This is a genomic window from Vreelandella indica (assembly GCF_037070225.1).
GTDB classification, from domain to species: domain Bacteria; phylum Pseudomonadota; class Gammaproteobacteria; order Pseudomonadales; family Halomonadaceae; genus Vreelandella; species Vreelandella arctica.
The window spans coordinates 113541-170191 of record NZ_JBANSO010000002.1 but is presented as its reverse complement, the minus strand read 5'-3'; the positions used below and the strand labels follow the sequence as shown (position 1 = coordinate 170191).

General features: G+C 53.1%; 50 protein-coding genes, 4 tRNA genes and 2 pseudogenes (2 of these 56 cut by a window edge). 26 read left to right on the top strand and 30 right to left on the bottom strand.

Annotated features, from left to right (window positions below):
• The 8 genes and pseudogenes from V8L71_RS02460 to V8L71_RS02425 all read right to left on the bottom strand — a co-directional run.
• Nucleotides 1–1190, bottom strand: partial view of a TRAP transporter large permease gene (locus tag V8L71_RS02460; protein WP_179915165.1) — the 5' portion only. It extends 118 nt beyond the left edge of the window; 1190 of the gene's 1308 nt are visible here — the first part of the coding sequence; its start codon is at nt 1188–1190; the stop codon falls past the left edge of the window.
• Complete coding sequence (locus V8L71_RS02455; protein ID WP_179915164.1) at nt 1187–1810, bottom strand: TRAP transporter small permease; 624 nt, start codon at nt 1808–1810, stop codon at nt 1187–1189. Before V8L71_RS02455 ends, V8L71_RS02460 begins: the two co-directional genes overlap by 4 nt.
• Before the next feature lie 50 nt (nt 1811–1860).
• Nucleotides 1861–2868, bottom strand: coding sequence for a TRAP transporter substrate-binding protein (locus V8L71_RS02450; RefSeq protein WP_335598301.1), 1008 nt, complete (start codon nt 2866–2868; stop codon nt 1861–1863).
• A 61-nt stretch (nt 2869–2929) separates the two neighbouring features.
• The gene (locus V8L71_RS02445) at nt 2930–4021 is read right to left on the bottom strand and encodes a LacI family DNA-binding transcriptional regulator (RefSeq protein WP_335598302.1); all 1092 of its coding nucleotides are present in this window, start codon (nt 4019–4021) and stop codon (nt 2930–2932) included.
• A 92-nt stretch (nt 4022–4113) separates the two neighbouring features.
• A pseudogene (locus V8L71_RS02440) lies at nt 4114–4776 on the bottom strand (NAD(P)-dependent oxidoreductase); the annotation flags it as partial.
• Between the two features lie 14 nt (nt 4777–4790).
• Entirely contained in the window at nt 4791–5216 is a 426-nt protein-coding gene (locus tag V8L71_RS02435) for a PfkB family carbohydrate kinase (protein WP_179915160.1), read from the bottom strand.
• Nucleotides 5217–5244: 28 nt separating this feature from the next.
• Nucleotides 5245–6057 carry a sugar phosphate isomerase/epimerase family protein gene (locus V8L71_RS02430; protein WP_246361683.1) on the bottom strand — a complete coding sequence of 271 codons (813 nt, stop codon included), beginning with the start codon at nt 6055–6057 and terminating at the stop codon, nt 5245–5247.
• A 21-nt stretch (nt 6058–6078) separates the two neighbouring features.
• Nucleotides 6079–7101 (bottom strand): LacI family DNA-binding transcriptional regulator, encoded by a 1023-nt coding sequence (locus tag V8L71_RS02425; protein ID WP_336273109.1) that lies wholly within the window; start codon nt 7099–7101, stop codon nt 6079–6081.
• 255 nt (nt 7102–7356) lie between these two features.
• Here V8L71_RS02425 and V8L71_RS02420 point away from each other — a divergent pair.
• From V8L71_RS02420 to V8L71_RS02405, 4 genes and pseudogenes are all read left to right on the top strand, one after another.
• Nucleotides 7357–8213 (top strand): annotated as a pseudogene (locus V8L71_RS02420) (IS3 family transposase); the annotation flags it as partial.
• Between the two features lie 336 nt (nt 8214–8549).
• Nucleotides 8550–11216 carry a bifunctional acetate--CoA ligase family protein/GNAT family N-acetyltransferase gene (locus V8L71_RS02415; RefSeq protein ID WP_336273108.1) on the top strand — a complete coding sequence of 889 codons (2667 nt, stop codon included), beginning with the start codon at nt 8550–8552 and terminating at the stop codon, nt 11214–11216.
• A gap of 762 nt (nt 11217–11978) precedes the next feature.
• The gene (locus V8L71_RS02410; protein ID WP_336269010.1) at nt 11979–13508 is read left to right on the top strand and encodes a UxaA family hydrolase; all 1530 of its coding nucleotides are present in this window, start codon (nt 11979–11981) and stop codon (nt 13506–13508) included.
• A gap of 47 nt (nt 13509–13555) precedes the next feature.
• Nucleotides 13556–14521: a GntR family transcriptional regulator gene (locus V8L71_RS02405; RefSeq protein ID WP_101147225.1), complete on the top strand. Its 966-nt coding sequence runs from the start codon at nt 13556–13558 to the stop codon at nt 14519–14521.
• 21 nt (nt 14522–14542) lie between these two features.
• Here the strand turns inward: V8L71_RS02405 and V8L71_RS02400 are convergent, their stop codons facing one another.
• The 5 genes from V8L71_RS02400 to V8L71_RS02380 are packed head-to-tail and all read right to left on the bottom strand — an operon-like array spanning nt 14543 to nt 19507.
• Nucleotides 14543–15433 (bottom strand): NAD(P)-dependent oxidoreductase, encoded by an 891-nt coding sequence (locus tag V8L71_RS02400; RefSeq protein WP_336269009.1) that lies wholly within the window; start codon nt 15431–15433, stop codon nt 14543–14545.
• Between the two features lie 56 nt (nt 15434–15489).
• Complete coding sequence (locus tag V8L71_RS02395; protein ID WP_336269008.1) at nt 15490–16536, bottom strand: Ldh family oxidoreductase; 1047 nt, start codon at nt 16534–16536, stop codon at nt 15490–15492.
• Nucleotides 16533–18047 (bottom strand): tripartite tricarboxylate transporter permease, encoded by a 1515-nt coding sequence (locus V8L71_RS02390; RefSeq protein ID WP_101147228.1) that lies wholly within the window; start codon nt 18045–18047, stop codon nt 16533–16535. Before V8L71_RS02390 ends, V8L71_RS02395 begins: the two co-directional genes overlap by 4 nt.
• 3 nt (nt 18048–18050) lie before the next feature.
• The gene (locus V8L71_RS02385) at nt 18051–18491 is read right to left on the bottom strand and encodes a tripartite tricarboxylate transporter TctB family protein (RefSeq protein WP_232774942.1); all 441 of its coding nucleotides are present in this window, start codon (nt 18489–18491) and stop codon (nt 18051–18053) included.
• Between the two features lie 41 nt (nt 18492–18532).
• A complete protein-coding gene (locus tag V8L71_RS02380) occupies nt 18533–19507 on the bottom strand; it encodes a tripartite tricarboxylate transporter substrate binding protein (RefSeq protein WP_176302074.1) in 975 nt (324 codons plus the stop codon).
• 249 nt (nt 19508–19756) lie between these two features.
• Here V8L71_RS02380 and V8L71_RS02375 point away from each other — a divergent pair, with 249 nt between their 5' ends.
• Nucleotides 19757–20893 carry an iron-containing alcohol dehydrogenase gene (locus tag V8L71_RS02375; protein ID WP_336269007.1) on the top strand — a complete coding sequence of 379 codons (1137 nt, stop codon included), beginning with the start codon at nt 19757–19759 and terminating at the stop codon, nt 20891–20893.
• 29 nt (nt 20894–20922) lie between these two features.
• Nucleotides 20923–21711: an SDR family oxidoreductase gene (locus V8L71_RS02370; protein WP_336273107.1), complete on the top strand. Its 789-nt coding sequence runs from the start codon at nt 20923–20925 to the stop codon at nt 21709–21711.
• A gap of 133 nt (nt 21712–21844) precedes the next feature.
• Here V8L71_RS02370 and V8L71_RS02365 read toward each other — a convergent pair whose 3' ends face one another.
• Nucleotides 21845–22732 (bottom strand): NAD(P)-dependent oxidoreductase, encoded by an 888-nt coding sequence (locus tag V8L71_RS02365; protein ID WP_336273106.1) that lies wholly within the window; start codon nt 22730–22732, stop codon nt 21845–21847.
• Nucleotides 22733–23013: 281 nt separating this feature from the next.
• On the opposite strand from V8L71_RS02365, the gene V8L71_RS02360 reads away from it, so the two are divergent.
• Complete coding sequence (locus V8L71_RS02360; RefSeq protein WP_336273105.1) at nt 23014–23850, top strand: DUF6694 family lipoprotein; 837 nt, start codon at nt 23014–23016, stop codon at nt 23848–23850.
• A gap of 101 nt (nt 23851–23951) precedes the next feature.
• On the opposite strand, the gene V8L71_RS02355 is transcribed toward V8L71_RS02360, so the two are convergent.
• Nucleotides 23952–24152: a hypothetical protein gene (locus tag V8L71_RS02355; protein ID WP_008958028.1), complete on the bottom strand. Its 201-nt coding sequence runs from the start codon at nt 24150–24152 to the stop codon at nt 23952–23954.
• Nucleotides 24153–24319: 167 nt separating this feature from the next.
• Complete coding sequence (ppnN, locus tag V8L71_RS02350; protein ID WP_101147234.1) at nt 24320–25702, bottom strand: nucleotide 5'-monophosphate nucleosidase PpnN; 1383 nt, start codon at nt 25700–25702, stop codon at nt 24320–24322.
• A gap of 155 nt (nt 25703–25857) precedes the next feature.
• Here ppnN and V8L71_RS02345 point away from each other — a divergent pair, with 155 nt between their 5' ends.
• Entirely contained in the window at nt 25858–26766 is a 909-nt protein-coding gene (locus tag V8L71_RS02345) for a LysR family transcriptional regulator (protein ID WP_101147235.1), read from the top strand.
• A gap of 25 nt (nt 26767–26791) precedes the next feature.
• Here V8L71_RS02345 and gcvP read toward each other — a convergent pair whose 3' ends face one another.
• Together gcvP and gcvH are read right to left on the bottom strand one after the other, a co-directional pair.
• Complete coding sequence (gcvP, locus tag V8L71_RS02340; protein ID WP_336273104.1) at nt 26792–29686, bottom strand: aminomethyl-transferring glycine dehydrogenase; 2895 nt, start codon at nt 29684–29686, stop codon at nt 26792–26794.
• An 84-nt stretch (nt 29687–29770) separates the two neighbouring features.
• Nucleotides 29771–30160 carry a glycine cleavage system protein GcvH gene (gene gcvH, locus V8L71_RS02335; RefSeq protein WP_008958023.1) on the bottom strand — a complete coding sequence of 130 codons (390 nt, stop codon included), beginning with the start codon at nt 30158–30160 and terminating at the stop codon, nt 29771–29773.
• Between the two features lie 325 nt (nt 30161–30485).
• Between gcvH and V8L71_RS02330 the strand changes: the two genes are divergently transcribed.
• Together V8L71_RS02330 and gcvT are read left to right on the top strand one after the other, a co-directional pair.
• A complete protein-coding gene (locus V8L71_RS02330) occupies nt 30486–31892 on the top strand; it encodes an alanine/glycine:cation symporter family protein (RefSeq protein WP_101147238.1) in 1407 nt (468 codons plus the stop codon).
• A 126-nt stretch (nt 31893–32018) separates the two neighbouring features.
• Entirely contained in the window at nt 32019–33131 is a 1113-nt protein-coding gene (gene gcvT / locus V8L71_RS02325) for a glycine cleavage system aminomethyltransferase GcvT (protein ID WP_101147239.1), read from the top strand.
• Between the two features lie 85 nt (nt 33132–33216).
• On the opposite strand, the gene V8L71_RS02320 is transcribed toward gcvT, so the two are convergent.
• The 3 genes from V8L71_RS02320 to V8L71_RS02310 all read right to left on the bottom strand — a co-directional run bounded on the left by V8L71_RS02320 (nt 33217) and on the right by V8L71_RS02310 (nt 36012).
• On the bottom strand, nt 33217–34083 hold the full coding sequence (locus V8L71_RS02320; protein ID WP_101147240.1) for a LysM peptidoglycan-binding domain-containing protein: 867 nt from the start codon (nt 34081–34083) through the stop codon (nt 33217–33219).
• Nucleotides 34084–34115: 32 nt separating this feature from the next.
• Nucleotides 34116–34997 (bottom strand): 1-acylglycerol-3-phosphate O-acyltransferase, YihG family, encoded by an 882-nt coding sequence (gene yihG, locus V8L71_RS02315; RefSeq protein WP_336273103.1) that lies wholly within the window; start codon nt 34995–34997, stop codon nt 34116–34118.
• A 118-nt stretch (nt 34998–35115) separates the two neighbouring features.
• Entirely contained in the window at nt 35116–36012 is an 897-nt protein-coding gene (locus V8L71_RS02310; protein WP_336273102.1) for a LysR family transcriptional regulator, read from the bottom strand.
• Between the two features lie 165 nt (nt 36013–36177).
• Here V8L71_RS02310 and V8L71_RS02305 point away from each other — a divergent pair, with 165 nt between their 5' ends.
• Nucleotides 36178–36876, top strand: coding sequence for a CoA transferase subunit A (locus tag V8L71_RS02305; protein WP_336273101.1), 699 nt, complete (start codon nt 36178–36180; stop codon nt 36874–36876).
• Between the two features lie 78 nt (nt 36877–36954).
• Nucleotides 36955–37617, top strand: a complete 663-nt coding sequence (locus V8L71_RS02300) for a CoA transferase subunit B (RefSeq protein ID WP_008958016.1) — start codon at nt 36955–36957, stop codon at nt 37615–37617.
• A gap of 81 nt (nt 37618–37698) precedes the next feature.
• On the opposite strand, the gene V8L71_RS02295 is transcribed toward V8L71_RS02300, so the two are convergent.
• Both V8L71_RS02295 and V8L71_RS02290 read right to left on the bottom strand, forming a co-directional pair.
• Nucleotides 37699–38466, bottom strand: a complete 768-nt coding sequence (locus tag V8L71_RS02295) for a VOC family protein (protein ID WP_336273100.1) — start codon at nt 38464–38466, stop codon at nt 37699–37701.
• 139 nt (nt 38467–38605) lie between these two features.
• Entirely contained in the window at nt 38606–38869 is a 264-nt protein-coding gene (locus V8L71_RS02290; RefSeq protein ID WP_336273099.1) for a GrxA family glutaredoxin, read from the bottom strand.
• A gap of 185 nt (nt 38870–39054) precedes the next feature.
• Here V8L71_RS02290 and hybE point away from each other — a divergent pair, with 185 nt between their 5' ends.
• Both hybE and V8L71_RS02280 read left to right on the top strand, forming a co-directional pair.
• Nucleotides 39055–39474: a [NiFe]-hydrogenase assembly chaperone HybE gene (gene hybE, locus V8L71_RS02285; RefSeq protein ID WP_336273098.1), complete on the top strand. Its 420-nt coding sequence runs from the start codon at nt 39055–39057 to the stop codon at nt 39472–39474.
• 57 nt (nt 39475–39531) lie between these two features.
• Nucleotides 39532–40305, top strand: a complete 774-nt coding sequence (locus V8L71_RS02280) for a 3-hydroxybutyrate dehydrogenase (RefSeq protein WP_336273097.1) — start codon at nt 39532–39534, stop codon at nt 40303–40305.
• Nucleotides 40306–40375: 70 nt separating this feature from the next.
• On the opposite strand, the gene V8L71_RS02275 is transcribed toward V8L71_RS02280, so the two are convergent.
• Genes V8L71_RS02275 through V8L71_RS02265 form a run of 3 tightly spaced genes read right to left on the bottom strand, consistent with a single transcriptional unit; the run spans nt 40376 to nt 42653 of the window.
• Nucleotides 40376–40915: a response regulator transcription factor gene (locus tag V8L71_RS02275; protein ID WP_101147247.1), complete on the bottom strand. Its 540-nt coding sequence runs from the start codon at nt 40913–40915 to the stop codon at nt 40376–40378.
• Between the two features lie 42 nt (nt 40916–40957).
• Nucleotides 40958–42229, bottom strand: a complete 1272-nt coding sequence (locus V8L71_RS02270) for an ATP-binding protein (protein WP_336273096.1) — start codon at nt 42227–42229, stop codon at nt 40958–40960.
• Nucleotides 42230–42236: 7 nt separating this feature from the next.
• Entirely contained in the window at nt 42237–42653 is a 417-nt protein-coding gene (locus tag V8L71_RS02265) for a hypothetical protein (protein ID WP_176302090.1), read from the bottom strand.
• A gap of 191 nt (nt 42654–42844) precedes the next feature.
• Between V8L71_RS02265 and pyrC the strand changes: the two genes are divergently transcribed.
• Complete coding sequence (gene pyrC, locus V8L71_RS02260) at nt 42845–43885, top strand: dihydroorotase (protein ID WP_336273095.1); 1041 nt, start codon at nt 42845–42847, stop codon at nt 43883–43885.
• 14 nt (nt 43886–43899) lie between these two features.
• Here pyrC and mtnN read toward each other — a convergent pair whose 3' ends face one another.
• Together mtnN and folD are read right to left on the bottom strand one after the other, a co-directional pair.
• Entirely contained in the window at nt 43900–44607 is a 708-nt protein-coding gene (gene mtnN / locus V8L71_RS02255; protein ID WP_101147286.1) for a 5'-methylthioadenosine/S-adenosylhomocysteine nucleosidase, read from the bottom strand.
• A 38-nt stretch (nt 44608–44645) separates the two neighbouring features.
• A complete protein-coding gene (gene folD, locus V8L71_RS02250) occupies nt 44646–45518 on the bottom strand; it encodes a bifunctional methylenetetrahydrofolate dehydrogenase/methenyltetrahydrofolate cyclohydrolase FolD (protein WP_101147250.1) in 873 nt (290 codons plus the stop codon).
• Nucleotides 45519–45775: 257 nt separating this feature from the next.
• On the opposite strand from folD, the gene V8L71_RS02245 reads away from it, so the two are divergent.
• The 4 genes from V8L71_RS02245 (at nt 45776) to V8L71_RS02230 (ending at nt 46284) form a co-directional block, all read left to right on the top strand.
• Nucleotides 45776–45852 (top strand) — tRNA-Pro (locus V8L71_RS02245).
• 91 nt (nt 45853–45943) lie between these two features.
• Nucleotides 45944–46020: transfer RNA gene (locus V8L71_RS02240), tRNA-Arg, on the top strand.
• Between the two features lie 80 nt (nt 46021–46100).
• A tRNA-His gene (locus tag V8L71_RS02235) sits at nt 46101–46175 on the top strand.
• A 34-nt stretch (nt 46176–46209) separates the two neighbouring features.
• Nucleotides 46210–46284, top strand: a tRNA-His gene (locus V8L71_RS02230).
• A gap of 127 nt (nt 46285–46411) precedes the next feature.
• Here the strand turns inward: V8L71_RS02230 and amt are convergent.
• Nucleotides 46412–49792, bottom strand: a complete 3381-nt coding sequence (gene amt / locus V8L71_RS02225; RefSeq protein WP_101147251.1) for an ammonium transporter — start codon at nt 49790–49792, stop codon at nt 46412–46414.
• Nucleotides 49793–50116: 324 nt separating this feature from the next.
• Here amt and V8L71_RS02220 point away from each other — a divergent pair, with 324 nt between their 5' ends.
• The 4 genes from V8L71_RS02220 to V8L71_RS02205 all read left to right on the top strand — a co-directional run bounded on the left by V8L71_RS02220 (nt 50117) and on the right by V8L71_RS02205 (nt 54284).
• On the top strand, nt 50117–51358 hold the full coding sequence (locus V8L71_RS02220; protein ID WP_101147252.1) for an NAD(P)/FAD-dependent oxidoreductase: 1242 nt from the start codon (nt 50117–50119) through the stop codon (nt 51356–51358).
• A gap of 141 nt (nt 51359–51499) precedes the next feature.
• Complete coding sequence (locus tag V8L71_RS02215; RefSeq protein WP_101147253.1) at nt 51500–51709, top strand: putative motility protein; 210 nt, start codon at nt 51500–51502, stop codon at nt 51707–51709.
• A gap of 210 nt (nt 51710–51919) precedes the next feature.
• Nucleotides 51920–53509, top strand: coding sequence for a peptide chain release factor 3 (locus tag V8L71_RS02210; protein ID WP_101147254.1), 1590 nt, complete (start codon nt 51920–51922; stop codon nt 53507–53509).
• A gap of 7 nt (nt 53510–53516) precedes the next feature.
• Nucleotides 53517–54284, top strand: coding sequence for a TatD family hydrolase (locus V8L71_RS02205; protein WP_101147255.1), 768 nt, complete (start codon nt 53517–53519; stop codon nt 54282–54284).
• Between the two features lie 12 nt (nt 54285–54296).
• Here the strand turns inward: V8L71_RS02205 and ygfZ are convergent, their stop codons facing one another.
• Nucleotides 54297–55295 (bottom strand): CAF17-like 4Fe-4S cluster assembly/insertion protein YgfZ, encoded by a 999-nt coding sequence (gene ygfZ, locus V8L71_RS02200; RefSeq protein WP_336273094.1) that lies wholly within the window; start codon nt 55293–55295, stop codon nt 54297–54299.
• A gap of 173 nt (nt 55296–55468) precedes the next feature.
• On the opposite strand from ygfZ, the gene V8L71_RS02195 reads away from it, so the two are divergent.
• The 3 genes in view from V8L71_RS02195 to uvrB are tightly spaced (at most 35 nt apart) and all read left to right on the top strand, a layout consistent with a single transcriptional unit that may run on beyond the window.
• On the top strand, nt 55469–55666 hold the full coding sequence (locus tag V8L71_RS02195) for a hypothetical protein (RefSeq protein WP_101147257.1): 198 nt from the start codon (nt 55469–55471) through the stop codon (nt 55664–55666).
• Nucleotides 55666–56073: an OsmC family protein gene (locus V8L71_RS02190; protein WP_101147258.1), complete on the top strand. Its 408-nt coding sequence runs from the start codon at nt 55666–55668 to the stop codon at nt 56071–56073. Before V8L71_RS02195 ends, V8L71_RS02190 begins: the two co-directional genes overlap by 1 nt.
• 35 nt (nt 56074–56108) lie before the next feature.
• Nucleotides 56109–56651, top strand: partial view of an excinuclease ABC subunit UvrB gene (gene uvrB / locus V8L71_RS02185; protein WP_101147259.1) — the 5' end (the start) only. It continues 1482 nt past the right edge of the window; only the first 543 of its 2025 coding nucleotides appear in the window; it begins with the start codon at nt 56109–56111; its stop codon lies beyond the right edge, outside the window.

Sequence of the window (56651 nt, the reverse complement as noted above, 5' to 3'; positions counted from 1 at the left end):
TTGAGCAGTGGAATACCACCGATCTTTGCCGAGATCATCAAGCACAGCCCGTAGGGTGGTGTAATGAGCCCAAGGCCCAGTGCCATCACGCCAATTACCCCAAACTGCACCGGATGGATGCCCGCTTGCATAGCTAACGGCTGGAAGATCGGTGCCATGATCGCCATGGCCGGTAGCGAATCCATGAAGGTGCCGATGAGCAGCATTACGGCAGTCATCACCAGTAGCAGTATTATCGGATCTGAGATGTTGACCCCAGCCATCAGCTTGGGTGGAATCTGGTAGAAGCTGATTAGGTAACCAAAAATCGCCGCTCCCACCAAGCTGAATAGCGATAGCGAGCAGAGCCTAACGGTCGCCGTGGAGGAATCCAAGACATCGCTGAACGTCAGCTCTCGATAGACAAGAAAACCTAGTGCCAGTGCATAGAGCACGGCAATCATCGCCGCTTCGGTGGGGGTGACAATACCCAACGTAATGCCGCCAATGATCACCACTGGAATGCCTGCTGCCATCAGACCGTCCTTACCTGAGTGCAGCAGCTGGCGGAAGGTGGCACGCGGTCGAATCGGTACGTTATAGCGGCGCACGTAGCCTAGGTTTAACAAGAGCTGGGCTACGCCGATCATGATCCCGGGTAATATGCCGCCGAGGAAGAGGCCAGCGATGGACGTGTTGGTCAAGGCACCCCAAACAATCATGTTGATTGAGGGAGGAATGATGATGCCCATCACCGACGAGGCTGCTGTGACGGCTACGGCGAAGTGTGTCGGATAGCCTTCGCGCTTCATGGCTGGGATTAGCACCGTGCCTATGCCTGCGCTGTCGGCAGTAGAGGAACCGGAAACGCCCGCGAACAGCATGCTGACCATGACGTTAACGTGGGCCAGGGCGCCCTTAAAGTGACCCACTAATAGCATGCACAGCGTGATCAAACGATCCGTGATACGTGCTGCATTCATTAAGTTACCGGCCAGCAGAAAGAGCGGAACGGCTAGTAGCACGAATGAGTCCATGCCGCTGTACATGCGCTGGAAGAGCACCCAAGTGGTCAGCCGCGGGTCGAGGAAGATTAGGCTGAACGAGGTAAGGATGAGCGCCATGGCGATGGGCACGCCTACCACGATGAGCACGGAGAGCAAGCCGAACAACAGCCAGGGCAATAGGAAAATCCAGTCGGCAGGCATCATGGGCGGGGCTCTCCCTGTTCAGTGTGTGTCTTACTTCTGGGGGCCGGCTCAAGGCTTTCCACGCTGTGACCAGACGCGCTGCTGACCTTCAGCGTCTCGATCTCGCTCGGCGTATTGAGTGACGCTTCCATGGCATCCAAGCCGTGAAGAAGTGTATGCAGTAGGCGCTGTATACTGAATAGCAGAATGAACACCCCACTGACCAAGAAGGTGGAGTAGACGTAGATCATTGATAGCCCCGAGGCGGTGGCGCTACGGCGCAGCCCGGATAGGGCAAATTCGTAGCCGTGGAAGACGAAGATAATACCGATGGCCAAACACGCCAGGTCGCGAATCACCCGGGTAGCGAGATCGGCCCGTGAGCCGTGGGGGAAGGCTTCAAGCACAAAGTGGTCGGCGTGAAGCACTCCCACTGCGGCGCCCAGCATTACCATCCACTGGAAGGCGAAGCGGCTGAATTCCTCGGTCCAATAGAGATTTGGCATGAACGCCAGATTTCGGCTGATCACCTGGTAGATGACCATTAATATGAAGCCGAACACTAGCGACAGCAGAATCCAGTGGAGCACACGCTCCAGAAACCGGTTGAGCTGTGCCAAGCCAGCGAGCAGTCGGGACATGGTGATTACCTATGGCAAGCGAGGCGCCGGCCAGGCCGGCGCCGGGTGGGTTATTCCGCGTTGATGATCATCTGGTGGTACTCGGTCAGTCCCATGTCGGCGATCACGCTCTCTAGCGGTCCCGCGACGGCTTCCATCATTTTCTCGCGATCCATTTCGTGCAGGGTGGCACCCTCTTCAACCAGCAGGTCGAGCGCTTCGGCATCTTGTTCTAGTTGCACGCTGCGAGCGTAGCTAGCGGATTCGGTGGCAGCCTTCATAACCTGCTCTTGCTGGGATTCGTCGAGACGATCCCAGGTTGCCTGAGAGAGTGTCAGCAGTCGCACCGTAATATCGTGCTCGGAGAGGCCGATGTGTGGGGCAACTTCGTGAAAGCGCATGCGGTGAATCCACTCTGCTTCATTGAGCAGTCCGTCAATGGCGCCCAGTTGCAACCCGGTGTAGATCTCGCTCCACTGCATGACGGTGGGGTCCGCGCCGAGTGCCTCCCAAGCAGTGATCAGTGGTTGGGTGGGGTTCGTGCGGATCTTTAAGCCTTCGAGATCATCAAGGCTCTCCAACGGCTCGGTGCTAACGACCTGGCGCTTGCCGCCACCGTAGAAAGCCAATACGCGCACGTCGGTTTCCGCAGTGATCTGGTCAGCAATTGCGCGGCCCACTTCGCCGTCAAGCACCTGGCTCCAATGATCTTCATCACGATACAAAAAAGGAATCGAGAAAACGTTGGCGGTGGGAGAAAAGTCGGTGATCAGGCCGGGGTTGATGATCGACACGTCCAGTGCGCCAGCCATCTGCTGTTCAAACATTTCAGTCTCGTGGCCGAGCACTGAATTCCCCATGATCTGGACGCCCATCTCGCCATCGCTGGCCTCGGCAAGCAGCTCTTTGAAGCGCTCGGCGCCCAATTGGTAAGCGGTGTCTTCGGTACCGCCGTGGCCGAAGTGAAGATCTAAGGCCTGGGCCGTGCCAGCGAACCCTAGAGCGGCCGTCGCCAGCAGGGCGGAGCCTAACAATCCACGAGTTGAGGTGTTTTTTAGATCGATCCATTTCTTAGTCATAATTCTACCTTTTTGTTATCGCCGCTTTGAGCGGCGTTGAGTTGCAGCATGGGACAGAACGCTAGGCGTGAGTCCCAGCAGCACGGTTGGGCAGGGTTGCGTCTGACGTAGGCCTGGCGGCCCCGCAGGAGTCGCGAATCTGCAGTCGGGGCGCTAATACCACTTGCTCCCGTGCGCCTTCCGGGTTGGCGATGCGTCGCAGCGCTAAGCGTGCCGCCTCTTCGCCGATTGCATAAGGATGGGTGGCGATGCTGGTCAGTGACGGTTCGCTCAGGCTGGCTTCTTCGACGTCATCCGTGCCGATCACCGCGCAGTCGACGCCTGGCACTAACCCTAGGCGCTTCAGGCCAAGCATGGCACCGAAGGCCACCATGTCGTTGTGGCAAACGACCGCTGTGGGCGCTGGCGATTCAGCCATTAGCTGCGTAATCATGTCGACGCCATCGCGGCGAGTCACGGTGGAGCGCAGCAGGCGCTGGTAGGTGAGCTGATGGTGTTCTAATGATTCCCGGTAGCCTTGCCAACGCTCGCGGGTCGCCGAGTGCTCGCTGTGACCGCCAAGGAAGGCGATGCGTTGATGGCCCAGTCTCACAAGGTGATCCATGGCTTGGCAAACCCCTTGGTGAAAGTTGGCGCCAGCATAGTCGAAGGGCGGCTCGGCCACGTGGCGTAGTACCTGCACGCAGGCCATGCCCCAATTGTCGAGAGTGTCGATCAATCCTGGGTCGGTGCCCTCCGCTGGGCATAACAGGATGCCGTCGACGCTGTGTTCGCGCATGCGCTCCAAAAAGCGCTGTTGGCGCGCTGGTGAATCCTCGCTGTTGGCCAAAAAAGAGACATAGCCTTCGCGGTTCAGTGCGGCATCAATACCCGCCACCATAGCGCCAAAGAAGGGATTGGCGATGTCGTAAACTACCACTCCAAGTGTCGAAGTGCGGCTGCCGCGCAGGGCGGCAGCGCCGCGGTTATAGACATAGCCCAGCGCTTTGATGGAATGCTGCACTTTTAGACGGGTTTGCTCGGCGACCAATGGGCTCTCGCGCAATACCAATGACACCGTAGAGCGGGATACCCCAGCGTGGGCGGCGATATCCTTCAGAGTCACACTAGCAGTATCGCGCTGGTTCTGATGGGGTAAGGCATCAAGGTGCATGGTAGCTACCTGTATAGTTGTTTTTAGATTGATCTAAAAGTTAGCTGAGATGATGAGCTTCTACCAATCGTCTTTAGTCTAAGAGTGCCCAATTAAGCACCCCGGCGCGCCTCCCAGGCCTCTTCGTTGACTAGGCTAATAGGTCGGCTGCCGGATAGTGCCAAGGTGAGGTTGTCAACCGCCCGTTGAGCCATGGCGTCGCGGGTTTCGTGGGTCGCCGAGCCGATGTGCGGCAGCGCTACCACATTGTTCATGTGAGGTAGAGGTGACTCCTGCGACAGCGGTTCCCGAGTGTAGACGTCGAGGCCAGCGGCGCAGATGCGTCCTTCCTCCAGCGCCTCAATCAGCGCTGCCTCATCCACTACTGGGCCACGGGCAATATTGATCAGAATCGCCGAAGACTTCATACGGCTGAGCTCATGAGCGCCGATTAGATGATGGGTGGTGTCGGAGAGTGGGACAGTAACGCATACGAAATCGGACTCGGTGAGCAACTCGTCAAGTGTACGGCGTTCGGCGCCCAACTCTTCTTCCAGGGCTGGCTTGGGCGAGGCCATGGCGTAGCGCACCTGCATACCGAAGCCCAATGCGCCGCGCCGGGCCACAGCTGCGCCGATGCGCCCAAAGCCCACGAGGCCGAGAGTCTTGCCGTGTACGTCGCTGCCGAAGTGCTCAGGTCCGATACTCTTCTGCCAGTCGCCGCGCCTGACAAAGTCGGCCAGTTCCACAACCCGGCGGGCGGTGGCCATGATCAGCGTCTTGGGCCCGATCAAGCATGGTCTCGGCGAGCTCGCGGGCGCTCGATGAGAGCGCTGTCGGCGTCCGTCGGTGCCAAGTGGCTGGCGGCACTGCCACGGCGATAGTATTCCACGTGAGGATCTGCACCGCCTTGGGCAAGCTCCTTGAAGACAAGGCCTGTGGGGTGTTCGGGGTCGGTGCGCAGATGGCGGCAGTCGAGCCCCTCGGCCTCCAGGGCTTGGCGAATGAAAGGCCCAAAGCCATCGTCGCCGACCCGGCTCAACCAGCCCACATGAAAGCCTAGGCGGGCTAGGCCGATGGCCACGTTGGTGTCGGCGCCTGCAATGCGACGCTGAAAGTATTCGACGTTGGCCAGCTTACCGGGCGCTTCGGCGACGAGCATTGTCATTGCCTCGCCGAAAGCAAGAATTTCGGGAGCGGCATAAGGTCGAATCATGACGATCTCCTGTGTCGTGGGTGGAAAGTTAGAGGTGGCGCAGTCGCGACAATTGTTTAGCGGTAATGGTCGTCAAATCCTGACCCTGTAAGGGGTATTCGATAGCGCGGGGGACTTGAGTTGGTAAGTGGGCTAGCAACGTATGCCAAGCAGCGAGTTCACCATCGTCGGGCACGCTAGCTCTGAGGTGTCCTTGATCGGACACGACTCCCTTGCAGTGTAGATAGCGCACGAAAGGCCCCAGGCGCTGCGCCGCGGCCAACGGGTCATTGCCAGTCCAGTGCCAGTTGCCAATATCAAAGGTCATGCCTAGCGGGCAGCCCGCTGAAGCGGCGTCTTCCAAGCAGGCGGACAAGGGTTCCAACGTGCCGCCTTCGAGGGTCTGGTCATTTTCTATCAGTAGCGGCGGGGCGGCCGCGAGGCGTTCCCGCAGCGCTGCCCAATCGACCTGACTCCCACCGGGGTAGTGGCCCATGGGGATTTTGACCGCGCCCGCGCCAAGTTCGGTGGCCTCGATCAGTTGCTTATCCAGACACGTAGCGAACCGGTCGACCTCCCAGAGCCTTTCGGGTGCGGAGTAAACGATGGCAAGGCCTAGGTCGGCGCAGGCCTGACCTAGGCCGATGAAGTCCGCGAAGTCAGGCGGCAGCAGCTCACGGCGGATCTCTACGCCGTCGGCGCCAGCCGCGGCGAGCCACGACAGCACTGCGGTATGGCCGTGGGCAGCGATGGCCTCGTGGCCATAGGCAGAGGTGGCGACCAGGGTGGCGGGTGAATCTGTAGTGCCAGAAAGCAACAGTGGGAACGATACCATTCGAGAGCGAGAAAATTGAAGGGACATGAGGAGTCCTGAATGAGTGGATTAGCGGCAGGTAGAGCCACGTGGAATCAGACTGGCCTGAAAATGTACGCGGCGTGCTGGCATGGTGCGGCCACCGGTGTCACGGCGACGCATTAGGCACTCGACTGCAGCACGACCGATCGCCTCGGTGGGCTGGGCCAGCGTGGTGATGCCGGGGCCAACGAGTTCGCACCAGTCGAGCTCGTCGATGCCCAGCAGCCCAGTCTCGCCAAGTCGGGCGCCTAGGGAATGTAGTGCCCGGGTAGCGGCCAGGGTGGCGTTGCCGTTGGCACAGAGCAGCGCCTTGGGTAGCGTGCCGGGACGTGCCAAAAAGTTGCCGATAGCACGGTTCAGAGACTCAGTCTCGCCGAGTGTCTGGCAATGAACCTCACCGGCCAGGGCGCGCGCAGCGACCCCTTGCTGGAAGCGAGTAAGGCGTGCCTGGCGTGGACTGGCCAGGCCCGGGGGGTCGCTCAGGTAGAGCAGTTCTCCATAACCCCTGGCTTGGAGGTGGTCTAGGGCTAAGTCGAGCGCACGAGCGTTGTCTAGGCCCACCACTTCAGCCTCTACCTGGCTCAACTCTCGCTCAAGGAGGACTAGAGGGGTGCCCTGTTCAACCAGCGCCTGCAGTTCGCGGTCCAGGCTGCCGACAGCGTTCATTACCAGACCCTCTACTCGGTAAGAGGTGAGTAGGGCGAGATGTTCGCGCTCTAGTGCCGAGTCATTGTCGGTGTTGCAGACCATCAGTGAGAGGCCGCGCTCGCGGCAGGCTTGTTCCACACCGTGCATCACTGCCACCGAGAACGGGTTCCGAATGTCTGCCACAAGCATGCCTATGATCCGCGAGCGACCACCCTTGAGGCCACTGGCCATCCGGTTGGGGTGGTAGCCTAGGCGCTGGGCCGCGGCGGCGATGCTCGTCTGCAGGTTCGGAGATAGCCGCTCACGTTCTCCACTGAAGTAGCGGGAAACGCTGGTCTTGGAAGCCCCTGCCTCGCGTGCAACCTCAAGGATTGTCGCGTGTTGATGAGTAGGTGTTGTCATTTTATCTCTACTTATGGGACCGTTCCCATCGTAGGCTCCAGATGTTAATAAGGCAAATGCACGTTGTTTAAGTCGTTCGAATGAAATTAGGATTGCATCAGCGTCTTAATGGAGTATTAGCTCTGTCCTCTCACACGTGATAATGATAATCTCATTATTATTAATAGTTTATAGCTATGTAGCAAGGTAATCCCCCGAAAAACCAGGGTGCTCAGAAGTAGAATGTTCCGTAAGCTAAACGAAGGGAGATTCTGCATAAAAAAATCACGTTTTTCAGACAGCCAAATACTGTCGATCCTTAAGCAAGCCGAAGGCGGTGCCCCGGTTCCGGAGCTATGCCGTAAACACGGTATGAGCAGCGCGACCTTCTATTAAGTGGCGAGCTAAATTCGGCGGTATGGATGCGTCCATGGTGGCACGGCTGAAAGAGCTAGAGGATGAAAACCGACGGCTCAAGAAAATGTATGCCGAGGAACGATTGAAAGCGGATATCCTCAAGGAAGCGATCGAAAAAAGTGGTGAAGCCGTCTCGTCGCCGTGAGATGGCGCAGAAAGCCGTCATGGAAAAGCACGTCAGCATCCGCCTGTCCTGCTGGATGTTTAGCCTCAGTGAAAGTTGCTATCGATACCAAGCGAAGCTCAGCGGCGAGAACGATCAAATCGCCGACTGGTTGATCACGCTGACGCATAACCAGAGAAACTGGGGCTTTGGCTTGTGCTTCCTGCACCTGCGTCATGTGAAAGGCTTTCGTTGGAACCATAAGCGGGTCTACCGAATTTACCGCGAGCTGGAGCTGAATCTTCGGAACAAACCGAAGAAACGGTTAATCCGCGAGAAGCCTGAGCCTTTAAAGGTGCCCGAAACGATTAATGACAGCTGGCCTATGGATTTTATGCATGACCAACTGAGCGATGGTCGTCGCTACCGCCTACTGAATGTGACCGACGACTTTAACCGAGAAGGTCTTGGTATCGAAGTAGACATCTCGTTGCCCACTGAACGAGTTATCCGGGCGCTAGACCAGATCATTGAATGGCGTGGTAAACCACACTCTATTCGTTGTCACTACGGGCCAGAATATATCAGCGGTAAGTTATCGGCATGGCCTGAACTCTACTTTTGAAACCCTCTGAAAATAGGGGGATTACCATTGTCTTGGTTTCTCCTGTGAAGTTAAACCTTCTGTGAAGTTAAAACAGTATAAATGTCCTTGGCCTAGCTGCCTTACGCGATACACGATGACTTGACGGTCATCATGGTTCGTTTAAATAATTTCAAGTTAAATTTTATGTAGCCATCTCGGTATACTTTATTAGATAGTCGTCTTGATGTTTTTTCGATGCAAGGCGTGAGAACGGCGATTTAGCTGTAATATTTCTTCCTTAACTAACGTTGATGAACGCGCAGCATACCGCGCTGACCTGCCATTGCTAGACGGAGATGTTTAATGTCAATTCGCAATTTAGATGCGTTGTTTTCTCCCACCACGATCGCTTTGATTGGTGCCAGCAATCGCCCAGGCTCAGTAGGTGCTGTGCTGGCGCGTAACTTGTTTGATGCCGGATTCGAAGGGCCGATCCTGACCGTGAATCCAAGAGAGCGGGCTATCCGCTCGGCTCTCAACTACCACACGGTAAGTGAGCTGCCGCTAGCGCCTGACTTGGCCATTATTGCGACGCCACCAGATACGGTCCCCGGGCTTATTCGCGAGCTTGGGGAGCGTGGGTGCCGGGCTGCAGTGGTGATTACCGCGGGCTTCGGTGAAGGTGAGCATGCCGATGGCCAAGTGCTCAAACAGGCGATGCTTGATGCGGCAAAGCCTTACTTGATGCGCATTGTTGGCCCTAATTGCTTGGGGGTCTTGGCACCGCACCGGGGAATCAATGCCAGCTTTGCGCATATCATGCCCCAAAAGGGGAATGTCGCCTTTGTGACGCAGTCAGGCGCGGTGGCTACTTCTATCCTCGATTGGGCGTCAGCGCGGGGGGTCGGCTTTTCGCATGTGGTGTCCCTCGGTTCGATGAGCGATGTCGATTTCGGCGATATGCTCGACTACTTGGCCCTCGACCCCAAGACGCATTCCATTCTGCTTTATGTTGAGGCCATTACCGAGGCACGCAAATTCCTATCGGCGGCCCGCAAGGCCTCACGTAATAAGCCTGTGGTGGTGGTTAAAGCAGGGCGCAGCGATGCTGGCGCCAAAGCCGCACTGTCACATACTGGGGCGCTGGCGGGTGCTGATGCCGTTTACGATGCAGCGTTTCGGCGCGCAGGTATGCTGCGGGTCAATACACTTGATGAACTGTTTCAAGCCGCAGGCACCCTGGCCACCGGTATTCACGTTAAAGGCGACCGGCTAGCTATTCTCACCAATGGAGGGGGAATCGGTGTGCTGGCAGTGGATGAGCTGGCCGAGATGCAGGGTCGCTTGGCCGAGCTTTCTGAAGCAACGCTAGCGCGTTTGGATAGTGTGCTGCCACCCACGTGGTCGCATGCCAATCCGGTCGATATCCTCGGCGATGCGCCGGGGGAACGCTACACAAGCGCACTTGAAGCCTTGCTTAACGAGAAAGAAGCGGATGCGATTCTTGTTATGAACTGTCCCACCGCGGTCGCAGATAGCCTGGACGCTGCCCAAGCGGTGGTTGATACCCTGGGGTCGCAACGTCCGGCCGTTCTTACCTGCTGGCTGGGAGAAGGGGCGCCAGCTAAGGCCCGCCATTTGTTTGCGGCACAAAAAATTCCAACCTACGAAACGCCTGAGCAGGCCATCCGGGCCTTCTGGCACTTATCCAGCTACTGGCGAAACCAGCAAACGTTGATGGAAACGCCACCGCCCATTTCCACTGACGGTACCATCGATAAAGCCAGCGCGAACGCTATTATTGACCAAGTCCTTAAAGATGAGCGCAACGTGCTGACCGAGCCAGAGGCCTCGGCAATATTGTCGGCTTATGGGATTCCAACCGTCCCTGCCATTGCTGTGCATACACCTGAAGAGGCGAGTGAGGCAGCAAAGCAGTTGGGCTTCCCGGTCGTGCTGAAGATCCTCTCGCGTGATATTTCGCATAAGTCTGATAGCGGGGGCGTGCAGTTGAACCTGGCCTCGCCCGGTGCGGTGGCACAGGCGGCCGAGGATATGCTGGCGACGCTGCGCCAAGTGGCGCCTGAGGCGCGGTTAGATGGTTTTAATGTGCAGCCGATGATTCGTCGCCCTGGGGCGCATGAGCTGATTTTAGGTGTCGCGGAAGATAGCGTTTTCGGGCCGATTATTATGTTTGGCCAGGGAGGCACGGCAGTAGAGCTAATCGGTGACCGGGTGGTGGGTCTCCCGCCACTCAACCCGCTGCTAGCACAAGAAATGATCCAGGCGACACGTATCTCACGTTTGCTGCGCGGCTACCGTGACCGCCCTGCGGCCGACTTGGAAGCGATTTCTCTCACGCTCATTAAACTGTCACAGTTGATCAGCGATCTGGATCGCGTGGTTGAACTGGATATCAACCCGCTACTGGCCGATGCTACCGGAGTGATTGCCTTGGATGCGCGCATCGTGGTCAGGGCCGACCGTGAAGGGCGGCCTCCTTTTGCCATCCGACCCTATCCGCAGCAACTTGAGCAAACTATCGAAACACGCATTGGGCAACGTTATTCACTGCGCCCCATTCGGCCCGAAGATGAAGGTGCGCTGGTGGAAATGCTTCGTCATTCCACGTCCGATGATGTGCGGCTACGCTTCTTTGCCGCCATCCGGCGTTTCGACCATGCCTTCGCTGCCCGGCTGACTCAGATCGACTATGATCGAGAAATGGCGTTTATTGCGATGCCGCCAGATAAACAGGAAATCGTGGGTATTGTCCGCTTATCTGCCGATCCCGACAAAGAAAAGGCGGAGTTTGCGATCATGGTGCGTAGTGACATGAAGGGAACCGGGCTTGGCTATCGGCTTATGCAGCAGATGATCGACTATGCGCGTGAAAGTGGCTTTCAGCAGGTCTTTGCCGATGTTCTGCGAGAAAACCATGCCATGCGGGAAATGGCGAAAGAGTTTGGTTTCGCGGTCCAGCAAGCCAATGATGAGACGGAAACCGTCATGGTCGTGCTTAACCTGTAACGCTACTAGCTCATTAACTAGCTCATTAACTAGGATGGGGAGAAGATTCCTACGTTAAGCGCCAAGCGATCAGTACCGCTAGTTGCAAAACATAAAACCCCGCTGGCGTATCCAGCGGGGTTATTACGTATTAGCGACTTAGTCTTCTGCGGGAGTTTCGGGGATTCCCCACCTCTGCAAACTAAGTTGCTTAGTGTTTAAGGACGATTGTCGAAGGTGTTGCCAGGGCGCTGCGCTGTTGTATCTCGCGGTGTCGCCTGCGGCTGTTGAGGCGTCCGATTTGCATTATTGCGACCACAAACATCTCTCCAAGCGTCCTTGGCTTTTTGCCGGTTTGCTGGCTTACGCAACCAATTAACGAGGGCCATTATAATCCATTTCCTCATGTGAACCTCCTGGTTCCAATTGCTTTGGCGAATATATCCTTATATAGGGACTATAGCTTAAGCATTCAAGGCAGGCTAAAAATGTATGAATATATGACTCGCGGCAACCCTCGGAGTTCCTGCTTGTTGGCGCTACTCCTCTCTTCAGAAAGCGGTACTGACGGCCATTCCGTCGTTTTTCCTCACTCTATTGTATAGCTATCGACATGCGCTTAGAGAGAAAGTAAACTGATCTTGATTGAATATTGCACACAATGATCATTAACTCGACGATAGTCTAATATGCCCAGTACAACAATTCTAAACGCGCTGGTGAAAGGGCTGATGGCGGGGTACTGAGTGATTTGCAAACGTCTAAGAGGCTAGGGAGAAAATAATGGAGCTTATCAATAGTGTACCTGCGGTCATTAAGTTGAATCTTCATGACAATGTTGGCGTGGCGAGTAGGGCTGTTCCGAAGGGCTACCCCATTGACGATGATCAGCATACTGCCCATGAGAATATTGATGCTGGTCATAAGGTTGCGTTAACGGTCATTGAGCCAGAACAGCCCATCTTCAAATATGGTCAAATTATTGGGCTGGCAACGCGGCGTATCGAGGCCGGTGAGCATGTGCATACGCACAATATTATTATGTTGGAACGTGACACATCACTTGAGCATTTCAAGCCAGCGCCAAGGACATCGGTGAATGACAGCCAGCGCACCTTTAATGGCTACCATCGTGCAAATGGCCAAGTAGGTACCCGCAACTATATCGGCATTCTTTCCACCGTGAACTGTTCGGCCACAGTCTCGAAAGTCGTTGCCGAGCGTCTCAATGCCAGCGGCGAGTTTGAGGCATTAGGCTTTGATGGCGTCGTGCCGGTCACCCATGGCTCAGGCTGCGCAATGAATACGGAGTCGGAGGGGTTTGCATTCCTTGAACGGGTATTGAATGGCTATGCGATCAATCCGAATTTTGCTTTTGTGCTTATTATTGGTTTAGGTTGCGAAGCTAATCAGGTTAAGCAACTGGTTGAAAAGTATGGACTGACCGATACATCAAGAATATTTTACTTTAATATTCAGAGCGCTGGCGGTACCCGAGCGAGCATTGAGAAGGCGTCGGAAAAAATCCGTCAAATGTCGAATGACTACCGTGATGCCGAGAGACGCCCGGCCCCGTTGAGCCACCTTACCGTGGCACTGCAGTGTGGCGGGTCAGACGGTTATTCTGGTATTACTGCAAACCCTGCCCTGGGACATGCGGCTGATCTTATCGTCCAACATGGCGGTAGCGTTATTTTGAGTGAAACGCCTGAAATCTATGGTGCCGAGCATTTGCTTCTCGATAGAGCTATCAATGAAGACGTGGCGCGTAAGCTGCTTGAAAGGATCGAGTGGTGGAAGCACTACACGCAGATCAATGGGGCTGAATTAAACAATAATCCTTCGCCGGGAAATAAAGCAGGGGGCTTGTCCACCATTCTTGAAAAATCGCTGGGCGCCGTGGCTAAGAGTGGTTCTTCGAGCCTTAATGACGTGCTTGAGTATGCCCAGCCGTTGAAAGAGCCAGGTTTTAATTTTATGGATAGCCCCGGCTATGATCCGGTATCCGTCACGGGGCAGATTGCTTCAGGCGCAACCGTTGTGTGTTTTACCACGGGGCGCGGCTCTGTCTCCGGGTTTAAGCCCGCGCCGTGTATTAAGCTGGCCACCAATACGCAGATGTATGAAAGTATTCTCGAAGATATGGATATTAACTGTGGCACCATTGTGGATGGTACCGCCACAGTAGAAGAAGTGGGCGAGCATATTTTTGAGAAGATCATTTCGATTGCCTCGGGCGAGCAGAGTGCCAGTGAATCGTTGGGTTATGGTAACAATGAATTTGTGCCGTGGATGGTGGGTGCCGTTACTTAACAGCCCTATATAGCCCTTAACTAACACCTATGTAATGAGTGGCTTGAATGTCGCAGTCGTTAAAAGACCAGCTTTACGAGGCGCTTAAGCGAAGTATCAACAGTGGCCACCTTGAGTCAGGTTTAGTGCTACTCGAAGGCAATATTGCAGAAATATTCGGAATGAGCCGCTCTCCTGTTCGTCAGACGTTAGGACGACTGTATGATGAACAGTTAATTTGCCGTTTCGATGGCCGTGGTTACTTGGTGGGGGCAACAGCCGTTGAGCCTATCAGGCGGAATCTAACCACGGCCGATTTCAGTGCGTTGGGAGAGGATGCCAAGATTGAGCGCACGGACACTTGGCGCGCCATAGCCGATGTTGTGGAACATGATGTTGTCTTGAGTTCGATGAAGGGCAGGTTTGAACTCAACGAGCTCCAACTGGCAAGAAAATACAGTGTCAGCCGTACGATTACGCATCGAATTCTACTCTATCTGCAGTCCATTGGGGTGGTTGAAAAAGTGAAGTACACCAGTTGGTCCATTGTGCCGCTGGACAATGATCGACTGCATAACCTTTATGAAGCGCGTAGGCAGTTGGAGCCCTTTATGATTGCCAGGGCTACGCAGAGTATGCCCGAGCAACAAATCTCCCATTTCATTGAGAAGTTAGAGCAGACAGCGGCGAAATATCCTAATGTCGAAGGCGCGACACTGGATGAACTTGAAAGCGACCTGCACTACAGAACCGTGAGCATGGGGGGCAATCAAGAAATTTTTAACATGCTAAGACGCACTCATCCTGTCCTGCTTATGAGCAAGCACCTGCTGGGCTCGAGCATGGCACTGCCAGACAAAGATCCGTTCTTTCATGACCATCTAAAAATCTTCGACAGAATGCGTCATAAAGAGGGCGAGCAAGCTAGCCAAGCGCTCTCTGCTCACTTGGCAGGCTCCGAAGCCAAGGTTCAAGAGCGTCTTAGCGATTTTCGTGACCACGGCGTTCTCGACATTCCCGATTACTTGCGTTAACGATAAAGGTAGTTTGCGTCGTTAATCGAGGGGCATTTCGTTTCGGCGTCTGAGTTCTCGAATCAAGGCGCTATGGTCGAGCTCTCCGTCGCCATGGGCAACAAGGTCCGTGAACAAGCTATTCACCAGCGATGTTACGGGCAGGTCAAGCGACAGCTCTTTGGCGAGCGCAATGGCCGTTTGGGTATCTTTGAGTTGCCATTTGGCGGGGCCACCCGGTGCGAAGTCATTGGCAATCATACGGGGGGCATGAGCGCGCAGTACGGTGGAGTCCGCAAAACCACCTAACAGTGCCTCGCGAACTTTAGCGGGATCAGCGCCGCCGCGCTCTGCAAGAAGCACCGCCTCTGAGACAGTGGCGATCGTATTGGCGACGATTAATTGATTGGCTAACTTCGCTAGCTGCCCGGTACCCGCCGGGCCAACATGAACCGGGTTGCCCATTATCTTAAGTAGGGTACTTGTGCGCTCGAATGTGGCCACTTCACCGCCGACCATAATCGCCAAATTACCCGCTTGAGCACCTTTTTCGCCTCCTGATACGGGGGCATCCAGATAACCAATCCCGCGCTCAGCCGCGGCCTTGGCCTGCTGCTGTGCAGTCTCAACCGGGATCGAACTCATCACTACCAGCGTGCTGTGCGGCTTCATGGCTGCTAATAGACCGTTGGGGCCCAGGATCACCTCATCGCAGACAGGCCCTGAACTGAGCATGACCACCACAACGTCTGCATGCTCAGCCGCCTGATGGAAAGTCTCGCTTACCTCTATGCCCAGTGAGGTAAGAGCGTGCGCTTTATCCGGGGTGCGATTCCAGACGCGCACCTGATGGCCAGCTTTGGCGAGATTGGCGGCCATCGGCCCACCCATAATGCCTGTGCCAATAAAGCCTATTTTTGTTGGTTCGCTCATGATAGATGCCTCACTGCTCTGGTCCTACGATGATCAATTATTTGCCGCAGCTATCTTTAATAACGGCCCTTTAGTGATGAGTCATCAATAGCCTTTTGTAGCTCAGTCACCACATCGTCCGGCAGCGGAATACCTTGTTCCAAGTACTTATCTCGACGACTAAGCCCGGCTTGTCCAGGCATTCGCACCGGATGCTGTGGGTTGACCGGCTTGGAGCTCAGGCATGCTTCGATTAAATGATCTGTTTCATCAAGGAAAGCACTCTGCCCCGAGAAAAGGGTGGGGTCGATCACCATGACTGTCACCGAGGCCCCCCAGCCAGTGGGCGCATCTTTACGACCAAACCCGCCTAATGCGGAGGTCAGTGCTTCCACCATCAACCCCATCGCAAAACCTTTATGACCGAACTCCTGGCCGCCGAGCGGCAGGATGCTACCTTGCGGGTCGCTAAAAAAGTCCGCTGGATCGTCGCTGGCAACACCGGTATTCGTCAGGATGACGGGATGCGCCATTTTGGTTTTCTCAGCATGTGCTTTTCCCACGCTGCCGTTAGTGACGGTCGACATGCTGACGTCCATCATGATCGGTTGGACGCGACTGGGGATGCCCATTGCAATAGGATTCGGTGTGTAAACTGGCGAAACGCCTCCATATGGAGCGACCGATTTCACCGCTGGATCCGAGGTCATAATGATCGGCATCAACCCTTGCTCAACAAAAGGCTGTAAATACGAGGCCAAGCAGGCGATATGGTGCGAACGTTTTATGGTCACAATACCAATGCCCGACTCTCGTGCTGCATCAGCACTTCGCTCAAGCGCTTTTTGCACTAAGTAGGGGCCAAGAATATAGTGGCCATCAACAAGGGCAGCGACTGAGCTGATCTCTTTTGAGGTCATCGCGTTGTGGTCACCGCACGCATGCCCCGATTTCAAATCTCTTAAGTAACCATTAGCCAGTTTGACGCCATGGGTATGGTGCCCCAATAAATCGCCTTCAATAAGAATACTGCTGGTCGTCTCACTTACTTCACGTGAAGCGCCGGCCTCCATGAATAGGGTAACCAGTACCTCTTCCAACCAATTTCTTGTATAGCGTTTCATGGAATCCTCGGCGCTTTGTGCTGACTATTATGTTTGAATTTTTTGTAGGCCATGGTGATTAGCGGAGAGAGCCATAGCAAAATAACGAGGGCACCTAGACCTGCACTAATAGGGCGGGAAAAGAAGCTAAGTAGATCGCCATTGCTTTTTAGCATTGAGCTCATAAAACTGTTTTCCAATGTCGTGCCTAACACCAAGCCAAGAATCGCTGGCGCCATGGGAAAGTCACATCGGGCGAGAATTGAGGCGATAAAGCCGATCAGCAACATAATCCATACATCAGTAATCGAATTATTGATGGAGAAGGCGCCTACAATGCAGAAGCATAAGATGATCGGCATTAGGATTTTGCGGGGCGTTAAGATGAATACCTTGGCGGATTTTATCGCCGCATAGCCAATCGGTAGCATGATTAAATTGGCAAGAAAGAACACGATGAAAAGGGCATAGATCAAGCCGGTGCCATCCATGAAAATGGTGGGGCCAGGATTCATACCTTTCATATAGAGTACGCCGATCACTATGGCGGTTATCGAGTCACCCGGAATCCCGAATACCAAGGCCGGCACCCAAGCGCCGCTGATTCCCGAGTTATTAGCGGAGCTGGCATCGACAATGCCTTCAACATGACCGGTACCATAGTTCTGTTTCTGTTTAGAGCGGCCTTTGCCAACGGCATAAGAAATCCACGCCGCAATGTCAGCCCCCGCGCCGGGAAGTGCGCCAATCAGGGTTCCAATCGAGCTCCCTCTTATCATGTTCGGCCAATAAGCTTTTATATGCTTTGGTGCCTGCTTGAAAACGCTATCTTTGGATAAATAAGGCAGCTCTCTGCCCTCATTGCGTGAACCATAAAACAGCATTAGTTCGTTGAGTGCGAACATGCCGATCATTACCGGAATAAAGTTAACACCTCCCATTAAGTCTGGAATGCCGAAGGTGAAGCGGGGGGCGCCACTCATCATATCCAGACCAACCGTCGAGAGCAGTAAACCGATCATCAAAGAGAGAAATGCTTTAACCCTGGAGCCAATAGAGATAAAAATCGAGCAACTTAGCCCCAGTAGCGCCAGCCAGAAATATTCAAAAGAACTGAACTGGAGTGCCACTTCAGCTAATGAAGGTGAGACAAAGACCAGTATTAGTGTTCCGAATAGACCGCCAAATACCGAACAGATCAAGTTCATTCCCAGCGTTTCTCGTGCTCGCCCTTTATGTGCTAACAGATGTGAATCGTTAACATAGGCAGCTGAGGAAGGGGTGCCGGGGATATTTAAATACGTAGCTGGGATATCACCAGCAAAGATAGCCATGGCCGATGTGGTAACAATGGCAGCGATAGCGGGGGTCGGATCCATGTAGAAGGTAATCGGTACCAAGAGTGCAACCGCCATTGTGGCGGTTAGCCCTGGCACCGCTCCCACGAACACACCAAATATGGCGGCCGCAAAGATAACCAGCATTGTTTCTACATTAAAGACGAGCTGCAGCCCTAACAGGAATGCTTCCATAATCTAACCCCAGAAATTCAGTAGCCCTTCAGGAAGGGGGATCAGCAGGTATCGCGAGAATAGGAAATAAATTGTGAGCGACGCGACGAAGGAGACCAGCAGTGCTAAAGGTAGGGAAGTTTTTCTCACCAGCATAAGCACGAACATAATGATGGCTAGGCAGAGGGCCGCACCAAGAAACTCGCTCGTGAATATATAAAAAATAATGAGTGCTATTGGGAGAAGTGAGACAAGCACGGAACGTAAGTCGAAGATATTCCCCACATTTGCATCGGTGCCTGACAGTTGACGTTTTAGCGTAGGTAGCTGCGTTGCCGAAAGTACCAGGCCCCCTATGAGAAACCCTCCCCCAATGAGGGAGGGAAACAGAGATGGACCATATTGAAGACTTGCCATCGTCGGGTACTGACTAGCGACAGTTAACACAACGGCGCCAAGCAGCATAAAGGCTAGTCCCAAGAGGAGATCTCTCATTGCTTAGCCCCTTATTGACTCAGCCCAACGTTCTTAACAATTTCTCCATACACCGCATCCATTTCGACCATCAGCTCACCAAACTCTTCGGCATTGCGCCACTCAGTACCAAAGCCTTGTTTAGCCATGAAGTCTTGATAGGTATCGCTGTTGTAAGCGGCCTCTAGCGCTTCCTCAAGGGTCGCTACGATTTCCTCATCCATACCCTTAGGGCCGGTGATGCCACGCCATTCACCGACGAGATAATCGCTTCCGATCGCTTCATTAATCGTAGGGACGTCGGGGAAGCTGTTAATACGCTCTGGTGCCATTACGCCAAGGCTTTTGGCACGCCCGGCTTCGATCATCGAACGACCTTCGGGAACAGAACTCGGCACAATATCGATACCACCGGCAGCGAGTTCCGTCATTGCTGGCGCCGCGCCCTGGCTGGGGATCCAGGTAACACGGTTGGCTTCAAGCCCCTGATCCATTAAGAAGCCTGCAAAGGCTAGGTGCCATACGCCACCTTGACCTGTACCTGAGGCTTTAAAGGTGCCCATGGGTTGCTCAGCAATAGCATCTACGAGTTCTTGGACTGAATCGTAAGGCGCATCGGCGGCTACTTGAATGCCGGCGTAATCAAAGTTGATCTGGCCGATTGGGGTGAAATCTTCATAAGTCAGGTCGGTCAGGCCTTGCCAGTGCATCATATTGAGCTCACCGGTAGCCAAACCCAGGGTATAACCATCCGGTTTTGCACTCGCCATGGCACTGTGGCCGACAACACCGCTACCACCGGTACGGTTAACCACATTCACCGTTTGGCCCAATTGTTCTTCTAACGCAGCGGCAATAGTGCGCGCGGTCGCGTCTGTGCCGCCACCTGCGGCCCATGGAACGATGATAGTGATGGGTTTTTCAGGGTAGGCCGCCAGCACAGAGCTGGATGCGGTGAGTAGCAGTAAAGCAGTAATGCGCTTGAGCGATTTAGTTTTGGTGATCATTTTATGAGTCTCGGTTTTTGTGTATTTGTCGAGTGGCAAAACAAATCTAGCATTAACGACCATTGTGTTCAATAATCATATTTTGTAGACTTTAGTTCTATTTTGACCCGTCTTGTTTGGCTTTATTAATGCGGGAATGGGCCGGAATGATGCATCGCGATACCTGCTTGTGGTGTTGCCTCGTCAGGCTTGTTCGCAGTGCGAGAGTAAGTTATTACTAAAAACACTAACAATTCCAAAGGTACTGAAATGGCAATAATCAACTATGTTACTCAAATTCAATTTGATTTCGGGGCTGCCTCGCTGCTGCAGTCAGAGTGCGATCGTCTAGGTATTCGGCGCCCTATGGTGGTGACTGATGCGGGAGTGCGGGCCGCGGGTATTGTCGACCAAGTGCTAAAGCATTTAAGTGATCCTAATCCGGCCATTTATGATCAAACGCCTCCCAACCCCAATGAGGCCGCCGTGCGTCAAGCCGTTACGCAATACCGCGAGGGTGGTTTCGATGGCATCATTGCCATTGGTGGCGGCTCCTCCATTGATCTTGCTAAAGGCGTGGCTATTTGCGGTACCCATGAAGGCTCTTTGAAATCCTTTGCGGTGGTTGAAGGAGGCTCAGAGCGAATTACCGCTGCCACGGCACCTGTTATCGCAATTCCAACGACGGCAGGCACCGGGAGTGAAGTAGGCCGCGGGGCGATTCTGATCCTGGAAGATGGGCGTAAAGTTGGCCTGTTATCACCCCACCTGGTACCTAAATCTGCTATTTGCGACCCTGAATTAACGTTGAGTCTGCCCGCTCAAATGACGGCAGCCACGGGGATGGACGCCTTATCTCATTGCCTTGAAACGTTCATGTCGGCGGCCTTTAATCCTCCTGCCGACGGCATCGCGTTGGATGGACTGCGCCGCGGCTGGCTGAATATTGAGAAGGCGACGCGCAACCCCGGTGATCGGGAAGCACGCATGAATATGATGAGTGCCTCAATGCAGGGGGCGATGGCTTTTCAGAAAGGATTAGGCTGCGTACATAGCTTGAGTCATTCGTTAGGCGGTATTAATCCGCGGCTTCACCACGGCACGCTTAACGCCATTTTCCTGCCAGCAGTGATCGAATTTAATTCCAGCTGTGAGTCTGTAAAGCATGAGCAAAAGCTCGAGCGCATTGCCCAGACGATGCAGCTCAGTAGCCCCGCTGATATTGGCCCGGCTATTACAGACATGACTAAGCGCCTCGATTTACCCATGGGGTTAGCGGAATTGGGCGTGTCTGAAGCGTTATTCCCTCGAATCATTAAAGGCGCCTTGGCTGATCACACCCACAAAACGAACCCGCGCATTGCGAGTGAACAGGATTATCAGTGGATGCTTGAGCAATCCCTCTAAATCGATCACTGGCGAAACAGGAGTAGAAAATGGAACTAGGTATTGCAGGTCGTTGGGCACTGGTGTGTGCCGCAAGCAAGGGTCTTGGAAAGGGGTGTGCCGAGGCGTTGGTAATGGAGGGAGTGAATGTGGTTATCAACGCACGCTCCTCCGAGTTACTGGAAAAGACGGCGGTGCATTTACGGCAAATGAACCCTGATGTGACGGTGCTCACTGTGACGGGGGATATTTCACAAGAAACGACACGCCAAGCGGTGCTAGCCGCTTGTCCGCAAATAGATATCTTGGTGAATAATGCCGGTGGCCCTCCACCAGGAGACTTCCGAGATTGGTCACGACAGGACTGGTTAGACGCTGTCGATGTCAATATGGTCACGCCTATTGAGCTCATCAAGGCAACGGTAGACGCCATGGCGGAACGGGGCTTTGGCCGGGTGATTAATATCACCTCAGCAGCCGTTAAAGCACCCATCGATATTTTGGGGTTATCCAATGGTGCCCGCAGCGGGTTGACGGGCTTTATCGCGGGCTTGGCTCGTCAACCGCAGCTTGCTGGTCGCAACGTAACGATCAATAACTTGTTACCAGGCTCTTTTGATACTGATCGATTAAAGAGCACTCATCAAAACGTCGCAAAATCCTCCAACCAGGAATACGAAAACGTTCGGGATTCCTTTCGCCAAAAAGTTCCTGCGCAGCGTTTCGGCACGGCGGAAGAGTTTGGCGCCTTCTGTGCGTTTCTGTGTAGCGCTCAGGCCGGTTATATGACCGGACAAAATATACTGTTGGATGGTGGCAGTTACCCAGGAACGTATTGAGCAACACGTGTGGTGAATAGCGCAATCCAATAACATCGACGTGGCGAGCTTCTTTAAAGTGTAATCGGCACGTTGATGTTGCGCCTGCTCTTAATTAGTAGCCTTCCAATGTCGACTCGCCGAATGAGGCGGTTTACAGATCTTGCTTATTTCGCAACATGCTGGCGTCGTAAAGCCGAGGCACATACTGGTCGTTGCCCAGTGTGTTTTCAGCTTGCTTCAATACCTCGCGTAAGGCAGGCAGCATCATGCTCTCGAAACCAGATGCCGTGATCGTTTCGCTTAAATAACCCATGTCTTTACCGGCATTACCCAGGCTAAAGCGCAAACGTGTTTCATCTGCTTCAAGCACCCAGGGCATAACGGCGTTGAACATGGCGCTATTGGCGCCTCCTTGTGAACACACTTCATATAACTTGTGTTGATCAACGTCCAAGTTAGCCGCCATCGCCGCGGCTTCTGCCGCCAGGGCAGCGGCGCCAAGCGAGAGATAGTTATTGATCAGTTTGAGTTTGTGGGCTGAACCAAGCTCACCGATATGAAAGATATTTTCAGCGAATGACTCTATGGCTGGCCAGGCCTGATCGACTACTTTTTTGCTACCTCCCACCATGACATTGAGCCGTCCTTCGCGGGCTTCCTTTGGTGTTCTTGCTAATGGGGCGTCCAACAAGTGGCATCCTGCGGCTTCGATACTCGCGGATAATCGTTGTGTCGATTGAGGTAGCGATGTCGAGCAATCGACGATAATCAAACCAGGATTCGCGCCAGCAAGAAGACCCTCAGAACCCAGAGTGATGTTTTCCATTTGCTCACTGGTACTGACACAGACAAAAACTAAATCACTGCGTGAGGCAACTTCGGCAGGTGTCCCTACCTCGTTTGTTCCTAACTGACATAGCGCTTCGATAGGGGCACGATTTCGATGCGCCATGATAGTCAAAGGAAAATTATGTTTAATAAGGTTTGTGGCCATACCCTGGCCCATCAAGCCAAGTCCTATAAAGCCAATATTTAGCATTTTCTTACTCCCTTTTATAAGGTTGTTAGAGTGGCATAAGAGTAAAAAGAGAAGGCGATTGTGCATCGCTATGAATTCAGGTTACACCCTCTTAGGTAAGCCAGCATCTCACTTTGATTTTGTTCGTTCTGCATCGTAACTACTGGTAAAGAGAATACGATGACGGTGTGCCACTATGGTGATGGCAAATTTAACTCGCTAGCACCAAAGGGTAGTGATAAATAGGACTTTCCGTTAAGCTCCTCAGCAATTTTTACCATTGTCTGCGTTGAGGTGTGTGTATGTGTAGCCCTCTAAGGCTGTCTGCAATAGCACTATCAGTACTCATGATAGCGGGTTGTTCAGACCCCAAAATTGACACAAGCTCCATGCCCGCGTCAGTCGTCTCGGTCGAAAAAGTGCGCAACTCGCTGCCTACTTATAAGCGCGACGATTTTGATCAAGGGCTCATTATTATTTCGACGGCATCGACATTTAACAGCATTGATATTCTTAATCCTAACCGTATGAACGCGGCAGAGATCGCTGAGTCAGCCAATGTGCAAATGCATGGATTGACTGGCGATCAGGTTATTCAACGCGCCGATCAAATACTTCGCGAGCGCCGGTCACGAGAGCGTGAGCAGGCAATTCGCAAGTTAACACGATTAGAAGAGAAGCAGGCTAAGGCGAAAAGCGACCAGCAGCAGTTAGCGCGTTTCAGTATTGATAATGCTCGCTATTACATGGGCAAGAGCCCTTATGGGGCTCCTGAGCCAGTGATTGATCTTGAAGTGACGAATAACACTGATAAGGTCGTTTCCGAGCTGTCTTTAAGAGGAATCGTTACCAGTCCTGACCGCTCACAGCCTTGGGTCGATGAGCAATTCTACTACGTTGTACCGGGGGGGATTGAGCCGGGAGAGACGCTGGCCTGGAGTCTTGCGCCTAATCGTTTTGGCCCCTGGGGAGAACCTCAAATACCAAGTAATGCAGAACTGACAGTTAGATTGGAAGGCCTGCGAGGAGCTGATGAGCAGCCATTATGGGACTCCCCAGCGCTAAGCAAAAGCGAAATTACCAAGCTAGAGCGTCTTCGGGCGGAGTATGGCGGTGTGGCGTTATCGAACGTGGAATAAGCGTCGTGTGGAATAAAGTAAGGTTGCCGTACTACAAAACGCCCTAACGTTTGGCTGTTAGGGCGCATGTGTTATAGCGGTTACCCGCTATTTGAAGTTATTTACTCTTTGGCTTCATGATCCGCCAACGCAGCCACTATGGCTTCTTCCCACTGTCCTTCCGTTAGCCCCCAATGTTCCATTTCTGCTTGGTCGGGACTGCCTTCGGCGGCATCGCGTAATTTATCGACGCTACTGCTTTCATAGCAGTGTTTGGCGAAATCCTTTGTTTTTACATCTTGTAACTGATTAATCATCGACATGTGAGTTCCTTTCAGTAGTGATTAGGGCAATAGTGACAGGTGCATTGCCCACGCTAGTGTAGCTAATCAGGCCACTTATTTCTGGAATGGTTCCTGTTGTCTGGGGCTGATCGCGCCTGTAGCACACAGCCGCCACCTAATCGTCAGCTGTGGTGCGGTGTTGCGGTTTATTTAAGTACGTAGCAGGGTGTGTAATGCTGACCATCTAGCTTCATGCGACCTTGTGCCACAAATGAGGTCAATAGTTCATCCAAGCGCTGCATCAGTTCAGGCTCAGCCGTCAGCACAAAGGGACCATGGGCTTCAATGGCGCGAATACCGTCTTCTTTAACATTGCCCGCTACAATCCCGGAGAACGCCCGGCGCAGGTTAGCGGCTAGCTCATGAGTTGGTTGTAAGCGGTGAAGCGCTAGCGATCGCATCGCTTCATGGGTCGGTTGAAACGTTGCCTGAAAATCGCGTGCAATGGTTAACCGCCAGTTGTAGTAGAACGCATCCTGGTGTGTGCGCCTAAATTCAGCAATTTCGTCGATGCCATGGCGCATGGTGCGAGCAACCGCCACCGGGTCGCCTGTAATAATCGTGTAGTAGCGACGAATTTCTTCACCGAGCGTATAGACCAGGAATTCATCGATTTTCTGAAAGTAGGCGGCAGAATCGGCAGGGCCAGTGAAAATTAACGGGAATGGGATATCTTTATTGCTTGGGTGCAGCAAAATACCCAATAAATAGAGAATCTCTTCCGCCGTGCCAACACCGCCAGGAAAAACAATAATGCCGTGGCCGAGGCGCACAAATGCTTCCAGGCGTTTCTCAATGTCCGGCATTACCACTAGTTCATTAACGATGGGATTGGGCGCTTCGGCGGCGATAATGCCGGGTTCTGAAATACCTAAATAACGACCCTCTTTACGGCGCTGTTTTGCATGGGCGACGTTGGCGCCCTTCATGGGGCCTTTCATAGCCCCTGGCCCACAGCCGGTACAAATATCTAAATCACGCAGACCTAAGTGGTAGCCGACGTCCTTGGTATACTCATACTCTTCACGAGAAATAGAGTGACCGCCCCAGCAGACCACTAGGCTAGGGTCGCGGCCAGGTTTCAACGTGCCCGCTTTGCGCAGGATATGGAAGACCGCATTGGTAGTGCCTTCGCCAGTGCTAAGGTCAAAGCGGTTGTGATGTTGAATTTCGTTATAGACGTAAACGATATCGCGAATAATTGAGGAGAGATGTTCGCGGATGCCGCGGATCATACGGCCATCCACAAACGCTTCCGCTGGCGCGTTAGTCAGCTTTAAGCGAATGCCGCGATCTTGTTGCAATACTTCAATATCAAAATCTTTATAGGCTTCTAAAATCGCCAGACTGTCGTCACTTGGGTTACCACAATTTAAAACCGCCAGTGCGCAACGCCGAAGTAAATCATGAAGGCCACTTTGAGAGGTTTTATGCAGGCGATTAACTTCATGCTGAGAAAGTACTTCCAGGCTTCCTTCTGGGGAAATGATACTGGAAAGGGTGGCGCGGGGTTGAGCAGTTGCGGTCATTAGTGGGGCTGTCCCTGGTCGTTTGAGTGCTATTGGCAGTTTACCATGCCCAGGCAGCCGGTACAGCGGTACAGCGGCGCAACGACTGCCCGGGCCGCTGTGCTACTATGAACCCTGTTTAAAAGGATGGCTGCTAAAGACAATGGTTCTTTACTATGTTTAACGCTCAATATTTCCGTACGTTTATTACGTTAGTGGAAACAGGCAGTTTTACCCGTACCGCTCATCGCTTGGAAATGACGCAGCCCGGCGTAAGCCAGCATGTTCGCAAGCTAGAAAGCTACTTAAATAAAGAGCTGCTTGAGCGCAAGGGGCGCAGTTTTACGCTAACGGAAACGGGGCGGCGAGCTTATGATTATGCGTTGAAGCTGTTTGCTGAGCATGAACAGTTTCGTCATGGCTTAGATGACGACTCACTCGATAGTGGCGATTGCCGTATTGCATCACCTGGAAGCGTGGGTCTGATGTTTTATCCGTATATTTTGGGCCAGCAGCAAATGCACCCCAATTTAACGGTCAACTATAGTTTCGCTTTTAACCATGAAATTGTGAATGATCTGTTAGATGGCCGCTATGACATTGGCATTGTCACGGAGGCAATGAGTCACCCTGAACTTCATTGCTCTATTTGGCATCAGGAGCCTCTCTGTTTAGTGGTGCCCGCTGATTTTGCCGGTAGTACGCTGTCTGATTTGATGGGGATTGGCTTTCTCAATTATTACGACGGCATTAACCACGCTAATGCGCTATTACGGGCTAATTATCCGGATGAGTTTCGTTCAATGACGCATTTCCGCCATCAGGGCTTTACCAATGAAGTCAGCATGGTGCTGGATGCGGTCGCCAGGGGGCTTGGCTTTACCGTGGTATCGAGATTGGTGTTGGAAACGTCTCCTTGGCAGCGCCAAGTCAAAGCACTCAATCTGCCCAATGCGGTCAATGAAGTGCTTTATCTACTTCGCCGTCGCGACTCGGTACTGCCTAAACGCTACGAAAAGCTGTTAAACGGCTTTCACGCCCAGCGTGTGCAAGAAAAAACGCCCCTGATGCCATCGAACGGTTAAGGCAGCAGGGGCGTTTAAGTGGCGTTTAGTCGCGATACTCGTCAATGCTGGGGCAAGAGCAGATCAACTGACGGTCGCCAAACACGTTGTCAACGCGGTTAACGGCAGGCCAGTATTTAGCGGCTTGTACAGCAGCGGTGGGGAAGGCAGCTAACTGACGGTTATAAGGCCGTTGCCAGTCACTATCCATCAGGTCCGCCTGAGTGTGCGGCGCATTGACCAGCGGATTATTGTCCAACGGCCATTCACCGCTTTCCACCCGGGCAATCTCGTCACGAATGGCGATCATGGCATCGCAGAAGCGGTCAATTTCATACAGCGACTCCGATTCGGTCGGCTCGATCATTAGCGTGCCTGGCACCGGGAATGACATAGTCGGTGCGTGGAAGCCGTAATCCATTAAGCGCTTGGCAATATCCTCTTCGCTAATCCCGGAGGCCGCTTTAAGCGGGCGAATATCGATAATGCATTCGTGGGCGACGGTGCCGTTCTGGCCGCGATAAAGAATAGGGAATGACGCTTCCAAACGCTTGGCAATGTAATTGGCGTTTAGGATGGCAAGCTCGGTGGCTTCACGCAGCCCGCGCGCGCCCATCATTTTAATATAGGCCCACGAAATCGGTAAAATCGAGGCGCTGCCAAAGGCGGCTGCGGATACCGCACCGCTATCGCTATTCACACCGTTGATCGGCGTAACCACGTGGTTAGAAACGTAGGGCGCTAGGTGCGCTTTAACGCCGATAGGGCCCATGCCTGGGCCGCCGCCGCCGTGGGGAATACAGAATGTTTTATGTAGATTGAGGTGGGACACATCGCCGCCGAAATCGCCGGGACGCGTCAAGCCCACCTGAGCGTTCATATTGGCACCATCAATATAGACTTGGCCGCCATTGTCATGCACTACTTTGCACGCTTCGCGCACGCTGGTTTCAAACACGCCGTGGGTCGACGGGTAGGTTAGCATAATGGCAGACAGCTGATCGCGGTGCTGCTCGGCTTTCGCGCGTAAATCAGCCATATCAATGTTGCCGTTTTGATCGCATTCAACCACGACCACTTTCATCTGCACCATCGCCGCTGAGGCAGGATTGGTGCCGTGAGCAGAGCTAGGAATCAAGCAGACATCACGATGACCTTCGCCCTGGGCCGCCTGGTAACGGCGAATCGCCACTAAACCTGCATATTCCCCCTGCGCGCCGGAGTTAGGCTGCATGGAGAGATGATCATAACCGGTGACTTCAACCAAAAAGGCTGAGAGCTCATCAATCATCTGATGATAACCAGCCACCTGGTCGCGAGGGGCGAACGGGTGAAGATGTGCAAACGACGGCCAGGAAACGGGGATCATTTCGCTGGTGGCGTTGAGCTTCATGGTGCAGGAGCCGAGCGGGATCATTGCGTGAGCAAGCGACAGATCCTTATTCTCCAGGCGCTTCAAGTAGCGCAACATTTCGGTTTCGCTGCGGTAGCGGCTGAAGGTAGGGTGGCTCAAAAAGTCGCTTTCGCGTTGGTAGCTAGCGGGGATACCCGAGGCGCCGTTAGCCACTACCTGCTCGTCCAGCACTGCAACGGCAAGGCCGTGCTCATCGCCCAGCAGCACATCAAATAATGCGGCTACGTCGTGAGCGGTGGTGGTTTCATCGAGGCTGATGCCCACATTGCCATTGGCGAAGTAGTGCAAGTTAATATCGTGGGTCATGGCGCGGCCATGAATCTTGCCTGCATCAACGCCTGTCAAGCATAGCGTATCAAACCAGCTGTCATGGGCGAGTGTGACGCCTGCCTGCTTAAGGCCTTCAGCAAGTAGGGTGGTCAAACGATGAACGCGGCCCGCAATTTTGCGCAGACCCTCAGCGCCGTGATAGGTCGCATAAAAACCGGCAATATTGGCCAGCAATGCCTGGGCGGTACAGATATTCGAGGTCGCTTTCTCGCGGCGAATATGCTGTTCGCGAGTTTGCATCGCCATGCGCAGGGCGGTATTGCCGCGGCTATCTTTGGAGACGCCGATAATCCGCCCTGGGATTGAGCGCTTGAGCTTATCTGATGTGGCAAAGAACGCTGCATGAGGCCCACCAAAGCCCATGGGTACGCCAAAACGCTGGGAGTTGCCCACCACGATATCCGCGCCAAACTTGCCGGGCTCTTTCAGCAGCACCAAACTCAAAAGGTCGGTCGCCACGCAGGTCATGATGTTGCGGTCGGCGGCTGCGTTCAACAGCGGCGCTAAGTCACGAACTTCACCGCTGGCAGACGGGTACTGTACCAGGGCTCCAAAAACATCGTGGGCTGCCAGTTCTTCAGCCGGTCCCATAATCAGTTCGAAACCAAAGAACTCCGCACGGGTTTTAACCACGTCCAGCGTTTGTGGGAATACATCGTCGGCGACGAAGAAAGCGTTGGATTTGCTTTTCTTATTGCCGCGCTTACACAGCGCCATGGCTTCGGCGGCAGCAGTGGCTTCGTCAAGCAGTGAAGCATTCGCAAGCTCCATGCCGGTTAAATCCATTACCACTTGCTGGAAGTTCAGTAGGCCTTCCAGGCGGCCTTGAGAAATTTCCGGTTGGTAAGGCGTATAAGCCGTGTACCAACCTGGATTTTCCAGCACATTGCGCTGAATGACCGCTGGCATGTGCGTGCCGTAATAGCCTTGGCCAATGTAGCTTTTAGCCACGCGATTTTGCCGCGCCAACTGAGCTAAGTACTCTAACGCTTCGGATTCACTGCGCGGAACGTCTAGCGACAGTTCGTGCCCCAGGCGGATATCGCTCGGCACGGTCTGCTCGATCAGATCTTCCATGTGCTGCATATTGAGCGCTTTTAACATCGTGGTAACGTCATCACTACTTGGACCATTATGACGTTTGATAAAAGCATCGTGGTCGGCCAGCTCGGCCAGGCGGCGTGTTTCAAGAGACATGAAGAAGATTCCGAACGTTAAGAGAGAGCCGTGCAGGATAATAAGCGAAGCGCCTGCCAGAAAAGGCAGGCGCCTGAGTATGCTTTATTCGTCAGCGCTGAGCGTTGCCTGGTAGGCATCGGCGTCTAATAGGCCATCAATGGCATCGCTGTCTAGGCGAACTTTCATAATCCAGCCGCCTTCATAAGGCGCGTCATTGACTGTTTCGGGGGCGTCTTCAAGGGCTTCATTCACTTCAATGACTTCGCCCGCAACGGGGGAGTAAAGATCAGAAGCGGCTTTAACCGATTCAATCACACCAAACTCTTGGCCTTTTGTCAGCGCCGCGCCCACTTCCGGCAGTTCCACAAAGACGACATCACCCAGTGCTTGTTGGGCGTGATCGGTAATGCCGACGGTAACGGTGCCATCTTTGTGGTCAAGTACCCACTCGTGGCTTTCAGCGTAACGGAGATTGGCAGGAAGGTTGCTCATGATGTTTTCCTATATGAAACAGTTGTCTGGACCCGGGCATACTAGCGATTGTCGCTCACCTTGGCGACTGTCGGCTAGCGGAAAGCGAGCGAATAAAGATGTATGTTAACGTGTTTCCAATCGGAAACAAATTTCTTATCTGCTCCCTTCGACCGTAGTAGAGCGAGGTATTTTGATTCCGTTATTCCTTTGTGTTTGGTTATGAAAAAAGTGGCATCCTCTATGCGCAAGCGACATCACCATAGAAGACCACTAGCCACATAGTGTAAAACATGCAGATTCTGGGTTAACAAATGCAACAAACTAACAGGGTGAGGAGAAGCACATGGAAACATTAACTAGCCTCTTGGGGGCAATCAACGGCGTGGTGTGGGGACCCATCATGTTGATCTTGCTCCTGGGGGTAGGTATCTACCTGCAGATTGGCTTGAAACTGATGCCGATTAGAAAGCTCGGCATGGGTTTCAAGCTAATGTGGGCAGGACGAGCGCCAAAGCCAAGCGCTGATAAAGCGGTTAGTAAAGAGGGCGATGAGGGGGAAATATCTCCCTTTGATGCGTTGATGACAGCGCTGTCGGCGACCATCGGTACCGGTAACATTGCCGGTGTAGCCACAGCGATTGCGCTAGGTGGCCCAGGCGCGGTTTTTTGGATGTGGATTACCGCGCTAGTAGGGATGGCGACGAAATTTGCCGAAGCAGTATTGGCTGTCCGTTACCGTGAAACCGATAGCACTGGTTTCCATGTCGGTGGGCCGATGTTTTATATCAAAAACGGTTTGGGCAAAAAATGGCTCTGGCTGGGCGGTGTCTTTGCTTTCTTCGGCGGCGTGGCTGCTTTCGGTATTGGTAATACCGTACAGTCGAACTCAGTGGCAGATGCTATGGATGCCACATTTGGTGTGCCGCACTGGGTCACGGGCGTGATCATTATGGTGCTGGCAGGGGCGGTAATTCTTGGTGGTATCAAGCGTATCGCTAAGGTGGCGGGTAAGCTGGTCCCCATCATGGGCATTGCCTATGTGGTGGCAGGTCTGCTGGTATTGATCATTAACGCCGGACAGATTGGCGAAGCTTTTGGCTTAATCTTTTACTATGCCTTTAATCCAATGGCGGCGGCCGGTGGTTTTGCCGGTGCAGCAGTTATGGCGGCGATTCGCTTTGGTGTGGCGCGAGGCATCTTCTCTAACGAAGCGGGTTTAGGTAGTGCGCCGATTGCCCACGCAGCGGCAAAAACCAAAAATCCGGTGCGCCAGGGCTTAATCGCGATGCTGGGTACTTTTATCGATACCATTATTGTCTGCACGATTACCGCACTGGTGATTTTGACTTCTACCGTATGGATCGACGGTGAAGCCGGCGCGTCGCTGACTGCGCTCTCGTTTGACGCCGCGCTGCCAGGGTTCGGTAATCAAATTGTCGCGGTCGCCTTGGCTGTCTTTGCCTTCACCACCATTCTTGGCTGGTCATTTTATGGTGAGAAATGTTGCCAGTTCCTGTTTGGCACGCGTTCTATCATGATCTATCGCGTGCTGTTCGTGTTGGCGATCCCGCTAGGCGCCATCGCGCAATTGGGCTTTATCTGGTTAATGGCGGATACCTTCAATGCCATGATGGCCATTCCCAACCTGATTGCCTTGGCACTGCTTTCGCCGGTAGTCTTTAAGTTAACCAAGGACTATTTCGATGGCAAAGATGTACTACCGGGTGAAGAACTGGAACACGATCAATAAAACCTTCAGCTTGTTACGTGAGCTGCAAGTGAATGTTTGATGTATAGCTAAATGGAGTCGGGAAGGCACACAGGTGGCTTCCCGTTCTCTTTTGTGAGTGAAGAATTTCTAAGTGAGGAATCCCCCATGTCTGAATTAAAGCAAACGCCGCTGCATGCGCTGCACCTCCAATTGGGTGCCAAAATGGTGCCTTTTGCTGACTACGAAATGCCTGTGCAGTACCCGCTGGGGGTCAAAAAGGAGCATGAACACACTCGCCAGAAGTGCGGCCTGTTTGACGTCTCTCACATGGGCCAGATTAGTGTGTCTGGCGATAATGTCGCTGAAGCGCTGGAAACATTAATACCCGCTGATTTAGTGGGGCTTGAAAAGGGCGCTCAACGGTATGGGCTATTCACCAGCACTGAAGGTGGCATTATTGATGACCTGATGGTGGTCAATGCAGGCGATCACTTTTATCTCGTAGTGAACGCTGCCTGTAAAGATCAGGATTTAGCGCATTTGCGTTTGAATTTAGCATCAACCCATGAGGTTGAGACATTAGATCGTGGCTTGCTGGCGCTCCAAGGGCCTCAGGCGCGAGATGTGATGCAGCGATTGTGTCCTGAAGCGTGCGAGTTAGTGTTTATGCAGCATGGCCGCTTCACTATTGCGGGGCAGGAAGTGTGGGTGAGCCGCAGTGGCTATACTGGTGAAGATGGCTTTGAAATTTCAGTCGCGGCTGATGCCTGCGAAGCTTTCGCCGAGCGGTTGCTGGCAGAACCTGAAGTAGAGGCTATTGGCTTGGGCGCACGGGATTCATTGCGTCTGGAAGCAGGGTTATGCCTCTACGGGCACGATATGGATATGCAAACGACGCCTGTTGAAGCCGGGCTGATTTGGGCGATTGGTAAACCGCGTCGCCATGGCGGCGAGCGTGCAGGCGGTTTTCCTGGGGCTGACGTTATCCTGCATCAAGTTGATGCCAAAGATCATACCCGCAAGCGCGTCGGTCTGTTAGCCGACGGGCGTGCGCCTGTAAGAGAGGGGGCAACACTGGTAGACGAAGCGGGCAATGAGATTGGGGTGGTGACATCGGGCAGCTTTGGACCGAGCATCGGTAAACCGGTGGCGATGGGTTATGTGACCCGTGAGCTGGAGGCACCGCAAAGCACTGTGTACGCGGTAGTGCGCGGTAAGCAGTTACCCATGGTGGTTACCCCTATGCCGTTTGTAAAACCTGGCTACTATCGCGGCTAACAAGACGGCTGACATTAGCCTAAACCCCACGGCCTCTGTCTAAGCAGGGGCCGCATGGTTTTTAACCAGTGCTTTAACAAGTGCTTTAGCGCAGCACCTGCCTTGGATCGATGGGTTTACCACCCTGGCGCAGATCGAAGAGAAGATCGTAGCGCTGGGTTGCATCACTTTGACCGACCTCGCAAAGCGCATCACCCGCGTTCACCTGCTTGCCTACCTCGACCAATATACGATCACAAAGCGCGTAGACGGTTTGGAGATTGTCGGCATGATGCACGATCACGACCTCACCCAACTGACGCATTCCATCGGCGAAACGTACCTCACCCGGGGCGACAGATTTTGCTTGGGCGCCCGGTTGTGTTGCCAGCAGCATTGGCTGCAGAGTGCCACGGCTATCTGGGCCAAAGCGGCGAACCACACGATAATCATCCAATGGCCAGGGCCAGCGTCTAGCTGAAGCGGGCAGCGCCTGACTGGGTGCACTACTGGGCGCGGCAGCGGGTCGGTTAGGGCTAGGTGAACCACTACTGCTCGCAGCGGTTCGAGGCGCAGAGCCGCCAAGCGGAACGCTAACGACTTGGCCTACTCGTAAGTTAGTGGGCGTGGCGCTAGGGTTGGCGCTCTGAATACGGCCGCTGGTGGTACCAAAATGGCGGGCGACACTCGAAAACGTATCGCCGGGGCGAATTTGGTAACGATAAGGACCGCCGGAGGGCGCGCGCTCTTGCTGAGTGGGGATCAATAACCGTTGGCCTACCTTAAGCCGTCGTGCATTCACGCCTGGGTTAAATCGTTGTAACCGTTCTAGCGGCACATTAGCGCGGGCCGCCATCTGCCCGAGTGTGTCACCGCGCTGTACCTGCACCCAATTGCCACTAATCTGCGTAGCACTAGGGGCCGCCGCACGCTGGTATGACGATTGAGGCGCATTGGCACAGCCGACAAGCATTCCGGCTAATAGGCAGGTGCTTAGCAAACCAATCAGTCGTGATCGGTTTGGCCGTCCAACAAACCATCTTTTGCCCGCCAGAGTGAATTGATCCATGTGTGGAAACGTTCCTTATGCTGCTTTTCGTCGTGGTTATTAGGTGCGTACATCCACTGAGGAATATCTAGTTGCCGTGCGTATAGCGTAATGGGTGCTTCATTACCGCACAAAAAACCCCAAAAAGTGGGGGATGGGTTGGTATAGCTAATGGTTACGTCCAGAATACCATCTAATTGACTGCCTAGCAGGCTAAGTACCTGGGCAACGCCACCTGCTTTGGGGCGCAACAAGTGACGATAAGGGCTTTGCTGGGCATCGCGCTTAGCGACGCTAAAACGCGTGCCTTCGACAAAATTAAAAATCGCAATCGGGGCATTACGTGCCTGTTGGCACATACGCTCGGTAGACGTGCGGTCAATGGTGGCAAGTTTGGGGTTTTTAGCTATTTGTTCACGGCTAAAGCGGCGCATGAAGGGAAATTCAAGTGCCCAAAAAGCCAAGCCAACGATAGGAATCCAGATTAATTGACGTTTGAGGAAAAACCGTGGCATCGGTATGCGGCGGTGTAACGCCATGAATAGCATGAAGATATCCGTCCAACTGCGGTGATTGGATATCACCAGCCACCACTGTTGGGGGCTCAACTGCTCGGGAACGGTGATCGATACGTCGGGCTTAAGCCAGCGCCGCATCCACCACAGATTAAAGCCAATCCAGTTGAGTGCCACGGCATTTAAACCCAGCAGCACTTTCTGTTTCAGTCGCTGCCCGGGAACAATGAGTTTGAGTAGCGTCAACAGAATCAGAGGTACGCCCCAGAATAGCGTGTTGAGGGTTAGCAGCAGAGCGCTGACAAGCCCTTTTAAAATAGGCATACCACGTTTCCTTACCGTCAGACGAATAGCGTAATACTGAATGCTAAATGATCCTAGTCACGCTGCCCAGCAGAAACCCAGTTCGTCTCATCAACTGTCTCAACAACATAGTAGGGGGTTAGTCGACAGAGAGAGACGGTGCTTGGACCGTCTCAAGCAGTACAGTGCGAAGCGCATGGGCGGCAACGGAAAGCTCTTGGTGTGTCAAAATACCTACTCGGCAAGAGATGGCTGGCGCTGTTAGCGGTATGCACCGGGCGCCCAGCTCATGCATTTGTCGAATACACATAGAAGGCACTGCGCTCACCCCTAACCCGTCAGCAACCATTCTTCCGACGGTGGAGAGCTGGTGGCTTTCAAACGCCACAGGCAGTTCCATGTGTTGTTTCCGCAGCTCCTGTTCCAGTAATCGGCGTACCATAGAAGGGCGCTGCAGCGTAATAAAATCGTGATTGAGAAGGGTCGACCAAGCGAGCTGTGAGGCTTGATTTAGCGAGGAGGTGGGCGGCACTACAGCGACAAAATGATCTTCAAACAGGGGGGTAAACAGTAGGCTGCCCGCGCCTTCCGGTGAAAAAGCGATACCCATTTCCACCTGTCGAGAGCGCACCATTTCAGTGACTTCTTCATTGATCACGTCGTGGACTGTGATATTGATTTTGGGATATTGCTGGCGAAACTTAACCAACGCTGCGGGTAATAAATTACAGGCGAAAGCAGGCATGGCGGCGACGCTTAACCTACCCAGCTGAAGCGTGAAGCGCTGGCGCAACCGCTCTTCGGTATTATCCCATTGGGCCAGCAAGTGTTTGGCCAGCGGTAGCAGCGACTCGCCTTCTGGAGTTAGCCTAACGCTACGGGTGCTCCGGATTAACAACTTGCCCCCCAACGACTCTTCTAACCCCTTGATCGCCAAGCTGAGCGCTGGCTGGGATAAATACAGCCGCTCACAGGCTTGGGTAAAGCTGAGCGTTTGGGCGACCGCGAGAAAGGCGCGCAGCTGTTTGACAGTCATAAAGTGCCTTTTATAAGTTTTACCAATAAATTGATAAGAAAAACAAACTTAACAAATATATCATCTGGCACAACACTGGCACTATCGTAAGGGGCGGTCTATGTATTAATGACAGCTCATATCAATGACCACTCATATTTAATGACAACAACGTGAGGCACAACAATGGCAGGATTCGATAAGCGAGTATCTTCCTACGAAGAAGCGATGGAGGGCATCGAGAGCGGTATGACCGTCATCGCTGGCGGCTTTGGCCTATGCGGCATTCCCGAAAACCTGATCGCTGAAATCAAGCGTCGCGGCGTTAAAGACCTTACCGTGGTTTCAAATAACTGTGGTGTGGATGGTTTTGGATTGGGGGTACTGCTTGAAGATCGTCAAATCAGTAAAATTCTGGCCTCTTACGTAGGTGAAAACGCGTTATTTGAGAAGCAAATGCTAAACGATGAAATTGAGGTGGTGTTGACGCCTCAAGGCACGTTGGCGGAAAAAATGCGCGCAGGTGGCGCGGGTATCCCAGCTTTTTACACTGCCACCGGCTACGGCACGCCAATTGGCGAAGGCAAGGAAGTACGTGTCTTCAATGATCGGCACTATATTTTAGAAGAAGCCATTATTGGTGACTTTGCTATTGTGAAAGGCTGGAAAGCGGATCGCTATGGCAATGTAATGTATCGCCATACAGCACAAAATTTTAACCCCATGGCCGCCACCGCGGGGAAAATCACCGTGGTAGAAGTTGAAGAAATTGTGGAGCCGGGTGAGCTTGAGCCTAGCCAGATCCATACGCCAGGCATTTATGTGGATCGGATTATTCAAGGCACGTTTGAAAAGCGCATTGAAAAACGCACAGTGCGTAGTTAAGTCACCGCTTTTTCAAACACTTAAGTTTCAAATATCTCACTCGCTTCCCATTTAACGATTCAACAAGAGGTAGTCACCATGGCTTTAACACGAGAACAGATGGCACAGCGTGTCGCTCGCGAACTTCAAGATGGCTTTTACGTCAATTTGGGCATTGGTATTCCCACCCTGGTGGCCAATTACATTCCAGACGGCATTGATGTCATGCTGCAATCCGAAAACGGACTGCTGGGGATGGGCCGTTACCCCACCGAAGAAGAGCTTGATGCGGATATGATCAATGCGGGTAAAGAGACCGTAACGGCACGCCCGGGAGCGGCGATTTTCTCTTCAGCTGAGTCCTTTGCCATGATTCGTGGTGGGCATGTGGATTTGACCGTGCTGGGCGCCTTTGAGGTTGATCAGCAAGGCAATATCGCCTCGTGGATGATCCCCGGCAAGCTTATCAAAGGCATGGGCGGCGCCATGGACCTGGTGGCTGGCGCTGACAATATTATTTGCACCATGACGCATGCCTCCAAACATGGTGAATCCAAACTACTGGAAAAATGCGAGCTGCCGCTGACGGGGGCTGGCTGTATTAACCGCGTTTTGACCGATCTTGCTTATCTGGAAATCAAAGACGGTGCATTTATCCTCAAAGAGCGTGCGCCCGGCGTTAGCGTTGAAGAAATTGTCGAAAAAACAGCGGGCAAGCTAATCGTGCCAGACCACGTGCCTGAAATGACCTTTGACGCTTAATAAAGCACCACGTTAGCCTTAAGCCGACTAGCATTAGAGAGAGTGGAATAGTGAGACGCTAAACTGAAAAGAGTTAGCGTCTCACGCCATTTCACAACGTGTGTGATGGGGCAGAAGTACGTCGGCTAGGCGCTCGTGACTATGCTCTACATGTTTTTGGACGAGCGCCAGCCCTCCTAAGCAGAGGCGATGCTCATCGCCATCGGCGAATACTGCTTTCTGCGGTGTTGTTGGGTAAAAACGATGGTCGAGCAGTGATGACACCGTAAAAACACCGTTCTGCTGCTCTTGAAGGCTCAACATACCTACCTCTTTGAGACGTTGATCCAAAACGGCTAACGGTTCGCCAAGCTGACCACAATCAAAGCCCGCGTGGTGCAAGCGGGGTCCCATCACTGCAAGCCATGCGGCAAGTGGGTGGGCCTGCTGCAACTGCTGATAAAGCGCCCAAGAGGGCATTGGCCAGGGTCTACCGCGACAGAGTAAATTATGCCCTTTGCAATCCTGTGGATGCGATTGACGCACCAGTCCTTCAATCGCTTCTCGCGGCGCTTTAGAAAGGGTGCCTATTTGCAATTCGGCAAGCACCAGCCAGCTACTGCCATCGCTGGGGGCTAGCAAGTGCACTAGTAGGCCTTTGTCCGCCATGGCGTAGTGGCTAATAGCGCGGTAGCCCATGTGGGCTAAATTGCTGCTAAGCGCGGTAGCCGAAAAAGGACCGTAGTTGAGTGTGACTAACGTTAAATATTCGGCTGCGGCCGAGAGTGGCCACAGCCTTAATGCCCCAATATCGGGGTGCGTATGTACGTAGTCTAGCCACAGCTGCTGAACAAACTCCTGACGCTGCATGGTGAACTCCTTGCCCAAAAGTGGCACACCTCGCGTGGGCCATGAGTAACTGCACAGTATAGGCAAGCAAGGCAGGCAAGGGTTCAACGGGTATTAACGAGTGTTTTAACGGCAGCGCAGTGTCAATCGCCAATGACTATTAAACGACGAGGAGCTGTTTGTCGCGGACAAACTGGTCAAACTCGGTAAAGCCACCGACATGGGTTTGATCAACAAACACTTGCGGTACGGTGTGAATGGGTTTGCCAGCGGTCTTGGCGATATCTTCCTTTGTAACGCCTTCAGAAGGCATATCGACATAGCGGTACCCTTCAATTTTTCCAGCTTTTTCCAAGTGTTCCGCAAGGTGTTTAGCACGTACACAGAAGGGGCAGGACATCCGACCAAAAATAACCACAAACATAGGTGGCGCTCCTTTACGATAAGCAGAATAAGTTACAAAGTGGAACGTAACCGAGTGAAAAGTCTTTGCGGCACAATAAATCTGCGCCCATTGTGGCTTAGCAGCGCTTATTTCGCCAATAGCAGCTCGCTACATTGCCCATTAATGCCTGTTATCACCTGGAAAAAATCCACACGTTTATGTATATGCTAACTGCTGACAAATACGCCTTTCTTGCTGAACTGGCGAAGGCCTATCGAGATGTGCATTTACCTTCCATGAAACAACAGAAGGGATGGAACCCGCGTTTAGGGTTTGATGCGCTATGCTTTCAGCATCATGGTGCAGGAAATATGGTGGGTGCGTTGATTACACCCTGTGAGCTTTGGCTAGTCGTAGTGCCTGATCACTCCCGTCTAACGGAATCCTTGGCAGATACGCTGACACTTACCTTGCCTTCAGGTACCTATCAGCTATCCCTTGAGCGCCTGCCCGGTGGCTATGAACTTTATAAGCGTGCAATCTTGCGCAATCTAGAAGAGCTCGAGAACATGCAGGAGGCCGCTAGGTTGGCGCAGCAAATGATGGCGCGTTTAATGCAACCTGCCTATGAGCCTGACGCTTAACCACGTACCGCTATACTGAAAGCACCTTCTGACCACTTTTATGACAAGGAAATGCCTATGACTTCCTCATCCGTTTCAACGCCGCGTGTAGCGCTGGTCACCGGGACCAGCAGTGGTATAGGTGCTGCGGTTGTTAAGCACTTTTGCGAGCTAGGCCATCAAGTGCTTGCTGTCGACTTTAACCCGGCAGGAAAAGCGATTGCTGAACAGGCTGGCGCTGCCTTTTTTGAAGCTGACCTGACCGATCCAGATGCCTGCCGTGCGGCGGTAGCCGATGCGGTTAAGCGTTTTGGCGGGGTTGATATATTGGTCAATAACGCCGGTATCCAGCATGTTGCGTCGATCGAGACGTTTCCCGAGGAAAAATGGCGGCAGATTATGGATCTGATGCTGACCGCTCCCTTTCTGCTCACGCAAGCGGCCTGGCCGCACATGCGCGAAAAAGGCTGGGGGCGCATCGTTAACGTGGCTTCAATACATGCCCAGGTGGCCTCGCCAGGCAAAGCAGCTTACATCAGCGCTAAGCACGGTATGATTGGCCTGACCAAAACCGCAGCGTTGGAAGGTGGCGAGCAAGGGATTACTGCTAACGCTGTTTGCCCTGCCTATGTAAAAACGCCACTGGTGGATAATCAGATCGCCGACCAAGCTAAATTGCACGGTATGGATGAACAGGAAGTAATTGAGAAAGTCATGCTAAAAGAGGCGGCGATCAAACGCCTGATTGAGCCTGAGGAAGTGGCGCAATTAGTCGCCTACCTGGCGTCCGATGCTGCCGGTGCGGTGACCGGATCAAGCTTTAATATTGATCTAGGCTGGACGGCGCATTAAGCGTTCAGGCCCCCGCCATAAACGTTTTAGTAGGGTGGGGGCTTGGACTAGTGAGCAGTTAACCAACAATTCAACGCCGCACTGGGCGTTTTTGTAATTTGCGCTGCAGGGTACGGCGGTGCATGCCCAGTGCTCGGGCCGTGGCCGATATATTGCCGTCGTGTTCCTGGAGCACCTTCTGAATATGCTCCCAGGTGATGCGGTTAATCGAAGGTGGATTATCAGCCAACTCAATATCAGGGTCGCCACTTTGGCGCTCAAAGGCCGTGAGCACATCATCAGCATCTACCGGCTTGCAGAGATAATTAACTGCACCAAGCTTAATGGCCTCAACGGCAGTCGCAATGCTGGAGTAGCCTGTAAGCACCACAATGCGACACTGGGGCGAAATGGCCAGTAGCTCGGGAAGCAGCTTTAAGCCTGAGCTATTTTCCAGTTTTAGATCAAGGGTCGCCATCGTGGGCAAGTACTGGGCGGCCATTGCCAGGGCCTGATCGGCATCATGGGCAACAATGACTTCGTAACCACGCCGCGTTAAAGCGCGATTTAGCACATGACAAAACATTTCATCGTCATCAACAATCAGCAGGCGTTGGTCTCGCGTTTGCATGTTGTCCTCAATCCATTAAAGGCGATGCTTGGGCAGCCGAGTTTAATGCGGTGCCGCGCAGCGGGGCAGGGTAACTTCCGTTAGCGTACCCCCTTCCGGGTGATTATACAGGCTTACCCCGCCTCCAAAGCGATTGATAGTGGCATGGGTTAAAAACAACCCAATACCCATGCCTTTGCTTTTTGTGGAGATAAACGTTTCCCCTAGCTGGTCGGCAATCGACATGGCCACCCCTGGGCCATGGTCGCGTATATCAATAACCACGCTTTCATCCTGCCAATCTAAACGAATCGAAATTTGCTCAGGGTTGGCGTCGGCGGCGTTGTTCAAAAGATTCGTTAACGCTTGGTCAAGCGTGGCATCAACCGCAAGCCATGGCCTGCTACGCTTCTCAGCCACCTCGAACTGATGGCTCACATCAGGCCTTAGCACTAGCCAGCGCTGCACAACGCCTGCTAGCCAAACTTCTGCATCAAGTACTTCAGGCTCTGCCATTCGGCGCCTATCCGCATTAGAGACTAAGTTTTGCAGCCGTGATTTGCAGACGTCCACCTGCTGACGCAGGAGGGTGATGTCCTCATGCAGTTCAGACTCAGGTAGCGCGTCGGCCTGCATTTCTTTGAGTAGTACCGCCATGGTAGAGAGCGGCGTTCCCAATTCATGCGCTGTGCCGGCGGCTTGAGTGGCGACTGCCAATACCTGTTCATTACGCAACGCGGCTTCCCGGGTGCGGGAAAGTGCCTGGTCCCGGCTACGCAATGCGTGGGCCATTTTGTAGATAAAAAAGGTCACCAAACCCGCTGAGAGGCCAAAGTTAAGCCACATACCCAATATGTGCAGGCTCAAGGGGCTGTCGCTATTAATATGACCCAATTGCGGGATTGGGTAGTAAGAGAACATTAAAGAGGTATACCCCGCCATAGCGCAGGCTGCAATGATCCAGGCGTGGCGCCAGGGCAGGGTGGCGGCGGCAATAGTAACCGGGACTAAGTAGTAGGTAATAAAAGGGTTGGTGGAGCCCCCGGAAAAGTAAAACAGCAGTGTAAGGCCTGCAATATCGGCCAGTAGGTGCAGTAGATACTCCAGGTGGGTAACGGCCCGTGGACGACCCAATCGCCACCAAGTGGCGATATTCAGTATGCCCATGGCTATCACCACGCTTACCACAGCAGTCACTGGTAAATCGAAGGCGAGCAATTCGACACCCACAATAATTGCCAGTAAAAAACCGGTCCAGGTAATACCGCGCACGATAGTGAGCCGCACTAAATTACGGTTGGGCGTAGAGAGCGGAAGTGGTAGAGCCGTTGGCATGATAAGCTTACTTAGTCCTGGTTTTTAGGCCATGAATAACAAACTTAATAAACAACGTCATGACGTAGGTGGCCCAGCCAGCAGAGGCCAGGATATTAAATAGCAGCATTTTAGGCGGCAACCAGGCACTGCCTAACAGGGCTTCCAGCATGATGTGAAAGAACATCGCCAGCAGCAGTGGTAGGGCTAAAATATGTATCCACATGTCGGTACGTCGTTTGCGAATATGGTAACGACCCAACAAATAGCGCAGCGGCCGATGCGCCCAACAGAACACCACGAGAGCACCAATCACTAACAAACTGGCGAGGGTAGGCTCCGTGCTGCCCATATGGGCTGACAGCGAAATTGACCAAGCCAGGCTTAGCCATAACACGCCTTCCAGACTGGCGATGACATCCGCATAACGTCGTACATTCTGCATAACAATCGGGTCCTTAACGTTAAAAGCGAGCTATCAACCCTAATCGTTAAGACGGGTTCATTAAGAAAAGCGCCATTATGATACGACACTTGGACAAATGTGTGGTGGTCGAAGAGTGGATTTATCCAATCGCGCAATTGCGTATACTGTCGCTATCATTTTTCCGACATCACTCCAGTACAGGACTCGCCGTGGATACTGTAACACTGACCCGCCCCGATGATTGGCATCTTCATTTACGCGATGGTGAAGCGTTAAAGGCGGTGGTAGGCCATACTGCCGCACAGATGGGGCGGGCCATTATTATGCCTAATCTAACCCCGCCGATCACCACAACCTCCCAGGCAATTGATTACCGTCAACGTATCCTAGACGCCTTACCTGCGGGCAGTACTTTTGAGCCCTTAATGGTGCTTTACCTTACCGATACCACGCCTCCCGAAGAGATTGAACGTGCAGCGCAGAGCGGCATCGTCAAAGCGGTCAAGCTTTACCCTGCGGGTGCCACTACAAATTCTGACTCCGGTGTGACCGACTTGGCTCATTGTGATGCCACCATTGCCAAGATGGTTGAAGTAGACATGCCCCTGTTAGTGCATGGCGAGGTCACTACCGCTGAGATTGATATTTTTGATCGCGAAGCAGTATTTATTGAAAACGTAATGAAGCCGTTGCTGGAGCGCCACCCAACGCTGAAAGTGGTGTTTGAACATATCACTACTCAGCAGGCAGCAGAGTTTGTCGCGCAAGCGCCAGACAACGTGGCCGCTACCATTACCGCCCATCACTTACTCTTCAATCGCAATAAAATGTTGGTCGGTGGTATTCGCCCTCACTACTACTGCTTGCCGATTCTCAAGCGTGAGCAGCATCGTCAGGCGCTTTTGAAAGCAGCCACCAGCGGTAGCCATAAGTTCTTTTTGGGCACCGATAGCGCGCCTCACTCTCAGGGTGCTAAAGAGTCAAGCTGCGGCTGTGCGGGTGCTTATACCGCCCCCGCCGCCATTGAACTTTACGCTACTGCTTTCGATGAAATGAATGCCTTGGATAAACTGGAAGCCTTTGCCAGCCTTAACGGGCCGCGCTTTTATGGCCTGACGCCTAACGCTGACACCATGACGCTAGAACGACGCGAATGGCGACTGCCAGAGAGCTACTCCTATGCCCAAGGCGAGGCGATTATTCCGCTATTGGCGGGCGAAACGCTTGGATGGGCCATTAAGAAGGCGTAGCCCTGAGGTACCAGCTAGCCTTGGCTAAGCTGCTTCAGCATTTGATCTACCATGCGCGATGAGTGGTCGGCAGCTACTTCCAAAAACTCATCAAAAGAGAGGTGGTTGTCGCCGCTGCCGGGAATGTCAGAGAGCGCGCGAATCACGACGAAAGGGCACTGATAGAGATAGCATGTCTGAGCAATCGCAGCGCCTTCCATCTCGACCGCCAGCATGGTGGGAAACTGGGCGCGGGTTGCTTCTACGCGCGCGGGATCGGCCATGAAAGCGTCTCCCGTGGCGATCAGTCCTTCGCGTACGTTGGCCTCACCTAATGATGCAATGGCGTTACGGGCAATGTCTCGTAGCGCCGTATCGGCCTGATAGGCGGCGGGCATCCCAGGTACTTGGCCCATCTCATAGCCAAATACGACGGCGTCAACATCATGATGGCGTACTTCATCAGAGATGATCACATCGCCAATCTTTAAATCGGTGGCAAATCCACCCGCCGAACCGGTATTAATAATGGCGTCGGGTTGGTGGCGCTCCAATAAAATAGCGGTGCCCACTGCCGCGTTGACTTTGCCAATCCCTGACTGCAAGACAATGACCTCAAGGCCGTAACGCGTGCCAGTATGAAAAACAAAGCCCGCATGCTCATAGCGTTCTGCATTATCTAACTGAGCTACCAAGGTGCTTACTTCCTGCGCCATTGCGCCAATAATACCAATACGTTGCACTGCGCCATGCTCCTGCATAAAAAAGGGGGGTATATGAATCAGGCGTGATCCTGGGGCGTCAAATCGTGCCATTCGGCGGCTTCAAGCGTATTTTCGAGCAGCGTTGCGACGGTCATGGGTCCCACGCCGCCCGGAACCGGGGTGATAAAGCTGGCGCGTTCAGCGGCGGCGGCGAAATCAAGGTCGCCTTTTAGCGTGCCATCTTCCTGGCGATTAATACCTACATCAATCACAACAGCCCCTGGCTTAATCCATTCCCCTTTAACGATGCCTGGCTTGCCGACGGCTACCACCACAATGTCAGCGCGGCTAACGTGGTCTTTAAGGTTCTGGGTAAAACGGTGGCATACGGTAGTGGTACAGCCCGCCAGCATCAGTTCAAGCGCCATAGGGCGGCCGACAATGTTAGAAGCGCCGACCACGGTGGCATCCAGGCCACGTAGCGCGATATCGCTTTGCGCCAGTAAGGTCATGATGCCTTTAGGGGTGCAAGGGCGTAGCGCAGGCATGCGCTGTGCTAAGCGACCAATGTTGTAAGGGTGAAAGCCATCAACATCTTTATCAGGACGAATACGCTCTAAAATAGGGCCGGCATCTAAGTGCTTGGGTAGTGGCAGTTGAACCAGTATGCCGTCTACGGCCGGGTCGCTGTTGAGCTGATCAACCAGCGTTTCTAAGTCATGCTGAGAGGTCGCAGTGGGCAGAGTATGCTGGAAGGAAAGAATGCCTGCCTGTTCACAGGCGCGGTGCTTATTACTGACGTAAACGTGAGAGGCGGGATCATCTCCTACCACAACTACGGCTAGGCCCGGTGCTCGTGCGCCTGCATCTTTACGTGCGGCAACCTTCTCGGCAACCTGTTGGCGAACAGTAGCAGCGATGGCTTTGCCATCGATTAGTTGGGCAGTCATGTAGAGAAATCCCTGTGGACGTGGAAAAGGGCTAGGCGGTGTCTCGAAGCCTTTTGACGTAATGGCTTTTAAGGCAGTACCTAGTGCTGCTAGCGCAGTTGGCTACGCTTTCTAAGGCGGCAATTTTCGCACGCTAGGGCACCCAGGCAAAGCGCCTTCACGAACAATCACTTTAATGGTTGACTTTAAAATTAAAAATAGTAATATATGCCTCGCTTGAGACGGACCAAGCGGTAGCGTCTAGGGTGATGAAAAATCGGGATGTAGCGCAGTCTGGTAGCGCGCCTGCTTTGGGAGCAGGATGTCGGGGGTTCGAATCCCTCCATCCCGACCACACCTAAACGTGAAAGGTAGTAGCTTGCTTTTTCAAGCTTTGGTTGTGGTCTAGTGCTCATCAGTATTCGTTATTTCTGAATGCTTTTTGTGCGCCCATAGCTCAACCGGATAGAGCAACGGCCTTCTAAGCCGTAGGTTGCGGGTTCGATTCCTGCTGGGCGTGCCACCTAATTTCAGTGGTAACAACCCGTCAGAGAATCATATCTTCAAGTGTGTAATACCTGTTTTTACGTAAGATTGTCTATGGTGGGTGTAGCTCAGGGGTAGAGCCCCGGATTGTGACTCCGGTGGTCGTGGGTTCAAATCCCATCATCCACCCCAGTGACAATATTTGCGTTTCCAGTTTTAGGTTGTGGTGGGTGTAGCTCAGTGGTAGAGCCCCGGATTGTGACTCCGGTGGTCGTGGGTTCAAGTCCCATCATCCACCCCATTACCCCGCATACTTCCTTCTTGTTATTTCCTCTTTTTTAGCGTTTACCTCCCAGCGATTATGCCCTTTTTAGGGATTTTTTCGTTTCTGAATTTTATATCGCTACGTTCTTGTTAACACGTTCCTGCTAGCGCGGCATTACTTTAATGCGATTGCCGACCATGTTGGTAAGCGGTTCAGGCATGCCGAGTAAATATCCTTGTGCATAGTCAATTCCCATCTGATGTAACGTATCCAATGTTGCCTGGGTTTCAACAAACTCAGCAATGGTCTTAACGCCCAGTGCTTTACCGACGGCATGAATCGCCTCAACCATTGCTCTATCAATCGGATCTTGATGCACATTGCGGATAAAATTACCGTCAATTTTTAGATAATCGACGGGTAGCTGCTTCAAGTAGCTGAAAGAGGAAAGCCCGGTGCCAAAATCATCCAATGCAAACCGGCAGCCGTAGCCTTTCAGGGTATGAATCAATGTTTTGACACGTGAGAGCTGTGCGATCGCGGTGCTTTCAGTGATTTCAAAACAGAGTGTGCCGTGAGGCAGATAGGCAGTGGACACCTGAGCAATAAGATCCTGACAAAATTCAGCGTCAGAAAGCGATGCCCCGGATAGATTGATGCCCCATAGGCTATGCGCTGACGGAACAGAGTGGCGGTTTTGATCCCCTAGCCAGGCCAGAGTATTGCGAATTACCCAACGATCAATGCGTCCCATAAAGTGGTAGCGCTCAGCGGCAGGTAAAAAACTTCCTGGGGCGATGAGTTCACCATGCTCTTCGAGCCGAAGTAATATCTCACGGTAGGCGGGGGCGTCAGCACAAATGGCTTTGATCGGTTGAGCAAAAAGGCGAAAAGCATCATTGTCCAGGCCATTTTGCAAGCGCTGAACCCACTGTAGCTCACCGTGCTTTTCCAATAAAAAATGATCATCAGGCTGATAGCAGTGGATACGATTGCGGCCTGCCTCTTTGGCGGCGTAGCACGCCGCATCAGAGGCGTGGAGTGCTTGGCTAAGCTGCATAGGCTGAGCAGCATGGAGTTCTACCAAGCCAATACTGACCCCAATCCCAAACGTATGCTCTTGCCAGGCAAAACGATAATTCTCTATATCGCTGCGTAGTGCCTCGGTAATCACTAGTGCTCTTTCTATCCCGCAATCTGGTAGCAGTAGGGCGAACTCATCGCCACCGAGACGCGCGGCAATATCGCTGCTGCGTACATGGGATTTCAGCTTTAATGATACTTGGCGCAACAGTTCGTCACCCGCAAGATGACCGCAGGTATCATTGACGATTTTGAACTGATCAAGATCCAGGTAGCACATCACGTGCTGGCCATCCTCCCGATTGAGAAGCGCTGTAAGTGCTGTTTCAAAGGCGCGCCGATTCAACAGGTCGGTTAGGTTGTCGTGGCTGACCTGATAGCTCAACTGTTCAGTAAGCTGGCGTGTGAGGCTAACATCTTGAAAAACCACAACAGCGCCCAGGGTAATGCCGCTGCGTGAACGAATGGGTGAGGCGCTGTGCTGGATGGGGGTATGCGTGCCGTCATGGTGGACGAGCATGCAATGTTCGGTTGATTGCACTGGCGTTAGCTGTGTCAGTACTTGCCGGGCTGGATTACTTATGGAGTCGCCGCTGATTTCCTCAAGTAGTTGGTAAACCACATGAATAGGTTTATCCATGGCCTCTTCAAGGGTCCAGCCGGTCAGTCGCTTGGCTTCCGCATTGATAAACGTGACATTGCCGCTGGCATCACAGGTAATTACGCCATCTCCGATGGAGGCTAGAGTGGTGCGAGCAAGATCACGTTCGCGATTTAACTGCTCTTGAAGCTGTCTGCGCTCGGTGATGTCGCGCACCATGCCAGAGCGCTCTGATGCGGAGCCGCTGGCGCCTTCGCTCACCTGTATTTCGAGATAACGCACTCGCTTATCGGCTGTACGTCGTTTGATTTCATGGCGTGCACCGGGTGTCAGCTTGAAGTTCGGTAGCAGCGTGGAAACGGGTTGGCCGATGAGAGTGGCGGCGTCGACATTAAAGAGCATCTCAGCGCCGGGGTTAAGGCTTGTCAGCGAGCCGTCTGCTTGCCAGGTGATTACTCCATCGCGCAGGTTACGCAGCATCACGCGGGTGTGGCCGAGGGCGGTTTCAAGGGCCGCTGTTACCCGATTATAGCTGGCCGCTATTTCGCCCACTTCAGTAAACGGGTCGGCTTCAATTCGCCGGCGAATATCGCCTTGCTGTTCGTGCTGGCGCATATGTTCGAGTAGCTGGTTCAGCTCATTATTGGCGCCATGCTCGGCTAAATTAAGACCCATTTTTTCAGCTTCAGGCGAGACCCTTAAGGGCAGAAAGCGACGAGTGATACGAAATAGCAGCCATGCGCTGCCAAAGCTCCAGATGCCACAAACGACAACACCAAGAAGCTGAATGCCGAATTGAGCGGGTCGGGACAGGCCACTATCCAGCATTGTCATATCCGCCACCCAGGGTAGTGCGAGTGTGCCCCAAATGCCTGATACTAAATGGGCAGGTATGGCGCATACGGCGTCATCAATACGCTTACTCAGCAGCCATTCGCTGGTCAGTACCATTAGCACGCCGCTAACCGCCCCCAAGCCAAATGCTGCTGGGAGCGAGATCACATGCGCACTGGCGGTGACGGCGACTAGACCAGCAATGGCGCCATTAATTGCGTACATCACATCGGCGTAACGACGTGTGCGCATTCCCATGAGCATGCCGGAAAGGATGCCGCCAACGGCTCCAAGCACGGTATTAGCCAATATGCCGGGTATCTGGTCAGTAACAGCCAAGGTGCTACCGCCGTTAAAGCCGAACCAGCCTAATATCATAAACAGCGCGCCAAGCATCGCGAGTGGAAGGTTGCCAGAGGGAAAAGCGGTAGGAGGCTTGTCGTGTGCGAAACGACCACTGCGGGGGCCGATGCAGAGTACTGCTGCCAGCGCTACCCAGCCACCTACACTGTGAACCACTGTGGAGCCGGCAAAATCAACAAACCCTAGAGCCCCTAACCAGCCTGCGGCACCACCTAGTAGCCCGCCCCAAGCCCAGTGGCCGAATACGGGGTAGATGATTAACGCGATCCAGAGCGCCGTCCAGATATATGCCAGAAAGGGCATGCGTTCCGCCACCGCACCCGACACAATGGTCGCGGCGGTCGCGCAGAACATTGCCTGGAAGATGAATACCGTAATCACCCAGCTGCCCGAAGCGTCTAACTGCCAGCCGAATAACGTTGTACCTACAACACCGCCCAACGAATCACCAAACATGATGCCGAATCCGATGAGCCAAAAAACACTGACGGCAATCGCAAAGTCCGCTACGTTTTTCATAGCAACATTAATCGCGTTCTTGGTACGCGTTGTGCCAGCCTCTAAGCATAGAAAACCAGCTTGCATCACAAATACCAGAGCGGCTGCCCAGAGTACCCAGAGCGTATCGATCAGCGAGCTATCCAGATTTAGCGTGGCAGGCATGGTGTTTTCCTTTGTCACTAGTACGAGGGCATCTTTTGGTGCGAGCGCTTCTTTTTGGTGCTTTATGTGTTTTTCGCAGAGGAGGAGAGGCCGTTACGACGTCGTCAATTGCATACCGTTCAGGTTACCTAATAGAAACTAAGCAATTGTTATGCCGCTAATAGTGTTGTCTTCCTTTTTAGCTCGCTATGGAGCATTAATTACTTATTTTTGGCTCTAAAACAGCGTTTTCTACTATATTAATGCAGTTGGTTTGGTGATATTTTTCAAATAGTTATTAATTACCAATCATGGTGCTGAATCGACAGCGGGGAGTGCATCAACATGGCGCGTCAAACGGTAGTTTTAGGAGCAGGGATGGTAGGTGTCAGCATTGCCTGGCATCTGCGTCAGCGCGGTCATGAGGTCACCGTGGTAGACCGCCTCCAGCCTGGTCGAGAAACCTCGTTTGGCAATGCAGGCATTATTCAGCGTGAAGCCGTTAGGCCTTACCCATTTCCACGGGATGTTAAAACGCTCTTGAGCGTATTGCCTAATCGCCGGGTTGATATTCGCTATCGTCCTGCGGGCATGGTGAATGCCGCTTCTCCGCTGTTGCGCTACTGGATGAATTCAGCGCCGAAGGCTTACCAGAAAATCGTGCCGGAATATGCATCTTTGATTCAGCAGTCACTGAAGACTCATGGCCCGATGATTGAGGCTGCCGGAGCGGAACACTTAGTGCGCAGGCAGGGATGGCTTGAGCTTTACCGTACCCCTGAAAAGTTGGCCGCACGGTTAAAAGATGCCGAAGAGGCGCGCCGTCTTTATGGTGTTCAATTTGAGCAACTGGATCGGGCTGCGCTGATGGAGAAAGAGCCTTCTCTTAGCGAACATATTATTGGCGCAATTCACTGGCTCGACCCTTGGACCGTGGCCGACCCCGGTGCGCTGGTCGCGGCTTATGCCCAAGCATTCAGCAATGATGGCGGGCGCATTCTGCAGGCGGATATCACCTCGGTTCAGCAGGTGGGTGGCCGGTGGCAGGTAAGTACTGCCGCTGAAACGTTAGAAGCAGACGACGTCGTGGTGGCGCTAGGGCCTTGGGCGGGTAGCTGGCTGAAGGAGCTTGGCTACCATTTCCCTACCTTTGTGAAGCGTGGCTATCACATGCACTACGCCCCACAAGCAGAGGCCAAGCTAAATTACTGGGTCATGGATGCTGAAATTGGCTACCTGCTGGCGCCGATGAATGCGGGTATCCGCTTGACCACCGGGGCAGAGTTAGACCGCCTTGATGCCCCCGCCGACGTTAACCAACTGGGCGCGGCAGAGAAAGTGGCGCGCAGTGTGTTTCCGTTAGGGGAGCGCCGCGATGAAGCCCCTTGGAAAGGTGCGCGGCCGTGCCTGCCCGATATGAAGCCAGTGATTGGCCCAGCGCCACGCCACCCAGGTTTATGGCTCGCCTTTGGGCATGGGCATCAAGGGTTTACTCTTGGTCCTGCAACGGGTCATTTGCTGGCAGATATGATGGAAGGGCAGCCTACCGCAATTGATATGAAGCCGTTTCGCGCTGACAGGTTTTGAACGGGCGCTATATTCGTTAATGATTCGGCGAGTTAAGCCGATAGTAGTAGATGCTGGCATTAGTAATAGTGACGATATCTTTGCGCGTGATCTAATGCTTTGCTAGTTTGTAAGTACATTTGCATACCATTAGGTGAAAATATGGATGTAGGCATCAGCAGTTCAGTCAGTGCCTCGCTTTATATGAATCAGGCGCAAACAGCCGAACAGGCGCAGATGCAGGTGTTCAAAGAAGCCTTGGACACCCAGGCTGAGCAGGTGACGGAAGTTTTAGCCTCTGCCAACACCGGTGCACAACCGGACTTGGCCAAAGAAGGCAGCGTCGGTACTCAGGTGAACACCTACGCATAACGCCTAGAAGCAGCATCTCGTTGCATGCTTCGTTAAAAACGCTGAATTCGTCAGCGTTTTTTTTGGCCTCTCCAATTGCTTAGTCACTCATAAAGCCAGCCGCGACAAAAGCGGTCTCCAGGCGTTACAATTGTCTCAATGGACATTGCTCACCGCGTGCTAATCAATCACTGGAAAGCGGCGCGGAGTAAACATTTTCAAAGAGGCACAATGAAAGAGACTCAGTTAGCCCATGAGGCGGGGCTTAGACGCACCTTTGCGATCATTTCGCACCCTGACGCTGGTAAAACCACCATTACTGAAAAGATGCTGCTGTTTGGCAACGCCATCCAGTTGGCCGGTTCGGTCAAGAGCAAGCGTAACGATCGGCACGCAACGTCGGATTGGATGAAAATGGAGCAGGAGCGGGGTATCTCTGTCACTACCTCGGTAATGCAGTTCCCCTATGGCGGGCGCATCGTCAACCTGCTGGATACACCTGGCCACGAAGACTTCTCCGAAGATACCTACCGTACGCTTACAGCGGTAGACTCTGCCTTGATGGTGATCGACGGCGCAAAGGGCGTCGAGGATCGTACTATCAAGTTGATGGAGGTATGTCGTCTGCGTACAACGCCGATTCTGACCTTTATCAATAAAATGGATCGTGATATCCGTGACCCCATTGAAGTAATGGATGAGGTCGAAACGGTACTCAATATTCAATGTGCGCCGATGACCTGGCCGATTGGCATGGGGCGTCACTTTAAGGGCGTTTATCACCTCTATAACGATGTGGTTCACCTCTACACCCAGGGGCAGGGTAGCCGAATCCCTGAAGACAAGCGTATTGAGGGCCTGGATAATCCCGAGGTCGATGCTGTGCTCGGGGAAGAGCAGGCGGAAGAGCTGCGCATGGAAGTGGAGCTGGTGCGCGGTGCATCCCATGAGTTTGATCTGGACGCCTATCGCCGTGGTGAGCTTTCGCCGGTCTATTTCGGTACTGCAATGGGTAACTTCGGCGTGCGCGAAATGCTAGACGGCTTTGTCGAATACGCGCCGCCGCCCCAGGCCCATGAAACCGATACCCGGGTCGTCACTTCTGATGATGATCGCTTCACCGGTTTTGTGTTTAAAATCCAGGCCAACATGGATCCCAATCATCGCGATCGTATCGCCTTTTTGCGGGTCTGCTCAGGCAAGTACGAAAAGAACATGAAAATGCGCCATGTGCGTATTGGCAAAGACGTCAAAATTGCCGATGCGTTGACGTTTATGGCCTCTGACCGCTCGCAGGTCGAAGAAGCGTGGCCCGGCGACATTATCGGCCTGCACAACCACGGTACCATTCAGATCGGCGATACTTTTACCGTCGGTGAAGATATGCGCTTTACCGGTATACCGCACTTTGCGCCAGAACTCTTTAAGCGCGTGCGGTTAAAAGACCCGCTCAAGATGAAGGCGTTGCAAAAAGGCTTGCAGCAACTTTCTGAAGAGGGTGCTACCCAGGTCTTTATGCCGATGGACAATAATGACCTGATTCTTGGCGCCGTGGGTACCCTGCAGTTCGATGTGGTCGCTCATCGCCTGAAAGAGGAGTATAAGGTCGACTGCTTGTACGAAGGCGTCAATGTGCAGACTGCCCGCTGGGTCTACTGTGAGGATGCTAAAAAACTCGAAGAGTTTAAGCGTAAAGCCAGCGCTAATCTGGCGATTGATGGCGGTGGCTATCTCACTTATATCGCGCCGACTCGGGTTAACCTGCAGATGACCCAGGAGCGCTGGCCGGACATTCGCTTCCAACCCACCCGCGAACACTAAGTTTTGTATGTTAATCGACGCGCACTGCCATCTCGACTTTTCTGAGTTCGATCATGATCGAACTGAGGTGTTTGAGGCTGCCAAGGCGGTGGGTGTGGCGCGCTTTGTGGTGCCGGGTACAACCCGGGCCCGCTGGCAACAGGTGCTGGCGCTGGGCGAGCGGGATGACACCTCGGTTTGTCTGGGGCTTCATCCGCACTTTATGCAACAGCATCAAGAGGCCGACATCGAGGCGCTCGACCAATCGCTGAGCGAGCACCCTGAGGCCGTTGCGTTGGGCGAGTGTGGCATTGATGGCCGCTTTAGCGACACGCTGGACGCGCAGTGGCATTACTTTGATGCTCAATTGAGGCTCGCTAAGCACCACTCACTGCCGGTAGTGGTGCACTGCGTCCATGCTAACGATAAGGTCGCCAAGCGACTTCGCCAACTTGCGCTACCTCAAGCTGGGTTAATTCACGCTTTCTCAGGCTCTATTGAGCAGGCGACGAAGTTTCTCGATTTAGGTTTCAAACTGGGATTGGGCGGCGCGGTAACTTATGAGCGTGCCAAACGGTTGCAGCGAACCGTTAAGGCACTGCCGGATGACGCTTTTGTGCTTGAAACCGACAGCCCTGATATGCCGCTAAGCGGCTACCAGGGCAAGCGTAATGAACCGTGCCGGGTAGCGGAAGTATGTAGTGTGGTGGCTGCCCTACGCGGGCAAACGGCGGAACAGGTAGCGACCATAAGCAGCCATAACGCCACGACGCTGTTTGGCTTACCTCACGCTTAGAAGGCGGAAAGGCTAGTTATTAAGGCCAACCGCCAGCTGTTCGGGGTCAACTCGCTCAATCGTATAGGGTAATGGTAGTAAAGTGGCTGGCGCCCCTGCGAGAAATACGGGCACTGTTTCTTCCACGACCTTGGTACTCATTACTGCAAGCAGCTCGACGCCGCCTTGCTCGTTAAAGGCGCTGACCACGACTTCGCCCACCGCTTTATCGTCACCGTTCGTCAGGCTGGCGCCTACCTCGGGTAGCGCTTCGGATAGTGCTTGCGCCTCTACGCTAATATGCATCAGACGCTTTTTAACCTGACCGCGAAAGTGGGCGCGGGCGACGACTTCCTGGCCGGTATAGCAGCCTTTCTTGAAGCTAATCCCGCCCAACGCTTCCCAGTTAAGCATTTGCGGTAAAAAGTGATCCTTCTGGGCGTCGGTTAGCCACGCTAAGCCACTGCGAATATCCTCAAGCTGCCATGCGTTACGACCTTCATCGTCGTCCTGAATCAATATTTCATCGCCATCGATATCGTGATCGAAACACAATAGCCATCTCGGGGTCTTACCGGGGTAACGCAACGCGCAGAGCTGATCATTGTTGGTGTGAGTGCCAACCTGTTCAGGAAAATTCTGCTTAGAAAAGTTCAGGCCAAGTTGATCAGCAAGTGATTTCGCATTGTCGCCAGCGCCGATGAACGTAAGGTTAGGCAGTGCCGTCAGTTCGGCCTTATAGAAGGCGGCGAACTTTTTAAGATGGTTGGCTAAACTATCTAACAGGGTGCTGCTTAGTAGCAGCCGAAAATGGTTTTCCCCCATGCGCAGCAACTGAGCATTGGCTAACATGCGGCCCTTAGGTGTGCAAAAACAGGTCAGCGGCGCAAAGTATCCATCGGCTAGGCTGACTTGGGCGCTAGTCTGGCCTTGAAGGAACTTTTCTGCATCGGCGCCTTTCACATCCAGCGCGGCTAAGTGAGTAAGGCGGACGCTGCCAAGAGCGGAAGTGCGTGAGGTAACGGTCGCCATAAAAACTCCTGATCAAAGTGGTGATTTGTCAGCCATTCTAAGCTTGCGGACAAATGAGTGTGCACGTATTACTCTTAAGTGCGGGCAGTCAGCATTAATTGCAAGGCACTATTAGCGTGCTAGACTCTTTCCCTCGTAGGAGTCTTGCATAGGCCAATAGGCAGGGAAATGGTATGGCGCAGCAATCATTAACATTCCAAGGTGTTAAATCGGTCGAGCAGGTTAACAAAATTACCACAGCACTCATGATGCTGGACGGCGTTGACAGCGCCGAGGTGGGCCGCCATGGGGCTGATGTCGATGGACGTGCAAAGCGTGAAGCGCTGATTAACGCCATTGAAAAACTCAAGCTAGGCATCAAGGTATCCTAATGCACATACCTATTACCGTCATTAGTGAGCGCAACCATGCCTTTAGGCAGCGTGTTGAAGTCGATGGTCTGGAAGATTTGTATGCCGATGTACCGCCAGTGGTTGGTGGCGAGGGCAGTGCCCCTGATCCGCACGACTATTTCGATATCGCCTTGGGCACGTGTAAAGCAATTACCGTGCAAATGTACGCCAAGCGTAAGGGATGGCCACTTGAAGGAGTGACCGTCACTGTGCAACGCGATGATGGTCAGGAACGAAAAGGTATTTACAGACTGGGTGTCGCTTTAACACTGCACGGCATTAATGACCCTGAGCAGCGCGCCAGGCTAGAAGAAATCAGCCATCGTTGTCCCATTCAGCGTTTGATGACCGAGTCCACGGTTGAGATAGAGACACGTCTTGTTTAGTTACCCTTAAAATAGTTTTCCTTTTTGGAGCATCGATGAGCAAAGCCTTTCGATTACAGTCAAAATTTCAGCCTGCCGGTGACCAGCCCGCCGCCATTAAAGGGCTGATTGGTGGCCTGGAATCAGGGCTTGCCCATCAAACGCTGCTAGGCGTTACCGGCTCGGGCAAAACTTTCACCATGGCCAACATCGTCGAACAGCAGCAGCGCCCGACCATTGTAATGGCGCCTAACAAAACCCTTGCTGCCCAGCTTTACGGTGAGTTCAAGGCGTTTTTCCCGGATAACGCGGTAGAGTATTTCGTTTCCTACTACGACTACTATCAGCCGGAAGCCTATGTGCCTTCGTCTGATACGTTTATCGAGAAAGATGCCTCCATCAATGATCACATTGAGCAGATGCGCCTCTCGGCCACTAAGGCACTGCTGGAGCGCCGGGATGCGCTGATTGTGGTGTCGGTGTCAGCCATTTACGGTTTGGGTGACCCGGATCAGTATCTAAAGATGCGCCTCCATTTTACCCGTGGTGAACTGATCGACCAGCGCGCCTTCCTGCGTCGCCTGGCCGAGCTGCAATAC

What these genes read in the sequence shown, in the direction of transcription:
- V8L71_RS02210 (WP_101147254.1), top strand. Translation starts at nt 51,920, where the DNA reads ATGAAAGAGACTCAGTTAGCCCATGAGGCGGGGCTTAGACGCACCTTT.
- hybE (WP_336273098.1), top strand. Translation starts at nt 39,055, where the DNA reads ATGCTAACTGCTGACAAATACGCCTTTCTTGCTGAACTGGCGAAGGCC.
- V8L71_RS02275 (WP_101147247.1), bottom strand. Translation starts at nt 40,915, where the DNA reads ATGCAAACGCGAGACCAACGCCTGCTGATTGTTGATGACGATGAAATG.
- V8L71_RS02370 (WP_336273107.1), top strand. Translation starts at nt 20,923, where the DNA reads ATGGAACTAGGTATTGCAGGTCGTTGGGCACTGGTGTGTGCCGCAAGC.
- V8L71_RS02195 (WP_101147257.1), top strand. Translation starts at nt 55,469, where the DNA reads ATGGCGCAGCAATCATTAACATTCCAAGGTGTTAAATCGGTCGAGCAG.
- V8L71_RS02265 (WP_176302090.1), bottom strand. Translation starts at nt 42,653, where the DNA reads ATGCAGAATGTACGACGTTATGCGGATGTCATCGCCAGTCTGGAAGGC.
- V8L71_RS02270 (WP_336273096.1), bottom strand. Translation starts at nt 42,229, where the DNA reads ATGCCAACGGCTCTACCACTTCCGCTCTCTACGCCCAACCGTAATTTA.
- ygfZ (WP_336273094.1), bottom strand. Translation starts at nt 55,295, where the DNA reads ATGGCGACCGTTACCTCACGCACTTCCGCTCTTGGCAGCGTCCGCCTT.
- V8L71_RS02280 (WP_336273097.1), top strand. Translation starts at nt 39,532, where the DNA reads ATGACTTCCTCATCCGTTTCAACGCCGCGTGTAGCGCTGGTCACCGGG.
- V8L71_RS02405 (WP_101147225.1), top strand. Translation starts at nt 13,556, where the DNA reads ATGTCGCAGTCGTTAAAAGACCAGCTTTACGAGGCGCTTAAGCGAAGT.
- V8L71_RS02445 (WP_335598302.1), bottom strand. Translation starts at nt 4,021, where the DNA reads ATGCACCTTGATGCCTTACCCCATCAGAACCAGCGCGATACTGCTAGT.
- V8L71_RS02435 (WP_179915160.1), bottom strand. Translation starts at nt 5,216, where the DNA reads ATGATTCGACCTTATGCCGCTCCCGAAATTCTTGCTTTCGGCGAGGCA.
- gcvH (WP_008958023.1), bottom strand. Translation starts at nt 30,160, where the DNA reads ATGAGCAACCTTCCTGCCAATCTCCGTTACGCTGAAAGCCACGAGTGG.
- V8L71_RS02410 (WP_336269010.1), top strand. Translation starts at nt 11,979, where the DNA reads ATGGAGCTTATCAATAGTGTACCTGCGGTCATTAAGTTGAATCTTCAT.
- V8L71_RS02425 (WP_336273109.1), bottom strand. Translation starts at nt 7,101, where the DNA reads ATGACAACACCTACTCATCAACACGCGACAATCCTTGAGGTTGCACGC.
- V8L71_RS02205 (WP_101147255.1), top strand. Translation starts at nt 53,517, where the DNA reads ATGTTAATCGACGCGCACTGCCATCTCGACTTTTCTGAGTTCGATCAT.
- V8L71_RS02385 (WP_232774942.1), bottom strand. Translation starts at nt 18,491, where the DNA reads ATGCTGCTTGGCGCCGTTGTGTTAACTGTCGCTAGTCAGTACCCGACG.
- V8L71_RS02290 (WP_336273099.1), bottom strand. Translation starts at nt 38,869, where the DNA reads ATGTTTGTGGTTATTTTTGGTCGGATGTCCTGCCCCTTCTGTGTACGT.
- amt (WP_101147251.1), bottom strand. Translation starts at nt 49,792, where the DNA reads ATGCCTGCCACGCTAAATCTGGATAGCTCGCTGATCGATACGCTCTGG.
- V8L71_RS02330 (WP_101147238.1), top strand. Translation starts at nt 30,486, where the DNA reads ATGGAAACATTAACTAGCCTCTTGGGGGCAATCAACGGCGTGGTGTGG.
- gcvT (WP_101147239.1), top strand. Translation starts at nt 32,019, where the DNA reads ATGTCTGAATTAAAGCAAACGCCGCTGCATGCGCTGCACCTCCAATTG.
- V8L71_RS02380 (WP_176302074.1), bottom strand. Translation starts at nt 19,507, where the DNA reads ATGATCACCAAAACTAAATCGCTCAAGCGCATTACTGCTTTACTGCTA.
- V8L71_RS02390 (WP_101147228.1), bottom strand. Translation starts at nt 18,047, where the DNA reads ATGGAAGCATTCCTGTTAGGGCTGCAGCTCGTCTTTAATGTAGAAACA.
- V8L71_RS02455 (WP_179915164.1), bottom strand. Translation starts at nt 1,810, where the DNA reads ATGTCCCGACTGCTCGCTGGCTTGGCACAGCTCAACCGGTTTCTGGAG.
- V8L71_RS02190 (WP_101147258.1), top strand. Translation starts at nt 55,666, where the DNA reads ATGCACATACCTATTACCGTCATTAGTGAGCGCAACCATGCCTTTAGG.
- V8L71_RS02310 (WP_336273102.1), bottom strand. Translation starts at nt 36,012, where the DNA reads ATGACTGTCAAACAGCTGCGCGCCTTTCTCGCGGTCGCCCAAACGCTC.
- V8L71_RS02215 (WP_101147253.1), top strand. Translation starts at nt 51,500, where the DNA reads ATGGATGTAGGCATCAGCAGTTCAGTCAGTGCCTCGCTTTATATGAAT.
- V8L71_RS02415 (WP_336273108.1), top strand. Translation starts at nt 8,550, where the DNA reads ATGTCAATTCGCAATTTAGATGCGTTGTTTTCTCCCACCACGATCGCT.
- V8L71_RS02355 (WP_008958028.1), bottom strand. Translation starts at nt 24,152, where the DNA reads ATGTCGATGATTAATCAGTTACAAGATGTAAAAACAAAGGATTTCGCC.
- V8L71_RS02400 (WP_336269009.1), bottom strand. Translation starts at nt 15,433, where the DNA reads ATGAGCGAACCAACAAAAATAGGCTTTATTGGCACAGGCATTATGGGT.
- V8L71_RS02375 (WP_336269007.1), top strand. Translation starts at nt 19,757, where the DNA reads ATGGCAATAATCAACTATGTTACTCAAATTCAATTTGATTTCGGGGCT.
- V8L71_RS02320 (WP_101147240.1), bottom strand. Translation starts at nt 34,083, where the DNA reads ATGCTTGTCGGCTGTGCCAATGCGCCTCAATCGTCATACCAGCGTGCG.
- V8L71_RS02395 (WP_336269008.1), bottom strand. Translation starts at nt 16,536, where the DNA reads ATGAAACGCTATACAAGAAATTGGTTGGAAGAGGTACTGGTTACCCTA.
- V8L71_RS02430 (WP_246361683.1), bottom strand. Translation starts at nt 6,057, where the DNA reads ATGTCCCTTCAATTTTCTCGCTCTCGAATGGTATCGTTCCCACTGTTG.
- ppnN (WP_101147234.1), bottom strand. Translation starts at nt 25,702, where the DNA reads ATGACCGCAACTGCTCAACCCCGCGCCACCCTTTCCAGTATCATTTCC.
- yihG (WP_336273103.1), bottom strand. Translation starts at nt 34,997, where the DNA reads ATGCCTATTTTAAAAGGGCTTGTCAGCGCTCTGCTGCTAACCCTCAAC.
- V8L71_RS02345 (WP_101147235.1), top strand. Translation starts at nt 25,858, where the DNA reads ATGTTTAACGCTCAATATTTCCGTACGTTTATTACGTTAGTGGAAACA.
- V8L71_RS02450 (WP_335598301.1), bottom strand. Translation starts at nt 2,868, where the DNA reads ATGACTAAGAAATGGATCGATCTAAAAAACACCTCAACTCGTGGATTG.
- gcvP (WP_336273104.1), bottom strand. Translation starts at nt 29,686, where the DNA reads ATGTCTCTTGAAACACGCCGCCTGGCCGAGCTGGCCGACCACGATGCT.
- V8L71_RS02220 (WP_101147252.1), top strand. Translation starts at nt 50,117, where the DNA reads ATGGCGCGTCAAACGGTAGTTTTAGGAGCAGGGATGGTAGGTGTCAGC.
- V8L71_RS02305 (WP_336273101.1), top strand. Translation starts at nt 36,178, where the DNA reads ATGGCAGGATTCGATAAGCGAGTATCTTCCTACGAAGAAGCGATGGAG.
- folD (WP_101147250.1), bottom strand. Translation starts at nt 45,518, where the DNA reads ATGACTGCCCAACTAATCGATGGCAAAGCCATCGCTGCTACTGTTCGC.
- V8L71_RS02295 (WP_336273100.1), bottom strand. Translation starts at nt 38,466, where the DNA reads ATGCAGCGTCAGGAGTTTGTTCAGCAGCTGTGGCTAGACTACGTACAT.
- V8L71_RS02300 (WP_008958016.1), top strand. Translation starts at nt 36,955, where the DNA reads ATGGCTTTAACACGAGAACAGATGGCACAGCGTGTCGCTCGCGAACTT.
- V8L71_RS02365 (WP_336273106.1), bottom strand. Translation starts at nt 22,732, where the DNA reads ATGCTAAATATTGGCTTTATAGGACTTGGCTTGATGGGCCAGGGTATG.
- V8L71_RS02360 (WP_336273105.1), top strand. Translation starts at nt 23,014, where the DNA reads ATGTGTAGCCCTCTAAGGCTGTCTGCAATAGCACTATCAGTACTCATG.